This is a genomic window from Synechococcus sp. CCY9201, from assembly GCF_034931105.1.
GTDB lineage: Bacteria > Cyanobacteriota > Cyanobacteriia > PCC-6307 > Cyanobiaceae > CBW1002.
Window position 1 is genome coordinate 1 of sequence record NZ_JAYGIC010000169.1, and the last position, 46,379, is coordinate 46,379.

At 65.8% G+C, this 46,379-nt stretch carries 54 protein-coding genes; 24 read left to right on the top strand and 30 right to left on the bottom strand.

The annotated features are described in order from the left end of the window. Positions 1-502 (top strand): TIGR04282 family arsenosugar biosynthesis glycosyltransferase (locus VB716_RS16200; RefSeq protein ID WP_323271029.1); only part of this gene is annotated, 502 nt, incomplete at its 5' end. A gap of 6 nt (positions 503-508) precedes the next feature. Here the strand turns inward: VB716_RS16200 and arsS are convergent. After that, positions 509-1,477 (bottom strand): arsenosugar biosynthesis radical SAM (seleno)protein ArsS, encoded by a 969-nt coding sequence (gene arsS, locus VB716_RS16205; protein WP_416238132.1) that lies wholly within the window; start codon positions 1,475-1,477, stop codon positions 509-511. A gap of 295 nt (positions 1,478-1,772) precedes the next feature. On the opposite strand from arsS, the gene VB716_RS16210 reads away from it, so the two are divergent. Both VB716_RS16210 and VB716_RS16215 read left to right on the top strand, forming a co-directional pair. Continuing rightward, entirely contained in the window at positions 1,773-2,438 is a 666-nt protein-coding gene (locus VB716_RS16210; protein ID WP_323271030.1) for a DUF305 domain-containing protein, read from the top strand. A gap of 21 nt (positions 2,439-2,459) precedes the next feature. Then, a complete protein-coding gene (locus VB716_RS16215) occupies positions 2,460-3,983 on the top strand; it encodes a multicopper oxidase family protein (protein WP_323271031.1) in 1,524 nt (507 codons plus the stop codon). 33 nt (positions 3,984-4,016) lie between these two features. On the opposite strand, the gene VB716_RS16220 is transcribed toward VB716_RS16215, so the two are convergent. Next, positions 4,017-4,493 (bottom strand): cupredoxin domain-containing protein, encoded by a 477-nt coding sequence (locus VB716_RS16220; protein WP_323271032.1) that lies wholly within the window; start codon positions 4,491-4,493, stop codon positions 4,017-4,019. Then, positions 4,493-6,526, bottom strand: a complete 2,034-nt coding sequence (locus VB716_RS16225; RefSeq protein ID WP_323271049.1) for a copper-translocating P-type ATPase — start codon at positions 6,524-6,526, stop codon at positions 4,493-4,495. Before VB716_RS16225 ends, VB716_RS16220 begins: the two co-directional genes overlap by 1 nt. A 394-nt stretch (positions 6,527-6,920) precedes the next feature. Here VB716_RS16225 and VB716_RS16230 point away from each other — a divergent pair, with 394 nt between their 5' ends. Continuing rightward, positions 6,921-7,340 carry a heavy metal-responsive transcriptional regulator gene (locus tag VB716_RS16230; protein WP_197157930.1) on the top strand — a complete coding sequence of 140 codons (420 nt, stop codon included), beginning with the start codon at positions 6,921-6,923 and terminating at the stop codon, positions 7,338-7,340. A gap of 361 nt (positions 7,341-7,701) precedes the next feature. Further along, entirely contained in the window at positions 7,702-8,244 is a 543-nt protein-coding gene (locus tag VB716_RS16235) for a DUF305 domain-containing protein (protein ID WP_323271034.1), read from the top strand. Positions 8,245-8,325: 81 nt separating this feature from the next. Here the strand turns inward: VB716_RS16235 and VB716_RS16240 are convergent, their stop codons facing one another. The 4 genes from VB716_RS16240 to VB716_RS16255 all read right to left on the bottom strand — a co-directional run bounded on the left by VB716_RS16240 (position 8,326) and on the right by VB716_RS16255 (position 9,782). Continuing rightward, complete coding sequence (locus tag VB716_RS16240; protein ID WP_322757961.1) at positions 8,326-8,844, bottom strand: NAD(P)H-dependent oxidoreductase; 519 nt, start codon at positions 8,842-8,844, stop codon at positions 8,326-8,328. Between the two features lie 58 nt (positions 8,845-8,902). Next, positions 8,903-9,187: a HupE/UreJ family protein gene (locus VB716_RS16245; protein WP_322757960.1), complete on the bottom strand. Its 285-nt coding sequence runs from the start codon at positions 9,185-9,187 to the stop codon at positions 8,903-8,905. A 187-nt stretch (positions 9,188-9,374) separates the two neighbouring features. Beyond that, positions 9,375-9,644, bottom strand: a complete 270-nt coding sequence (locus VB716_RS16250) for a hypothetical protein (RefSeq protein WP_197157923.1) — start codon at positions 9,642-9,644, stop codon at positions 9,375-9,377. A 15-nt stretch (positions 9,645-9,659) separates the two neighbouring features. Beyond that, positions 9,660-9,782, bottom strand: a complete 123-nt coding sequence (locus tag VB716_RS16255) for a hypothetical protein (RefSeq protein ID WP_322757959.1) — start codon at positions 9,780-9,782, stop codon at positions 9,660-9,662. A gap of 341 nt (positions 9,783-10,123) precedes the next feature. Here VB716_RS16255 and VB716_RS16260 point away from each other — a divergent pair, with 341 nt between their 5' ends. The 4 genes from VB716_RS16260 (at position 10,124) to VB716_RS16275 (ending at position 11,625) form a co-directional block, all read left to right on the top strand. Further along, positions 10,124-10,423, top strand: a complete 300-nt coding sequence (locus VB716_RS16260) for a hypothetical protein (RefSeq protein ID WP_231598112.1) — start codon at positions 10,124-10,126, stop codon at positions 10,421-10,423. A gap of 61 nt (positions 10,424-10,484) precedes the next feature. Further along, positions 10,485-10,796 carry a hypothetical protein gene (locus VB716_RS16265; protein ID WP_322757958.1) on the top strand — a complete coding sequence of 104 codons (312 nt, stop codon included), beginning with the start codon at positions 10,485-10,487 and terminating at the stop codon, positions 10,794-10,796. A 23-nt stretch (positions 10,797-10,819) separates the two neighbouring features. Then, positions 10,820-10,957, top strand: coding sequence for a hypothetical protein (locus VB716_RS16270; protein WP_323271036.1), 138 nt, complete (start codon positions 10,820-10,822; stop codon positions 10,955-10,957). Positions 10,958-11,109: 152 nt separating this feature from the next. Next, complete coding sequence (locus VB716_RS16275; protein ID WP_322757956.1) at positions 11,110-11,625, top strand: cupin domain-containing protein; 516 nt, start codon at positions 11,110-11,112, stop codon at positions 11,623-11,625. A 573-nt stretch (positions 11,626-12,198) separates the two neighbouring features. Here the strand turns inward: VB716_RS16275 and VB716_RS16280 are convergent. The 5 genes from VB716_RS16280 to VB716_RS16300 all read right to left on the bottom strand — a co-directional run bounded on the left by VB716_RS16280 (position 12,199) and on the right by VB716_RS16300 (position 14,570). Beyond that, the gene (locus VB716_RS16280; RefSeq protein WP_197157899.1) at positions 12,199-12,372 is read right to left on the bottom strand and encodes a hypothetical protein; all 174 of its coding nucleotides are present in this window, start codon (positions 12,370-12,372) and stop codon (positions 12,199-12,201) included. 211 nt (positions 12,373-12,583) lie between these two features. Continuing rightward, the gene (locus tag VB716_RS16285) at positions 12,584-13,051 is read right to left on the bottom strand and encodes an Hsp20/alpha crystallin family protein (RefSeq protein ID WP_322757955.1); all 468 of its coding nucleotides are present in this window, start codon (positions 13,049-13,051) and stop codon (positions 12,584-12,586) included. Between the two features lie 202 nt (positions 13,052-13,253). After that, positions 13,254-13,511 (bottom strand): hypothetical protein, encoded by a 258-nt coding sequence (locus tag VB716_RS16290; protein ID WP_231605696.1) that lies wholly within the window; start codon positions 13,509-13,511, stop codon positions 13,254-13,256. A 476-nt stretch (positions 13,512-13,987) separates the two neighbouring features. Further along, complete coding sequence (locus tag VB716_RS16295; protein WP_197159382.1) at positions 13,988-14,242, bottom strand: hypothetical protein; 255 nt, start codon at positions 14,240-14,242, stop codon at positions 13,988-13,990. A gap of 67 nt (positions 14,243-14,309) precedes the next feature. Continuing rightward, positions 14,310-14,570, bottom strand: a complete 261-nt coding sequence (locus VB716_RS16300) for a hypothetical protein (protein WP_323271038.1) — start codon at positions 14,568-14,570, stop codon at positions 14,310-14,312. 110 nt (positions 14,571-14,680) lie between these two features. Here VB716_RS16300 and VB716_RS16305 point away from each other — a divergent pair, with 110 nt between their 5' ends. The 3 genes from VB716_RS16305 (at position 14,681) to VB716_RS16315 (ending at position 16,057) form a co-directional block, all read left to right on the top strand. Continuing rightward, positions 14,681-15,196, top strand: coding sequence for an AbrB family transcriptional regulator (locus VB716_RS16305; protein ID WP_323271039.1), 516 nt, complete (start codon positions 14,681-14,683; stop codon positions 15,194-15,196). Positions 15,197-15,267: 71 nt separating this feature from the next. Then, a complete protein-coding gene (locus VB716_RS16310) occupies positions 15,268-15,678 on the top strand; it encodes a DUF6554 family protein (RefSeq protein ID WP_231598113.1) in 411 nt (136 codons plus the stop codon). After that, the gene (locus VB716_RS16315; protein ID WP_197157891.1) at positions 15,656-16,057 is read left to right on the top strand and encodes a hypothetical protein; all 402 of its coding nucleotides are present in this window, start codon (positions 15,656-15,658) and stop codon (positions 16,055-16,057) included. Before VB716_RS16310 ends, VB716_RS16315 begins: the two co-directional genes overlap by 23 nt. Positions 16,058-16,085: 28 nt before the next feature. Here the strand turns inward: VB716_RS16315 and VB716_RS16320 are convergent, their stop codons facing one another. Further along, positions 16,086-17,717, bottom strand: a complete 1,632-nt coding sequence (locus VB716_RS16320) for a DEAD/DEAH box helicase (RefSeq protein ID WP_323271040.1) — start codon at positions 17,715-17,717, stop codon at positions 16,086-16,088. 148 nt (positions 17,718-17,865) lie between these two features. Here VB716_RS16320 and VB716_RS16325 point away from each other — a divergent pair, with 148 nt between their 5' ends. After that, on the top strand, positions 17,866-18,300 hold the full coding sequence (locus tag VB716_RS16325; RefSeq protein WP_197157889.1) for an HNH endonuclease: 435 nt from the start codon (positions 17,866-17,868) through the stop codon (positions 18,298-18,300). Here the strand turns inward: VB716_RS16325 and VB716_RS16330 are convergent. Next, positions 18,246-18,518: a hypothetical protein gene (locus VB716_RS16330; protein ID WP_323271041.1), complete on the bottom strand. Its 273-nt coding sequence runs from the start codon at positions 18,516-18,518 to the stop codon at positions 18,246-18,248. The two genes, VB716_RS16325 and VB716_RS16330, sit on opposite strands and share 55 nt — an antisense overlap. Before the next feature lie 182 nt (positions 18,519-18,700). Between VB716_RS16330 and VB716_RS16335 the strand changes: the two genes are divergently transcribed. After that, the gene (locus VB716_RS16335; protein ID WP_323271042.1) at positions 18,701-19,627 is read left to right on the top strand and encodes an SDR family oxidoreductase; all 927 of its coding nucleotides are present in this window, start codon (positions 18,701-18,703) and stop codon (positions 19,625-19,627) included. A gap of 24 nt (positions 19,628-19,651) precedes the next feature. Here VB716_RS16335 and VB716_RS16340 read toward each other — a convergent pair whose 3' ends face one another. After that, entirely contained in the window at positions 19,652-19,822 is a 171-nt protein-coding gene (locus VB716_RS16340; RefSeq protein WP_197157887.1) for a hypothetical protein, read from the bottom strand. Between VB716_RS16340 and pdxA the strand changes: the two genes are divergently transcribed. Beyond that, positions 19,821-20,849 carry a 4-hydroxythreonine-4-phosphate dehydrogenase PdxA gene (gene pdxA / locus VB716_RS16345; RefSeq protein ID WP_323271043.1) on the top strand — a complete coding sequence of 343 codons (1,029 nt, stop codon included), beginning with the start codon at positions 19,821-19,823 and terminating at the stop codon, positions 20,847-20,849. The genes VB716_RS16340 and pdxA overlap by 2 nt on opposite strands. Before the next feature lie 33 nt (positions 20,850-20,882). Here pdxA and accB read toward each other — a convergent pair whose 3' ends face one another. Continuing rightward, on the bottom strand, positions 20,883-21,371 hold the full coding sequence (gene accB / locus VB716_RS16350; protein WP_197157883.1) for an acetyl-CoA carboxylase biotin carboxyl carrier protein: 489 nt from the start codon (positions 21,369-21,371) through the stop codon (positions 20,883-20,885). Positions 21,372-21,376: 5 nt separating this feature from the next. Next, positions 21,377-21,937: an elongation factor P gene (gene efp / locus VB716_RS16355; RefSeq protein WP_197157881.1), complete on the bottom strand. Its 561-nt coding sequence runs from the start codon at positions 21,935-21,937 to the stop codon at positions 21,377-21,379. Positions 21,938-22,168: 231 nt separating this feature from the next. On the opposite strand from efp, the gene VB716_RS16360 reads away from it, so the two are divergent. Both VB716_RS16360 and thiL read left to right on the top strand, forming a co-directional pair. Further along, positions 22,169-23,212, top strand: a complete 1,044-nt coding sequence (locus VB716_RS16360) for a peptidylprolyl isomerase (RefSeq protein WP_197158989.1) — start codon at positions 22,169-22,171, stop codon at positions 23,210-23,212. Beyond that, a complete protein-coding gene (gene thiL, locus VB716_RS16365) occupies positions 23,205-24,296 on the top strand; it encodes a thiamine-phosphate kinase (protein ID WP_322757949.1) in 1,092 nt (363 codons plus the stop codon). Before VB716_RS16360 ends, thiL begins: the two co-directional genes overlap by 8 nt. Positions 24,297-24,422: 126 nt before the next feature. Here the strand turns inward: thiL and VB716_RS16370 are convergent, their stop codons facing one another. Further along, positions 24,423-25,445, bottom strand: coding sequence for a type I glyceraldehyde-3-phosphate dehydrogenase (locus VB716_RS16370; protein ID WP_197157877.1), 1,023 nt, complete (start codon positions 25,443-25,445; stop codon positions 24,423-24,425). Between the two features lie 165 nt (positions 25,446-25,610). On the opposite strand from VB716_RS16370, the gene murC reads away from it, so the two are divergent. Genes murC through VB716_RS16385 form a run of 3 tightly spaced genes read left to right on the top strand, consistent with a single transcriptional unit; the run spans position 25,611 to position 28,339 of the window. Continuing rightward, complete coding sequence (gene murC / locus VB716_RS16375) at positions 25,611-27,068, top strand: UDP-N-acetylmuramate--L-alanine ligase (protein WP_370594672.1); 1,458 nt, start codon at positions 25,611-25,613, stop codon at positions 27,066-27,068. 5 nt (positions 27,069-27,073) lie between these two features. Then, a complete protein-coding gene (gene murB / locus VB716_RS16380; RefSeq protein WP_197157875.1) occupies positions 27,074-27,973 on the top strand; it encodes a UDP-N-acetylmuramate dehydrogenase in 900 nt (299 codons plus the stop codon). Positions 27,974-27,997: 24 nt separating this feature from the next. Continuing rightward, on the top strand, positions 27,998-28,339 hold the full coding sequence (locus tag VB716_RS16385; protein WP_197157873.1) for a YbaB/EbfC family nucleoid-associated protein: 342 nt from the start codon (positions 27,998-28,000) through the stop codon (positions 28,337-28,339). Between the two features lie 34 nt (positions 28,340-28,373). Here the strand turns inward: VB716_RS16385 and rsgA are convergent, their stop codons facing one another. The 4 genes from rsgA to grpE are packed head-to-tail and all read right to left on the bottom strand — an operon-like array spanning position 28,374 to position 31,516. Beyond that, positions 28,374-29,417: a ribosome small subunit-dependent GTPase A gene (gene rsgA, locus VB716_RS16390; protein WP_323271044.1), complete on the bottom strand. Its 1,044-nt coding sequence runs from the start codon at positions 29,415-29,417 to the stop codon at positions 28,374-28,376. Beyond that, the gene (locus tag VB716_RS16395; protein WP_370594671.1) at positions 29,407-29,694 is read right to left on the bottom strand and encodes a sulfurtransferase TusA family protein; all 288 of its coding nucleotides are present in this window, start codon (positions 29,692-29,694) and stop codon (positions 29,407-29,409) included. Before VB716_RS16395 ends, rsgA begins: the two co-directional genes overlap by 11 nt. An 8-nt stretch (positions 29,695-29,702) precedes the next feature. Then, positions 29,703-30,824 (bottom strand): molecular chaperone DnaJ, encoded by a 1,122-nt coding sequence (gene dnaJ, locus VB716_RS16400; protein WP_197157867.1) that lies wholly within the window; start codon positions 30,822-30,824, stop codon positions 29,703-29,705. Further along, positions 30,824-31,516, bottom strand: a complete 693-nt coding sequence (grpE, locus tag VB716_RS16405) for a nucleotide exchange factor GrpE (protein WP_231598115.1) — start codon at positions 31,514-31,516, stop codon at positions 30,824-30,826. The genes dnaJ and grpE overlap by 1 nt, the downstream gene beginning before the upstream one ends. A gap of 100 nt (positions 31,517-31,616) precedes the next feature. Here grpE and VB716_RS16410 point away from each other — a divergent pair, with 100 nt between their 5' ends. Genes VB716_RS16410 through VB716_RS16420 form a run of 3 tightly spaced genes read left to right on the top strand, consistent with a single transcriptional unit; the run spans position 31,617 to position 35,899 of the window. Beyond that, positions 31,617-33,527: a GspE/PulE family protein gene (locus tag VB716_RS16410; RefSeq protein WP_322757946.1), complete on the top strand. Its 1,911-nt coding sequence runs from the start codon at positions 31,617-31,619 to the stop codon at positions 33,525-33,527. A gap of 9 nt (positions 33,528-33,536) precedes the next feature. Continuing rightward, positions 33,537-34,616, top strand: coding sequence for a type IV pilus twitching motility protein PilT (locus VB716_RS16415; protein WP_197157863.1), 1,080 nt, complete (start codon positions 33,537-33,539; stop codon positions 34,614-34,616). A 20-nt stretch (positions 34,617-34,636) separates the two neighbouring features. Next, on the top strand, positions 34,637-35,899 hold the full coding sequence (locus tag VB716_RS16420) for a type II secretion system F family protein (RefSeq protein ID WP_322757945.1): 1,263 nt from the start codon (positions 34,637-34,639) through the stop codon (positions 35,897-35,899). 287 nt (positions 35,900-36,186) lie between these two features. Here VB716_RS16420 and VB716_RS16425 read toward each other — a convergent pair whose 3' ends face one another. Beyond that, positions 36,187-37,455 carry an NAD(P)/FAD-dependent oxidoreductase gene (locus VB716_RS16425; RefSeq protein ID WP_323248642.1) on the bottom strand — a complete coding sequence of 423 codons (1,269 nt, stop codon included), beginning with the start codon at positions 37,453-37,455 and terminating at the stop codon, positions 36,187-36,189. A gap of 6 nt (positions 37,456-37,461) precedes the next feature. On the opposite strand from VB716_RS16425, the gene dusA reads away from it, so the two are divergent. Continuing rightward, positions 37,462-38,502, top strand: coding sequence for a tRNA dihydrouridine(20/20a) synthase DusA (dusA, locus tag VB716_RS16430; protein ID WP_323271045.1), 1,041 nt, complete (start codon positions 37,462-37,464; stop codon positions 38,500-38,502). A gap of 10 nt (positions 38,503-38,512) precedes the next feature. Here the strand turns inward: dusA and VB716_RS16435 are convergent, their stop codons facing one another. The 7 genes from VB716_RS16435 to VB716_RS16465 all read right to left on the bottom strand — a co-directional run bounded on the left by VB716_RS16435 (position 38,513) and on the right by VB716_RS16465 (position 46,307). After that, positions 38,513-39,043: an RNA-binding protein gene (locus tag VB716_RS16435; protein ID WP_323271046.1), complete on the bottom strand. Its 531-nt coding sequence runs from the start codon at positions 39,041-39,043 to the stop codon at positions 38,513-38,515. An 85-nt stretch (positions 39,044-39,128) separates the two neighbouring features. Further along, positions 39,129-40,604, bottom strand: coding sequence for an argininosuccinate lyase (gene argH / locus VB716_RS16440; RefSeq protein WP_323271047.1), 1,476 nt, complete (start codon positions 40,602-40,604; stop codon positions 39,129-39,131). Positions 40,605-40,709: 105 nt separating this feature from the next. Then, entirely contained in the window at positions 40,710-42,182 is a 1,473-nt protein-coding gene (locus tag VB716_RS16445; protein ID WP_323248650.1) for a PP2C family protein-serine/threonine phosphatase, read from the bottom strand. Between the two features lie 112 nt (positions 42,183-42,294). Then, positions 42,295-43,995 carry a signal recognition particle-docking protein FtsY gene (gene ftsY, locus VB716_RS16450; RefSeq protein WP_416238133.1) on the bottom strand — a complete coding sequence of 567 codons (1,701 nt, stop codon included), beginning with the start codon at positions 43,993-43,995 and terminating at the stop codon, positions 42,295-42,297. 251 nt (positions 43,996-44,246) lie between these two features. Beyond that, positions 44,247-44,870: a transcription antitermination factor NusB gene (nusB, locus tag VB716_RS16455; protein WP_197157854.1), complete on the bottom strand. Its 624-nt coding sequence runs from the start codon at positions 44,868-44,870 to the stop codon at positions 44,247-44,249. Then, on the bottom strand, positions 44,870-45,598 hold the full coding sequence (locus VB716_RS16460; RefSeq protein WP_197171282.1) for a DUF502 domain-containing protein: 729 nt from the start codon (positions 45,596-45,598) through the stop codon (positions 44,870-44,872). Before VB716_RS16460 ends, nusB begins: the two co-directional genes overlap by 1 nt. Positions 45,599-45,656: 58 nt before the next feature. Continuing rightward, complete coding sequence (locus tag VB716_RS16465; protein ID WP_197157850.1) at positions 45,657-46,307, bottom strand: HpsJ family protein; 651 nt, start codon at positions 46,305-46,307, stop codon at positions 45,657-45,659. Between the last annotated feature and the right edge of the window lie 72 nt (positions 46,308-46,379).

Genomic DNA, 46,379 nt, shown 5'->3' on the forward strand with positions numbered 1-46,379 from the left:
GCTCTGCGTGGCGCCCTCGCGGCAGTTGCCCCTCTGGCAGGAACTGAACCTGCCGCCGGATCTGGCCTGGAGTGAGCAGGGGGAGGGGGATCTGGGGGCGCGAATGGCGCGGGCGGCGCGGCGCGCCCTGGCGATGGGTGAACCGGTGCTGCTGATCGGCATGGATTGCCCCGCTCTGGGCACCCGCCAGTTGAGCAGCGCTGCCGCCCAGCTGCGGGATCACGATGCAACGCTGCTACCCAGCCAGGATGGGGGCTACGTGCTGCTGGGCCTGCGGCGGTTTGAGATCAGCCTGTTCGAGGCCATGCCCTGGAGCACCCCAGTGGTGCTGGAGCAGACGCGGCGGCGTCTAACAGCGGCAGGCTGGTCCTGGCAGGAGCAACCGCCACTGGTCGACATCGACACCCCCGCAGACCTGGCCAGCCTGGATCCGCACCTTCTGGAGCTGGCGCGGCGCTGGGCCCCGGACCTCATTGCCTGCCAGACCTCACCGCCGGAATGAGGGGGCTCACTCCAGCGCGCCGCCGCAGCTGGAGCCGCTGCCGGCCGTGCAGCCGAAGCAGTGGTTTGCCACCGCGATCGGCTCAGAGGCTGGATCCCAGTGCAGCAGATCCTGCAGGTGAGCGCGGCGACCCTCGGCCCCCGAGGTGGCACCGAGGGGAAGCCGCAGCTGCTGGTTGAAATCACAGTCGTAGAGGGTTCCCTGCCAATCGACACTGATCAGCGAGCGACACATCACCTGGGCCAGATTCGTCTCACGGTGGCTGCTGCGAAGCCGCTGCTGATAGGCCTCCAGCTCACCACTGGACTGCAGCACGGCCGCATAGCGCTGGATCGGCATGTTGGCCAGGGCAAACAGCTGGTTGAACACGATGCCGAAGTCGGCCGCGAGCACCCGTTTGTAGTCGGCCTCGAGGCTGGCCTGGGGCGGCGGCAGCACTGGGCCCTGGGGGTTGTAAACGAGGTGAAGCTCAAGGCCGGACCCGGGCCGGCCGTAGCCGAGGGCGTTGAGCTGGCGCAGAGCCGCGATGCTGCGCACGAACACACCATCGCCACGCTGCCGGTCGACATTGCTGGCCGAATAGCAGGGCAGCGACGCCACCACGGTGACGCCCTGCTCGGCAAGAAAGACCGCCAGATCCTCCTGGCCCGGTTCACTCAGGATCGTGAGATTGCAGCGGTCGATCACCGTCACCCCCAGCTGCCTGGCGGCCACCACCAGCTCGCGGAAGCGGGGGTGAAGCTCCGGCGCGCCGCCCGTGAGGTCGAGGGTGTGGATCCGGCGGGCCAGCAGCACCTGGGGGATCAACGCCAGGGAGGCGTCGTCCATCATCTCGGTGCGGCTGGGACCGGCATTCACATGGCAGTGGCTGCAGGCCTGATTGCAGCGGTAGCCGAGGTTGACCTGCAGGGTGGTGAGGGCACCGCGGCGGATGGCCGGGAAGGTGATGGTGGGTGTGGGTGCTGCGTCCTCCAGCGGCACGGCTGATCTCTGTTGGCCAGCCGTTCTCTGGTGCACGGCCGTTCTCTGGTGCTCTGACAAGGCCATCTCAGATGCTGGGGAGGATGCGGAGACCCTTGGGTTGTGCGTCTGATCTTGGCCAACCCTGCTGCTCGCTGTGCCAGCAAGGCGAGAGACCACCGACGCCAACCTTGACTCTCCAGTGAAGAGGAGCCCATACGGTGGCCTCATTCGCCTTGTTGTGATGCCAGCAGGCACGCTTCGGATCAGCTTCATGGCCCTGGCTGCAGCTGCGCTGTTGTCGCCCACGATGTCTTCCACGGCCTTCGCCCAGGAGGATCCCCACGAGGGGCATCGCGGCATGGACGGCATGCCAGGCATGACGAGCCCAACCAGAGAGGACCATGCCCATGCCGGTCATGCCCATGACGTGGGCCCGGCAGGCGCCACCTACGACCTGCGCTTCATCGACGGCATGGTGCAGCACCACACCGGTGCCCTGCGCATGAGCGAATTCGTCTTCGACATCGGCCAACCCGGTGTCGGGGCCCTGGGCAAGACGATCTGGCGGGATCAGGCCAATGAGATCCGCGCCATGGGCCTCTGGCGCAAGGCCTGGTACCCGCAGGCGCCCGTCTATCCGGTGGCGCTGGCAGCCGGCGGCGATCCCAACAGCCTGTCTGGTCTGACTCGCATGAGCCAGGCCCAGATCGACGGCATGCGGATGATGGGCGACGGACCCACCAGGGAGAACCGGGTGGTGTGGTTCCTCGAGGGAATGCTCGACCACCACGGCGGCGCGCTGATCATGGCCCACGACGCCCTGGCCAAGAGCACCAACCCCACGATCCGGCGCTTTGCCCGGGCCGTGATCGTGGCCCAGCGGGCCGAGATTCGGGAGCTGCGCAGGATGCTGGCGGTGGAGGGATTGCGCAAGCCCGGTTACCACAAATACGACGCCCTCTTCGCTCTCTGAGCTCCCCTCTGGTCGTGAACCATGGCCCGGCACATTTCCCGTAGATCCTTTCTCGCTCTGGCGGCCGCCGGAGCCGGTGGCCTGGTACTGGGGCGCGGCGCCCTGTGCCGAGCCCAACCATCCGCCGTGATGGCTGGCCCTGCCGTGATCCGCTCCAGCGGGGGCCTGCTGGATCTCGATCTGGTGGCTGGCGCCACGCCGGGCTGGCTGCCGCAAGGCCCGTCATGGATCCTCACCTACAACGGCCGCTCGCCGGGACCCCGTCTGGAGGTGAGGCCTGGGGACGCGGTGCGACTGCGGTTTCGCAACACCCTGGAGCAGCCCAGCAATCTCCACTACCACGGCCTGCACGTCTCCCCCGGCGGATCGGCCGACAACGTGTTCCTCTCGATTCCCGGCGGCGAATCCTTCGCCTATGCGTTCGAGATTCCTGCAGATCACCCAGCCGGGTTGTTCTATTACCACCCCCATCGCCACGGCACCGTCTCCGATCAGGTGTTCGGCGGGCTGGGGGGAATGCTGGTGGTGCGAGGGGAATTGGATGAGCTTCCCGAGGTGCGGGCCGCCCGGGAGGAGTTCCTGTTTCTGAAGGATTTCCCCGCCGCCACGGAGGGCAGTACCCGGGGCTACGGCTTTTCGCCGATGCAGCGGATCTGGGGCCGCCAGGGGGAGCTCCTCACGGTGAATGGACAGATCCAGCCCAATCTGCAGGTGAGCTCCGGAGGTCTGCTGCGGCTGCGGCTGGTGAATGCGTCAAACGCCCGCTTCTACCGGCTGGCCCTCGAGGGTCATCCCTTCCACCTGATCGCCACCGATGGCGGGGCGATCCCTGCGCCGATCGAGCTCCAGGAGCTGCTGCTAGCTCCCGGTGAGCGGGCCGACGTGCTGGTCCAAGCCAACCGCAGCCCGGGGCGCTACCGCCTGCAGGCCCTTCCCTATGACCGGCTCGCCGGTGGCATGGGCATGGGCAGAGGGGGGATGGACATGGGCTGGAGAGGTGGCAGAGGCAGAGGTGGGATGGGTAGGGGAGAAATCGGAATGGGCCGCCCGCGTGGATTCCTCAGCCAGACGGCTTCGGTGACCCTCGCCACCGTCAGCTATGTGGGCGAAGGCCCACCGATGCCGCTGCCGCGGCAACTGATCGCAGTTCCAGCGTTACCTGAGCCCACCCGCACGCGCAGCTTCAGCCTCTCCCACGCCATGGGCCCCGGCATGGGCATGGCGTTTCTGATCAACAACAACGTCTACGAACACGCCCGTATGGACACCACCGTGCGGCTGAATGAAACGGAAGAATGGATTCTCCTGAATTCAGGAATGATGGATCATCCCTTTCATGTGCACGTGAATCCCTTCCAGGTGATCAGCCGTAACGGCCAACCCGAACCCTTTCGCGCCTGGAAAGACACGGTGGTGGTGCGTCCGGGAGAAGAGGTGAGAATCCGCACAGTCTTCCTCAATTTTCCCGGCCGCACGGTGTACCACTGCCACATCCTCGATCATGAGGAGCTCGGAATGATGGGCACCCTCGAGATCAGCGCCTGAACGGACGCGAACAAGCTGGATCGCGCTCGTCCCTCACTCCACTTCCATCACTCCGCGCACCATGTTCATGCCGCAGTGGAAGGGATAGACGCCAGCCTCCGTGGGAGGCAATTCCAGGGTTGTGGTGGCATCAAGGGGCAGATCAAGGGTTTTGTGGAAATCGGGGAAGATCACCTGGGCCACACAGCCGCTCGGATCGATCCTGTGAAAAGCCAGCCGCAGCGGCCGGCCGGCCTTCACTCTGATTCTTGAGGGCGCATAGCCGCCATCCACGGTGATGGTGATCTCCTGCAGGCCGTGCTCCCCTTCGCGGGCCACCACCCCACCGCCATGGCGTCCCAGGAACCACCACAGTTCCCAGGCGATCAGCACCACACCAACGCCGGCGACCAGGGCCTTCAGCACCATGGGCTGATCGATGGTGCGCCAGAGGGGCTCGGCGGTGGAGGCGCTAGTGGCAGCGGTGGCGGCGAGGGCAGGCAGGAGTGACATCAAGGCTGGGAGTGTCATCAGGCAGCCTTCGGCAGGGGTGCCGGCTGGAAGCGGCGCAGCCGCAGGGCGTTGCTCACCACCGACACCGAGCTGAAGGCCATGGCGGCCCCGGCGATCACCGGACTCAGCAGCCAGCCGGTGAAGGGAAACAGCAGGCCGGCGGCGATCGGGATGCCGGCCACGTTGTAAGCGAAGGCGAAGAACAGGTTCTGGCGGATGTTGGCCATGGCGGCGCGGCTGAGCTCGATCGCCGCCGGCACGCCGGCCAGGTTGCCGGAGATCAAGGTGATGTCGCTGGCGGCGATCGCCACATCGGTGCCGGTGCCCATGGCGATACCCACGTCGGCCTGGGCCAGGGCGGGCGCGTCGTTGATGCCGTCGCCCACCATCGCCACGGGGCCCTCCCCCTGCTCCTGCAGCTTGCGAATCACCGAGGACTTGTCGGCGGGGCGCACTTCGGCGATCACCCGCTCGATCCCCACCTGGGCGGCCACCACCTCGGCGGTGCGGCGGGCATCGCCGCTGAGCATCACCACCTGCAGACCCAGGCGCCGCAGGGCGGCCACGGCGGCTTCTGAACTGGATTTGAGGGGATCGGCCACGCCGAAGCAGGCCTCGATCCTCCCGTCCACCATCACGGTCGCCACACTGCAGGCGGCGGCCTCGAGACGGTCCACCAGGGGCTTGAGGGCGGCGGTGTCGATGCCGAGCTCCTCGAACCAGCGGGGAGTGCCGACCCGCACCTGCTGGCCGGCGACCACCCCCTGCACGCCGCGGCCGGCCACGGCCTCGAAGCCCTCCACCGCAGGCATTGAGCCGTCCTTCAATTGGCTGCGGGCATAGGTGACGATCGCTTCAGCCAGGGGATGCTCCGAGCGGGATTCCAGCGCGGCGGTGAGGGCCAGCAGGGCATCGGCCGGCAATGCACCACCATTCAGCCGCTCGAAATCGGTCACTTCCGGCTGGCCGCGGGTGAGGGTGCCGGTCTTGTCGAGCACGATGGTGCGCACAGTGCCGGCGGTTTCCAGGGCCTCGGCGCTGCGGAAGATCAGTCCGTTCTCGGCCCCCTTGCCCGAGGCCACCATGATCGAAGTGGGGGTAGCCAGGCCCAGGGCGCAGGGGCAGGCAATCACCAGCACGCTCACCAGGAACACCATTGCCAGCACCGGGTTGCCGCTCACCAGGAACCAGGCCACAAAAGCCGCGATGGCGATGGCGATCACCACCGGCACGAACCAGCCCACCACCTGATCGGCGAGCCTCTGCACCCTGGTGCGGGAGCTCTGGGCCTGGCGCACCAGCTCGACGATCTGAGCCAACACCGTGTCGCCCCCCACCCGGCTCGCCCGAAACGTGAAACTGCCGCTGCGGTTCATCGAGGCGCCGATCACCTCATCGCCGGGAGCCTTGGCCACGGGGGTGGGTTCACCCGTGAGCATCGATTCCTCCACCCAGGAGCTGCCCTCCTCCACCACCCCATCCACGGGCACCTTCTCGCCGGGCCGCACCTGTACGTGGTCACCCACCACCACCAGCGAAACCGGAATCTCGACGGGCACGCCGTCCCGGATCACCCGGGCGCTGGGGGGCTGGAGCTGCAGGAGGTGCCGGATCGCCTCGGAGGTCTGACCGCGGGCCCGAGCCTCCAGGAGACGGCCCAGCAGGATCAGGCTGAGGATCACCGCCGCAGTTTCGTAATACACATCGGCCGGTAATCCCTGCTTCCTCAGCAGATCGGGGGCAACGGTGGTGAGAATCGAGCTGAGGTAGGCAATGCCGGTACCGGTCGCCACCAGGGTGTTCATGTCAGCGGAGTGCTGCCGGAACGCCGACCAGGCCCCGCTGAAAAATTCCCGGCCACACCAGAACAACACCGGGGTGGTGAGCACCAGCTGGCTCCAGGGGCTGGTGAACCAGGCCGGCAGAAACGGCAAGGAATGCCGGCCCAGCATGTGGGGCAGGCTGGAAAGCATGACCAGGGCCGTGAGCAGCGCCGCCACGCTCAGCTTGCGGCGTAACGCGGTGAGCTCCTGGGCCAGCTCCCGCTCCATGTCCGTGGTCGACGGGGTTTCGGTTGCGCCGTGGCAACAGGCCTGACCCATCGTTGGGGTGGTCATCGGAACGCTCATTCAGTTGGCTGCGTGGTCATGGAGCGACCACCGAGCCGCAGCGCAGCGGCCGGAAGCAGCGCGTGATGGAGGTGTTGATGCAAGTGTCGATGCAGGTGTCGCTGACCCATGGAGTTGGTGTCCTGCGGTGTTGGCGATGTTCTGAGGCGCTCCTGGCAGCTCGAGCCCGTGCCCTTGAGCGTCAGGACGCCGGTCTCGGCAGCCGCCCTGGCAAAGACAGCAAGAGCTGAGACAGGGAACAGCATCAGAGCACCAACAACCGGGAACGCCCCTGTCAGCCTAAAGTCTCCCTAACAGTGGAGAGTCAAGCCGATCCATGGGCGTCACGTCTCCGGTGCAAGGCATCAAGATCGGTGCGTTGGCGGCCCGCAGTGGCCTACCGGTAAAGACGCTGCGCTACTACGAAGGCCTCGGTCTTCTCCCGGCCGTGAACCGAAGCCCGGGGGGATACCGGTTGTTCCATGAGGAGAAGAGCCTGCAACGGCTGGCCTTCATCCGCCGGCTCAAGGCCCTGGGTCTGACCCTCGAAGAGATTCAGGCCTGCCTGGCACCCCACGATGCCGGGCTGCTGCCTTGCCACGACATCCAGCGGCAACTCAACCGCCAGATCGAACGCATTGACGAACGCATCGATGAACTGGGCCTGCTTCGCGAGGAGATTCAGATCCTGCTGGGCAGCTGGCAGACCGCGCCCCGCCAGGATGATGCAGTGATCTGTCCCAATCTGCAGGTCTGAGGGAGAAAACAAGCCACGGTCAGGCCACTGCTGACTGACTGATGCACTCACCCAGTGCCTGGCATGGCTGGCCCACAGGCCCCATAGAACAAACTGCTGTCAATCCAGAGCAGTGGATGAAGCTTCAGCCGGGTGTTGCCCAGATCGGAGCGGCGTGACCATCCTGAAGACAGGTGTTCCAGGCGTGAGGCGGCGACTCGCTGTCAATGAGTTGTTGCCAATTCACGATCCGATGAGAAGGCGCTCAGAGCGAACCAGATCCTGGAACAGGGCTTTGCTGGGTCTTGCCAGTGCGGGGGTCTGCATGGCGTCCCTGTGGGCTGCGTTGCCATCCAGATCCCAGGGCTGGGGAGGCTATGGAATGCCTGACCATGATGAAGACATCGAGAGGGTCGGCCGCCCGGGGATGGGCCTGCCCTCAGACCAGCCGTTCATCGTGATGATGATTCCCCACCACGACGGAGCGATCGCCATGGCCGATCTTGCGCTCAGCCGTGCCCGGCGGCCCGAGATCAAGGCCCTGGCGAAGCGGATCCAGGCCAGTCAGACGAAAGAAAACGCCCAGATGAGGGCCTGGTACCAGCAGTGGTTTGGCCAAAGCGTGCCCACCTGGGGACCAGGGGCGGGCTGGGGCGGGCAGGGCCGGATGGGAGGGATGGGAATGGGAATGGGAATGGGGGGTGGGCCCATGGGGTCGAGCACAAACCTGATCGCCCTGAGCCAGGCTCCCGACTTCGATCGAGCCTTCATCGAACAGATGATTCCCCACCATCAGATGGGCGTGATGATGGCCTCCATGGCCCAGATCAACGCCCAACACCCTGAGCTGCGCAAGCTGGAGCACGCCATGGTGCGGGTACAGAGCGAGGAGATTGAACAGATGGAGCAGTGGTACCGAAAGTGATACGAAGCTCAGGGGGCACAACGCTGAGAGCCTGCGTCCGGATCAATCCATTCGGCTGTTGATCGATCCGTTGTTGATCCATCAGTGATTGATCGCTGCCAGTCTCTGCAGACGTACCACCAGATCATCGATCGAGTCGTCCTTGGCCGGGTTGAAGCGATTGCTCACCAGCTGCCGGCCGACCAGATTGGCACCGAGATGGGCCAACTGCAGCCGAAGCGCGGTGAGCACCGTGTAGCCACCACCGCCAGAGTGGGTGGCAATCGCGATTGGCCGATGGTTGAACAACCTGCGGAAATCATCCCCCTGCACTGAGAGCCAGGCGACGGCACTGGTGAACAGCGGCGGAATCGAGCCGTTGTACTCCGGTGTGCAGATCACCCAGCGGGGAGACGCATCCAGCCGTGCATTGAGCTCGGCAACCCCAGCGGGGATGCCGCTCTCCGCCAGAGTCAGAGGATTGAACAGAGGCAGTGAGAGGCCCGTCAGGCTGAGCACCTCCGCGGACAAATCGTGCCCGCGTGCCGCTGCCGCAAAGCGCTCAGCGAGGCGGAGATTCTCGCCGGCACTGACGGAGATCACGAGGACATCGGCGGCCATGAACAATCAGATGAAGGGCAAGGGGTGGGCGAAAAGCCGGAATCAGAACACCAAGGGATCAGCGCACCAGCAGCCCGATCGGCTCCAGGGCGATCACGCCCCCACAGAGGGCAAGCAGCAGGAAGCCACCGCCATTCACCAGCAGCGAGGCGCCGAAGGCGCCCAGCCACCAGAGCGCGGCGGAGCCGTCCGCCGGAGCCGCGGCCGCCCCCACACCGATCAGCAGCAACAGGTGATCGGCACCGGTGGGCGGATGCAGGAAGCAGGCGGCGATGCTGCCCTGGGCGATGCCGTGGGCCTGGGCCGGTTGATCCAGCAGCAGCATCGCCAGGCAGGCAGGCATCACCGGCGATGGGAGCCAGGGAGCGGAAGGAGGAGGAGGGTGTCATCGAACGAGCCGGCCCGCGCCGGTGATGGTGGGTGAACACGGCGAGCGTTCTGACTGAGAAAGCCGGAGGGCCTCCATCACGGCTGCGAGACAGTGCCGTGATCGGTTCAGGGCGATCCTGCACCCCACCGGACTTTCCTCCTTACCCCCAGGGAGTGACCCGCTGGAACCGTTCGCGCCATTCTGCTGCCAATGCCAGCCGAGCAGCAGCAGGCCGATGGCCAGCCTGGGCCGCCAGCAGCACCAGACCAACGATCAACAGAAGATCGCTGGGTTCCAGCAGGAGCCGGGCGATGCCGTCGCCCCAGGGACCCAGCCCCAGAAGAGTTACCCCACCACCAGTCGTTCGCATGAAGGAGCGCCCCTGGTGGAGGCCCTCCAGTTCTTCAAGCCTCGGGGCGATCTCGGCCATGGTGCCGGCCTCACCTCAGGTGATCGAGACACTGCCGGCATGAAGCACCTTGGAATCCTCCATGGCTGCGAGAATGGGGCGCAGTATCCCCAGGGCAGAGTGCCGAGCAGCGATGTAGCCATCCTCGGCGTTGCGCATGGGTTGGCCAGCCTGCGGCGGTCCTGGCAGTGAAGAGTCGGAGACAGCAGGGAGGTCAGTGTCCAGGGCGGAGCAGATGTCGTCGTCGTTCATCTGACCGGGGGCGCATGCCTGAACCCAGCGTGCAGGCGAGGGCAGGCTGCCAGGCAACTCTTCCTGCGAAAGACAGAGTGGGACTTGGACTGCCGTTGCGCTCACTCCCGTTAGACAGAAACGAATGCCCGGTGCAACCGTCCTGGCCCAGAGGCAGGAAGTACCAGCTCAACAGGATCGTTCCGACAGAAGCAGCCATTCCCATGACGATGCGCCACTAGCCTCCACCCAGGCAGCAGCCAATCGTTTTGAAGGAACTGACCAACCACCAGCTCGACCTTGCACGGATTCCTGATCCCGAGGGAGACCTGCACGGCTGGGAGCACTTCGCCCACACGATCAATGGTTACGAAGCGGCCGGGTCATTCGAGGCCTGCGCCGATCTGGCCAACCACAACTGTGCAACCACGCTCACGGAGCTGCGCTGCGCCCTGTTCTTCGTGGCCAGGAGCGATCGCCACGGTGGGATGTTCGACGACTGCAGCCCCCAGGTACGGGAGCTGCTGAAGAAGATTCGGACGCGGGTGGAAGCCGGAGATCTGAAGTGAGTCTTCAACGACAGCCAGCACACTGACGATCAGAACATGATCGTAGGCTTACGACACCTCGTTGAGAAAGAGTGAGCACAGTCGTTGGATTGAGCTGCTGCTGGCCCTGCCGCTCACCAACCCGGAGATCGTGCTGGCCACAGCGCTGCTGAACCTGTTCGTGGGCATCGATCTACCGCGTGGACCCCTCACCCTGCTGCTGTCCCACAGCCTGTTCTGCCTCAGCTACGCAGCGCTGATCCTCAAGGCCCGGCTGGCAGGATTCGATTCAACCCTGGAACTGGCAGCCCAGGATCTGGGGCACCACCGCTGGAGGCCTTCCGCCGGGTCACCCTGCTCTGCTTCTCCCTGTCATTCGACGACTATGTCGTGAGCAGCTTCACAACCGGTGAAACAATGACCTTGCCGCTCTATCTGGCCGGTGCTTTCCAGCGTCAGATCTCTCCTCAGATCCAGGTCCTGTCCACCTTGGTGCTGCTGGTGAGCGCGGCGCTACTGGTGCTGGCGACGCCATCGCGGCAGGGCCGGTCGTGATGGGGGCGGCGAGACTGCCCAGGTCAGCACCCGGTTGATGACCTGGCCAGAGTCAGGACAACCCAGGCGATCGATACGACACCTCCTCGGGAGTGACGGGCTGGCAATCCTGCGCCGAATCCCCCAGACTTCTGCTTGACCGCAGGCGACTCATGTCCGTCCGTGCAGCAACCAGGCACCAGACGAGGCTCAAGACTCGGCGGTGCTGGCTGGCCCTGCTGCTGATCGGTGGCGGGCTGCTGCTGGCAGGCCCAAGGACACTGGCGGATGGGGAACCCGCCGAGGTCAAGGTCCAGACGCTGGTCCGCTCAGGCCAGGCCTGGAACGGAACACAGCTGCCCGCCTATCCCAGCGGCGAGCCGGAAGTCACCGTGCTGCACATCACGATTCCGCCGGGGGTGAGGCTGCCCATGCACATCCACCCAGTGATCAACGCCGGCATGCTGATTCGCGGCCAGCTACTGGTGATCAGCGAGGCGGGAGCCAAAGTGCAGCTGAAGGCGGGGGACGGGCTGATCGAGATGGTGAATCAACCCCACTACGGCACGAACAACGGCAATGAAGCTGCCGAGATCGTGGTGGTTTACGCGGGGGTGAAGGGAAAGCCGATCACCGTGCTTGAACCCGCTGCCAAAGCAAGTCCAAAGCCGCGTCTGACAGCACCTTGATGCGATGCAGCACGAGGGCACTGCTGAATCCGTTCTAGATGGTGGGATGGACGAATCGCACGAATCAGCCAGATCATCGCAAATAGGAGATAGACCATGAAAAAAGAACAGCTACAGAGGAGATGCTGAGCATGACTGGTGATCCAGTTGAGAGTTTAATGCAGTTGGCCGCTGGCCATTATTTGCCTCGGTGTCTCCATGCCGTCGCCAATCCTGGAGTCGCCGACGCCCTGAACAACTCGCCCCAGCCCGTTGCCGCGCTTGCCGAGGCGACCGACGCAGACCCAGCAGATGGCAGGGCTTAGAGTTGATCCAAGAGCCCTTGTCCTAGAAGGACGATTAATCGAGGCAATCAAGACCACTCGCGAGCAAACAGGAATCAGCCTCAATGAAGCCAAAGACGCCGTTGACGCCTTTCTTGTCAATCCTCAATCAACATCACGGACGAGCAGACCAGTCTCAAGGCATCAATCCGGAGACATTCCCCTTCAAGCAATCCTATTTTGGGAAGAGGGGAGTTTGCTCAACGCGATCAAAACAACCCGAGAAGCATTCCATATTGAACCCAGAAATTCACGGCAGATTCAAATCCGCATCGGCCAGGCTGCGCAAACGCTTGATCACCAAACTGGCGATGAACATGATCATCATGGGCAGCATTCTGCTGATCGTCCTCCACTTGCTCGGAAAGAAGTGACGCCGCGGCTTGACCAGGCAGAGTTGGATGATTGGCAGGAAGAAGTCCACAACGCAGGGATGATGATCCGATCGCTTCCGCCTTCGAAGCTTCTGACATGCCAGCATCCCAAGCTGAACAGGTGGCACTTGTCCGTGTCAGAGCGGCTGGGTTCAGTGAGCTCACCTCGATGGCGCAGGACAGAAAAGGCCCCCGACAGGAAGCCAGGGGCGCATGGTTCATGGGAACGTGTGAGCCACCCCGAGGGGCAGGACTATGGTGTTAGCCAGCCACCTTCACCGTGACGGTGCTGACTTTGTTAGCCTTGGGGGCGGTCACGGTGAGCAGACCATCGTGATAGGTGGCTTCCAGCTGATCGCGCTCAATGGCGACAGGGAAACGGAAGCTACGACTCCAGGTGCCGTAGCGGAATTCGCTCAGAAGTGGGGCAGGGTCAGGCTTGGTTTCGGGCAAAGTTTGACCCTCTGATACGCCTTCAGCGGCCAGAGACTCTCGGCCGGATCGACGCTCGGCACTGATCACCAGGCTTCGATCGGTGGCCTTGACATCAATGGCGGACTTGTCGACCCCTGGCAGTTCGAGCACAACGGTGTAAGCCGTTTCAGTCTGATGAACCTCGGCTGCCGGCACGTGCTCAGTGTTCTGCGGCAGCTGGTTCAGCTGTTGGTTCAGTTGCTGCTCAAGACGATCGATCAGACCGTAGGGAGAGGAGGTGCGCAGGCTCAGCATGATCTGGTGGCGAAGGATGATTGGCGGGGCTTCATCGCCCTCGTGATGCCAATGTCGTCGGAATTGATCGATCCCTCTGTCGTAGAAACCCACCGGATCGATTCGGTCCTCACGACCCCGTTCGGCGAACCGGCTCACATGGTCGCGAAAACCGAAACAGCGGCGGCCTTTGTCACCGCAGGGTGTGCAGCACTCACCAGGCTCAGGAACGCGGCTTGATCAGCTGCAGCACCTGTGGACCGGATTGACCGGCACGACGTTCGCAATCGAGCAGCTCCAGGATGGAGCGGGCGGAGGCCGTCACATCGCCCTGCTCTGCAGCGAGGCGGGCTTCAGAGTCGAGACGGGTGATCCGTTGGTTCAAGGCCAGACGGTCATCCGCAGCGGAAGCAGCCGCCGAGGAGCGCAGCGGATTGAGCACAGCCGTGGGAGTCCGCAACGATTTCACCCTGGCCTGCATGGAAGAAAGCACGTGACGACAAAAACGGAAGAGGGAGCCAGAAGCATGGACAGTCCAGAGTGGCCGCAATCCCGACATCCACTGAAGGCATCAAGGACAACGATTCAGGAGAAGGCCATCGAGATGGAAGCAGCGCTCACGGGGAACATTGCTCGCTCGAAAGCAGTGCTCACGGAAGGGTCGATCGACTCCTGGCACAAAGCGAAGGAGAGGCATTAGAGATCGATGTGACCACAAACTGATCCTTCGTAGGCTGATGATAGCAATCTTGCGGCAAGCTCTGCCAGAAGGTCAGCGTCAGGCAACCGATTGTCATCGCGCGGCACATCCAGCACCGGATGGTTGTGCTGCCGGCCAAACCCTGCGCCCACCCGAGGACTGATGATCCCAGCCAGGACACAGGCATGGAGTCAACCAGCCTTGAAGCCAGCGCCTCCTGGCCAAGCAGGTTGCCAGGAGGACATTGGCGGAAGCGATCAGGTTCCTGGTTCTTCGCTGTTGCCCCCCAACTCGAGGATGCGTTGCCGCAGGACCGCCGCACGCTGCTCGTCTCCCTTGGTGAGAGCAACGGCCAGAGCGAACTCAAGCTTCTCAAGCTGATGATCACCCTCGGAAGGCTGCAAGAGCCGGTGGGGGGGCGCTCCAGAGGGCTGAGAAGCGCTGCCGAAGCTGGTAGCGGAGCGCTGGGTCAACCCCTGAAGGGGGGTACCGGAAAGGGAGGGAAAGGCCATGGCTGGCTTTCTTTCCATTTTGTCACCGGTTTCGGAGTTTCGGGAGCTTGCCGCAAGGTTTGTGTGCTTAGGCAGCCGCATCAGTGGCCATGGCGATCACATCACCCTCGGAGACCTCAAGCAACTGGCGGCAATCCCGCAGCAGCCGCTCAACATTCTCCAGGCTGTCGAGTTCTGCCGGATCGGACTGATCGACGCTGGACAGCTGCCGTTCGACCGCCACCAGCCGCTGCTCCAGCTTCAGCAGCCGCTGCGAGAGGGTGTGAATGGTTTCCGCCAGGGTCTCCGTATGGCGCGTAATGCGAAAGGACACCGATTCGGACGTCATCGAGACAGGGCAGATCGAGGCCGATCACAACACACCCGCCGGCTCCGCTCAAGCCTGGAGACAGCCTCCCACCCGCCAGACTGGCAGGCATTGTTCGATCCCCTCGCCGGATGGCCTCCTTCTGGCCCCTGGTTTTCTATGGGTTGGCAGGTCTGGCGGGTGGCCTGCTCGCCCTGCGTACCGGCATTCCAGCCGCCCCACTGGCCGGCGCGCTGCTCGGGGCCGGCATCCTGAGCATGAGTGGACGGCTGGAACTGGCCCAGTGGCCCAGCGGCAGCCGCACGGTGCTGGAGATCGCCATCGGCACAGTGATCGGCACCGGGCTCACGGCCAACGCCCTGACCGAGCTGCGTCTGCTGTGGAGGCCGGCGGTGCTGATCACCCTCACCCTGGTGCTCACGGGCGTGGTGGTGGGTCTGTGGTGCAGCCGACTGCTGGGCATTGATCCGGTGGTGGCCCTGCTGGGAGCGGCTCCAGGAGGGATCAGCGGCATGAGCCTGGTGGGGGCCGAGTTCGGCGTCGGCGCCGCTGTCGCAGCCCTGCACGCCGTGCGTCTGATCACCGTGCTGCTGGTGCTGCCCCTGGTGGTGAAGCTGGTGCTCCCATTGTCCAGCCCGCCCCCTTGAACAGCCGCCTCGACACCGAAGGCAGGGCCGATACGGTGGCGCCTGATCGCCCGTCCGTCTGACCCGGCACCATGGATCTCCGCCTGCCACGTGTCTTCCTGCACGGCCTCCTGCCCGTCGCCGTGCTGTTCGGCGGCGCGGCAACCCTGCCGTCACGGGCTCAAGGGAGCAGCGATGCCGGCAGCAAAGGGGCGCAGGTGTATTGCTTCATGCGAGGTGCAGGTAACAATCATCAGGTGAGCTGGGATGCGGCCTACGCCTTGATCAAGCGTCAGAGCGCCAGCCTGTTCAAGACCTCACCGGAACACGGCGCCGTCATGATCACCGAGGCAGTGGTTCAGAACCCCGGGACCTATCCCGATTGCGGCCGCTTCCTGGGAGACCTCTACGCCAAGCCCCAGGCTGACGCCGGCTCCGCGACTTCGCCAGACAGCCCCCGACCAAGCAGCGGCATGACCCGTGAACAGCGCTACAGCTACTGACCACGTCCGCAGCCGCAGCCAGGCCCCTGGCCGATCTCTACTGCCCCTGCTTCTGCTTCTGGCCGGACTGGCCGGCTGCAGCGAAGAATCCTTACCGGAGCGAAGCATCCAGCCAGACGACTGCCTGCGCGACGTGCAGATCAAGAAGCTGGGGGAGGCCATCCGTCGCTGCGATGCTGTGGTGGCTGCCTTCCCCAAGGATCCGGTTCCTCTGAACGAACGCTTCCTGCTCCAGAGCCTGCGCGGCAATGGGGCCGCCGCCTGCCAGGACATCACCAAAGCCACGGCCCTGGCCAGCCGAATGGATCCCAAGACCTTGGACCCGCTGCTGCAGGAAGATCTGAAATTGCGCGCCGCCAGCTGCCGCAGCGGGTCCTGATCAGGCAGCGCCGTCAACGGCGGCCGGCTCAGGGCCAACCATCGATCAGCTCCCGCACCATCGCCGGCAGAGCCTGGCGACGCAGCTGACGCTGGCGGTTCTCCAGCAGCAGAGCAATGCGCTCGGCCTTGCTGTCGATCAGGCCATCGACGAGCTGATCGGCCACCCCCAGCTGCAGCCAATGGCAGGTCAGCGGTGCGGTCATGCCGATCCGATGACAGCGGTCTTCCGCCTGCTCGGCATCTCCGGGGGTCCAGGGACGCTCGATCAGCACCACATGGCGCGCCCGATGCAGGGTGAAACCCAGTCCGCCCGTGCCGTAGGTGGCGATCAGCAACGGCGAGCGGCCAGCCTGAAAGGCTTCCACCCGCTCCTGACGCCACCCCACCGGCACGCGCCCGGTGAGCAGTACCGCCCCCGCCGGTTCCCCGGGTGCCCCGTCACCCAGAGCCCCCTCGCCCAGGCCCCCCTGCAGCTGGGCCGCCAGCAGAGTCGCCGTAGCCACAAACCCGGTGAACACCACCACCGGTTCGCCCTCCGCCAGACAGGCGGTGACGAGGCGATGGGCCAGGGACAGCTTGTAGTCCGAACCGATCCGCCGCAGGGCCGTGAGCACAGCCAGGGCCTCAGCGTCGCGGCGGACCCGGCCCTGGGCGGCCCGCCGACGGTAATCGTCGATCACGCCCTGAAGACGATGCCGAAAGCCGCGGGCCTCCGAGGGCGTGAGCTCCGCGGCAACGAGGCGGCGATGCTTGGGCGGGAGATCGAGGCAATCCTGCTTGCGGCGGTGCAACAGCAGGGGGCGGGTCAGCCGCCGGAGTTCCTCCAGCCGGCTCGCCCCCTGGGCCTGCCAGATACGCCGCCCACCCTGCTCACGCCAGTGGCCCTGGCAGAACAACTCCTCATAGCGGCGCTGATCCTCAGCCAGGGGATGGCCGATCGCCGCCAGCAGGGGGAACAGCTGGGCCGGTCGACCGTTCTTCATCGGAGTGCCGGTGAGCAGCCAGATCGCCCTCAGGCGGGGATGACGGGCCAGCCGCAGAAACGCCTGGGTCCGTCTGGCCGCCAGGGACTGGGCATAGTGGGCTTCATCGGCCAGCAACACGGTGCCCGCCGGCGGCAGGGCAGCGGGCAGCCTGGACCAGCTGTGCACCTCCAGATGAAGCTGCAGCGCGGCCGCCTCCCGGCGCCAGTGCGCATGCAGCCCCACCGGCGCCAGCACCACGATGCGGCAATCCGACAGGCGCGCCAGGGTGCGGGCCGCCATCAGGGCCGTCAGGGTCTTGCCGAGGCCCATGGCATCGGCCAGCACGGCGCCGCGGCGGGCCAGGAGCCAGCGCACGGCGGCCCGCTGATGGGCAAACAGGCGGCGCCCATCCGGAAGGGGCTCGGTGGTGGCGGCAGCCTCCACCAGGACCTGATGGGGAGGCAGGGGCGGCAGGGGCTGCTGCAGCCAGGCCAGCCACTGCTCCAGTTCCGGATCCAGAGCAAAGCGGCGCCCCAGGCAAGCCTGCAGCGCACCGGCCGCACGGAGCGGAAACTCCCAGCACCGTTTTCGGCCCAGCCAGCGTCCCGGCGGACGCACCGCCCGGAGCTGGGCCTGGGTCACGGCGTCGTAGGGGCTGACCACCTCAATCAGGCCCGACTCCCCCAGCCGCATCAGACAACGCTGGCGTGGCTCGGACCGCGAGGCCTGTGGCGAGGATGGCTCAGGCAAGCGAAGACGAATCTGTCTCTGGAACTGCCATCCACGACACATTGCCACGCCGGACGATGGGGTCAAACTGCCGCCGAACCGAGGCGCGCACATGCAGGCCAGGGATGCGGTCTTCTTGGAAGATCTCTGCCCAAAGTTGCGTGCCAGACGCTGGCGACGGTCGATCCATCAGGTGACCGACAGCCACTGCCTCTACTGCGGACGACCTTCTGAATCCATTGATCATGTGCTGCCCCGCAGCCGCGGGGGGATGAGCGTCACGGAGAACTGTGTACCGGCCTGCCTGGCCTGTAACGGCGCCAAAGGGGATACCGAGGCCTTCGACTGGTACCGCCGTCAGTCGTTCTACGACCCGCGTCGCGCCATGGCTCTGCGCGCCTGGATGGACGGCGATCTGCGCCTGGCCCTACGGCTGCTGCAGTGGAGTCTTCCGGCCCAGGCCGGGCCAGGCGCTGCGGGCGCTGACCCGGCTCACCAGACGCGGCAGGCGACAACGCCGTTGTATCGCTGGCAGATGGCCTCCTGATCGGCCGGTCGCTCTGGAGCCACCAGAAGCGCCATCACCACCAGCAGCACGGCCAGCAGTGCCGTGATCGCCACGGAGTCGACCGGCTCCGCGGAGCGATCCGGCACGCACGTCAACGGCCGCTGCCTGGATCCCGCAGGGGCGACAACCGTCCGGGCCCGAGCGGTGCCGCGCCGGAAGCGGGGTGGTCGCGGGCGGGCGACGAGAAGCGGCAGCACAGGCAGAGAGGATGGGGAGGAACAGGGCACGGCAACACCTGGAATGATCGGCTAATACATCTGTACTGTTTCTCGATCTGGCTGTCAAGGCCCTCGCCGTACCCCTTCGCCTGCCTTCAGCCGCACTGCAGGCGCCCGCACTACAGGCCCCCGTGCTGCCCTCACCCACGCCGTCCTCGACCGTGCCGCCCTCGTCTGCTCCGCTCCCGCTCCTCCTGCCTGCAGCACTGCGCCCCCGGCGGGTATTGGTGGTGGGCGGCGGCTACAGCGGCAACCGCTTCGCGGCGGCGCTGAGCGCCCAGGCGGTGCCGGTGATCACAACCCACCGCCGGCCGGCCGATGCCAACGCACCACTGACCTGGCTGCCGTTCGACAGCGAAGCCGGCATAGTGCCCGGCCGCACCGATCTGGAGGGCTTCAGCCATGTGCTCACCACCGTGCCGCCGGGCCGCGATGGCCGCGATCCGGTGCTCGATCTGCTCGGACCGTTGCTGCGCAGCCTGCCCCTGCAATGGCTGGGCGTTCTCTCCACCACCGGCGTCTATGGCGACACGGCCGGTGCCTGGGTTGACGAGACAGCCCCGCTGCAACCCTCGCTGGAGCGCAGCCGCGCCCGGGTCGCCAGCGAAGCCGGTTGGCGAGCTCTGGGACTGCCCCTGCAGATCTTTCGTCTACCGGCGATCTATGGCCCCGGCCGCAGCCCCTTCGCCAGCCTGCGCAGCGGCCGCAGCCGGCTGATCCACAAGCCTGGCCAGGTGTTCAGCCGCATCCACGTCGACGACATCGTCGGGGCGCTGTTGCATAACCTCGCCCTGCCGGCGGAACAACGGTCACCCGTGCTCAACGTCTCGGATAACAGACCCTGCCCCTCGAGCGAAACCCTGGGCTACGCCGCCCACCTGATCGGCCATCCCCTGCCGCCGGTGGAGTCGTACGACGCCATCGCCGACACGATGAGCCCGATGGCCCGCAGCTTCTGGAGCGAGAACCGGCGCGTCGGCAACCTGCTTCTCTGCCAGAAGCTGGGGTATCGCCTGCGGTACCCCAGCTACCGCGAGGGCTACCGCGCCTGCCTGCAGGAAGAAAACGGGACACCTGAACCCGACTGAACAGCACGGGCGAGGACGCGCCCCTCAGGGGGAGCTGTCCGAGGCACAGACCGGTGTGGCCTTCTCCTGCAGATCCTGCATGGTGGGAATGTTCAGGTCCCTCAGCATCCGGCAGGAATCCAGCACGATCCAGCCACGGCTCAGTCCCGTGGCCACCCCCAGCAGCAACAGACCACCCAGCAACCAGCGAATCATGGTGTCAGCAGGTCCAGGTACTCCCTACCTTGACGCTAGGAGAGCCCGGCGGCTGGCCATCGCCCTCGGCGACCCCGCCGGCATCGGTATCGAAGTGACCCTCAAGGCGCTGGCCAGGCCGCTCCCCGGCGACCTGGTCCCAGTGCTGGTGGGGTGTCGGCGTTGGCTGGAACGCAGCTACGAAGCCCTGCGCGTCCACAGTCGTGAGGCCCTGGCCGATCCGGCAGATTTCGAGGTGGTCGACCTGCCGCTGCTGGAACCAGCCGCATGGGGGCAAAGCACACCCGCCTGCGGCGACGCCTGCTTCCACTGGCTCACGGCGGCCACCGAACAGGTGCTGCAGGGCGATTGCGACGCCCTTGTGACAGCCCCGATCGCCAAGGCAAGCTGGGCGGCCGCCGGGCATCCGTACCCGGGCCAGACGGAACGGCTGTCCGAACTGGCCGGAGGGGCACCGACCTCGATGCTGTTCACGGCCCGCTCACCGCGAGGAAACTGGCGACTCAACACCCTGCTGGCCACCACCCACATCCCCCTCGCAGCAGTGCCGGCAGCCCTGGGACCGGAGCTGGTGCAGACCAAGCTGGACGTGCTGCTGAGCTTCTGCCAACGCTTCAGCCCACGGCCGCGGCTTGTGGTGGCCGGACTCAATCCCCACGCCGGCGAAGCGGGCCAGCTCGGCCGCGAGGAGCTCGAGTGGCTGAACGCCTGTCTGGAGGACTGGCGCAAATGCCATCCCAACGTGACCCTGCAGGGCCCACTGCCACCGGATACCTGCTGGCTGGACGCCGGCAGCGCCTGGCACGGCCATGGCCCAGGTGCCGATGGCTATCTGGCCCTGTACCACGATCAGGGCTTGATCCCCGTGAAGCTGCTGGCCTTTGATGCCGCCGTGAACACCAGTCTGGGGCTGCCCTTTCTGCGCACCTCTCCCGACCATGGCACCGGCTTTGACATCGCCGGCCTGGGAGTGGCACGACCCGACAGCATGGCAGCGGCAATCACGACGGCCTGGGAATTCGGCTGACACTGCCCATCGAGCCGGCGGCTCCAGGGCCGTTCAGACCGATTTGACGCGCATCAACACCTGGCCGAACTCAACCGGCGTGCCGTTCTCCACAAGGATCTCGACGAGCTCCCCACTCACTTCTGCCTCGAGCTCATTCATCAGCTTCATGGCCTCAAGAATGCAGATCGGCTGACCGGCACTGATCCGATCACCCAGCTCCACAAAGGAAGGCTCCCCAGGGGCGGGAGACCGATAGAACGTGCCCACCATCGGTGCCGTGATATCGATCAGATCACTACGCGCAGCGGCGGCGGCAGGTGGCGGCGCCGAAGGAGCGGATGGTGCGGCCGGGGTCGTGGGCATCGGTGTCTCAAGGCCAGGGCTGGCCACCGGCGCCTGGACCAGGGTGACCGGGGCCGTGCTGGGGAGGTTGCGACGCACCTCCAGGCGGAAGTCATCACCCTCGAGCCTGAGCTCCTGGATGTCGCTCTCACCAAGCAGGGCCAGGAGTCGGTGAAGTTGGTCGTGATCGAGCTGCATGGTGATCAGGTCTCCCGGCCGAGGTAGCTGTCGGTGCGGGTATCGATCTTGATCTTCTCGCCGATCGACAGGAACAGGGGGACCATCACCTGGGCGCCGGTCTCGACGATGGCGGGCTTCGTTCCACCGGTGGCCGTGTCACCCTTCACGCCGGGATCGGTCTGGGTGATCTCCAGCACCACCGAATTGGGCAACTCCACCTCGAGGGGCTTGCCGTTCCAGGACACCACGTTCACCTCCATCCCCTCCTTGAGGTACTTACGGCTGTCGCCGATCTGCTTGGCCGTGAGGCGGGTCTCCTCATAGGAGCTCATGTCCATGAACACATAGTCCTCGCCCTCCATGTAGGTGTGCTGGAGGGTGCTCTTCTCGAGGATGGCCTGGGGGAGCATTTCCCCGGCACGGAAGGTCTTTTCGACCACGTTGCCGCTCTGGACGGCCTTCAGCTTCGTACGCACGAAGGCCGAGCCCTTGCCGGGTTTCACATGGAGGAATTCAACGACCCGCCAGACCTGCCCATCCAGCTCAATCGAGGTCCCGGTACGAAAGTCGTTGCTGGAGATCATTCCGGCGGTTCGGATGGGGCGGATTGTACGGCTGGCTACCGGAGCGTCCTTGCGAAGGCTTGCGCAGCAGGCGCGGTCGGCTCCGTAACCCTGTGCCAGATTCCTGATAAAGGCAGCAGGAGCGGGGCCATGGTGGTGGGTCTGGGGCAAGTCGTTCCGGCAGAGGAGAGACAACGGTTCGGGCGCACGGACCGGGCGGGTGGCTCCCTGTGGCGGCAGGCCCTTGGCCTGATGCTGCTGGCCCTGCTGCTGCTGGCTCCGGCCTCCGGGCCGGCCCTGGCAGCCCTGCCCCCCGGCAACGCCATCAGCGATCCCACGGCCCTGCTGCGCAATGCCCTGCCGATCCAGGCCTCCGATCTGCAGGATCTGCAGCATCGCCTCGAGGCCACCAGCGACGACCTGCGGGCCAAGCGCTGGAACGCCCTGCTCGGGGCCGTGCGCCGCAGCCAGTCGCTGCTCGCCTCCCGCCAGGAGGCGATGGTGAACAACTTCCCGGACACCGATCGCGACGCCGCAGGCACCCTCCTGAGCAAGCTGGGCGACCAGTTGGAGACGCTGGCCGGCACCGCCGAACAACAGAACCGCGATGCCTTCCTGGCGGCACGCCGGCAGGCCCTGGCCACGATCGGCGCGGCCGAGGCGATGCTGGTCGGGCCCTTCCCCTATGCCATCCCCGAGAGCTTCGCCGACCTGCCACGGCTGCTGGGGCGCGCCACGGTGCAGCTGACCACCACCAAGGGTGATCTCACTGCGGTGGTGGATGGCTACAACGCGCCGCTCACCGCCGGAGCCTTCGTGGACCTGGCCCAGCGCGGCTTCTACGACGGCCTGCCCTTCATCCGCGCCGAAGACTTCTACGTGCTCCAGACCGGCGATCCCAGTGGTCCGGCCGATGGCTTCATCGATCCCACCACGAAGCTGGAGCGGCATGTGCCCCTGGAAATCCGCGTTCCCGGCGAGAAGGCCCCCTTCTACAACCAGACCTTTGAAGATCTGGGGATGTTCAAGGCGGAGCCGGTGCTGCCCTTCTCCAGCAAAGGCACCCTGGGATGGGCCCACTCCGATGAGGCCCTCGACGACGGCTCCTCCCAGTTCTTCCTGTTCCTGTTCGAGCCCGAACTGACGCCCGCGGGCCTCAACCTGATCGACGGCCGTTATGCCGCCTTCGGTTATGTGGTCGACGGCTTCGACGTTCTCGAGGAACTCACCGCCGATGACGGCATCGTCAGGATCCGGGTGCTGGAAGGCGCAGAGAATCTTCAGGCCCATGGCTGAACCGGCCCCTCCGGCTTCGGCCGGAGACCGTGGATCACTGGCCTCCCCAACCACCCTGTCCGATCTGGGTGAATGGGAGCTGATCCGGCGCCTGGGGGCCTTCGCCCCCACTGACCAGTTCAGCGACGATGCCGCCCTCGTGCCCGGAGGCAGCGGCAGCATCGTGATCAACACCGATGTACTGGTGGAGGGCCTTCACTTCAGTGAGGCCACCACCGGAGCCGCCGATGTGGGCTGGCGCGCCGCCGTGGCGAATCTCTCGGACCTGGCGGCCATGGGCTGCCAGGAAGTAGTGGGGCTGACGGTGGGGCTGGTGGCTCCACCCACCACGGCCTGGGCCTGGGTGGAGGAGGTCTATCAGGGCCTGTCTGCGGCCCTGCGTCGCTATGGAGGCACCCTGCTGGGGGGGGACTGCAGCGCTGGCAACCAGCGCCTGCTGGCGATCACGGCCCTGGGCCGGCTGGCGGCGGCTTCCCAGCAGACCGCCGCTGCACAGGGAAGGACCCATGGCATGATCCGCCGCGGCGGCGGACGGGCCGGCGATCTGCTGGTGAGCACGGGCCACCATGGCCTCAGCCGCCTGGGGCTGGCGTTGCTGCAGGGGGATTCAGGCCTCGACGTCGCGGCGATCGATCCCTCGCTGCGGCAGCGGGCCATCGAGGCCCACCGACGGCCGCGGCCCCGTTTCGATGCGGTGGAAGCTCTGCACCGCAGCCAGCCGGCTGGGGAGCCCTGGCGGGTTGGGGGCACCGACAGCAGTGATGGCCTGGTGGCCGCAGCCCAGGCGATCGGCGCCGCCAGTGGTTGCGATGTACTGCTGCAGAGCACCACCTTGCCGATGGATCCGGCCATGGGCCTCCTGCCGCAGGGGCGGCGCTGGTGCCTGGGGGGCGGAGAGGATTTCGAACTGGTGCTGGCCCTGCCGCGGGCCTGGGCGCAGGCCCTGGCCGAGGAGCTGGAGGAGGGTCAGCTGATCGGCGCCCTGGTGGCTGGGAGCGGCGTGGTGCGCTGGGCGGAGAACCGCGAGCCCCTGGCAGCAGACAATGCCGGCTTCAGCCACTTCCGCGCAGCTTCGACTGATTGAGACCCTGCACCTGCACAGGCCTGAAACCAAAAAACCGCCCCCAGGAGGAGGCGGCTCGACTCTCGGCAGAACCAGGCTGTGATCACAGGCTGGGTGATCACAGACCGGGTGTTCACACAACAGTGATCACTTCCAGTTGCTGGCCACCACTTCAGCAAGATCGACGACGCGCTGGCTGTAGCCCCACTCGTTGTCGTACCAGGAGATCACTTTCACCATATTGCCGTCCATCACCATGGTGAGGTCGGAATCCACGATGGTGGACTCATTGGTACCGGCATGGTCGGTGGAGACCAGGGGCAGATCCGAGTACTTGATGATGCCCTTCATCTCGTTCTGCGAGGCGGCCTTGAAAATGGCATTCACTTCCTCCTTGGTGGTGGAGCGGCTCACCTCCAACACCATGTCAACCACCGAAACATTGGGGGTGGGCACCCGCATGGCAATGCCGTTGAGCTTCCCCTTCATCGGCGGATACACCAGGGCCACAGCCGTGGCAGCACCGGTGGAGGTGGGCACGATGTTCACGGCGGCGGCACGGGCTCGGCGCAGATCTCGGTGGCTGGCATCGAGAATGCGCTGGTCACCGGTGTAGCTGTGCGTGGTGGTCATCATGCCCTTGATGATCCCCAGGGACTGATCAAGTACCTTCACCAGCGGCGCCATGCAATTGGTGGTGCAGCTGGCGTTGCTGATGATGTTCCAATCATCGTGGCGGTACTCGTGAGCATTCACGCCCACCACAAAAGTACCGACGCCTTCCCCTTTACCTGGTGCCGTGATCAGAACTTTGCTGGCACCAGCCTCAATGTGCTTGCCCGCACCCTTCTGGTCGATGAAGACGCCGGTGGCCTCAATCACCAGATCAACGCCCCACTCCTTCCAGGGAAGGTTGAGTGGATTTCGATCCGAGAAACACTTGATCGACTTGCCATTCACGATGATGGAGTCATCGGTGTAGCTCACCTCCGCATCACGGATGTGGCCCAGCATCGTGTCGTACTCCAGCAAGTGTGCGTTGGTACGCGGATCCGAGGTGTCATTCAGGCCCACCACCTCGATACCGGTGTTGGCACCCCGGCTCAGCCAGCAGCGCATGAAGTTGCGACCGATCCGGCCAAATCCATTGATCGCAACACGCAGGGTCATGGCAGAAAACGGCGAAAACCGCTAGCAAAGGTGATTTTGGCTATGAATCATACAGAAATCATTGGCGCACCTCCTTTGCTGTGAGCTGGCCGCTTGACTGCCACACCGAGAAGCGACGCATCTCGTAAAGGTTCAGGGCCCTTTCACGGCTTAACTTCTACGAGCATGGAGACCCCTTTGGCCCTGTCGCTCAACCGCCAGCAACCGATTCACTTCATCGGTGTCGGCGGCATCGGCATGTCGGCCCTCGCTGGGATTCTGGCGGAGCGGGGCTTCAGCGTCAGCGGCTCCGACCCCCGCGACAGCGCCGTGCTGCAGGCACTGAGGCATCGCGGTGTCCGGGTGTTCCGCGAGCAGAGCGCCAGCACGATCTCCGCCATCCGCAGCGGCACCTCCCATCAACCCCTTGTGGTGATCAGCACCGCCGTGCCAGCCAGCAATGCCGAGCTGAAGGAGGCTGAGCGGGCCGGTCTGCACATCTGCCACCGCTCCGACGTACTGGCGGCTCTGATCAACGGCCAGCCCTCGATCGCCGTGGCCGGCAGTCACGGCAAGACCACCACCAGCACGCTGATCGCCACCCTGCTGGAGGCCACCCACCACGACCCCACCGCGGTGATCGGCGGCATCGTGCCCGCCTTCGGCAGCAATGGCCGCAACGGAGCGGGCAAACTGCTTGTGGCAGAAGCGGACGAGTCGGACGGATCCCTGGTGAAGTTTCGCGCCCAACTGGGGGTGCTCACCAACCTGGAACTGGACCACACCGACCACTACGCCGACCTCGAAGCCCTGATCGGTACCGTTCGCCGCTTCGCCGCCAGTTCCAGTGAGGTTCTGGCCAATCGCGACTGTCCGATCCTGCGGGCGCACTTCAACGCCGACCACTGGTGGTCGATCGAGACGGCCGAGGGGGTGGCCTTCGCGGCTCTGCCGCTGGAGGAACGCGGCGACGGCACCACGGTGCGCTTCTTCGAAGGGGGGAGCCCCAGCGGCGAATTCCATCTGCCCCTGCCAGGCCGCCACAACCTCAGCAACGCCGCCGCCGCGATCGCCGCCTGCAGGCTGCAGGGGGTGTCCTTCGCCGAGCTACGCCAGGCCGTGGAACGGTTGCAGACCCCTGGACGGCGGTTTGACTATCGCGGCAGCTGGAACGGTCGCCTGATCGTGGATGACTATGCCCACCATCCCAGCGAGGTGAGTGCCACCCTCACCATGGCGCAGCTGATGGTGAGCAGTGGTCGCAGCCCCCTGCCTGCAGACCCCCGGCGGGTGGTGGCCGTGTTTCAGCCCCACCGCTTCAGCCGAACGGCCCAGTTCCTTGAGGGCTTCGCCGAGGCCCTCAGCTGTGCGGATGCGGTGCTGCTGGCTCCGCTGTACGCCGCCGGCGAGGCGCCGCTGCCCGGGATTGACAGCACCGCGATCGCCGTTCTGCTGCAGCGGATTGCCCCTGCGTTGCCGGTCCAGGTGGCTGCCTCGCTCGACCAGCTGGCCGAGCTGGTGACGACATCCACCGAACGTGGCGATCTGGTGCTGGCCATGGGCGCCGGGGATGTGAACGGTCTGTGGGACCGCCTGCAGAACCTGGGCGAGACTGACCTCCCCGTCACCGCGGTGGCGGCCTGAACGTGATGCAGACCACTGTGGGGCCACCCGCTGGGCTCCGCCAGGACGTTCGGCTCGGTGATTACACCACCTGGAAGGTGGGCGGTCCGGCGTCCTGGTTTGCCGAGCCTGCCAGTCAGCTGGAACTGCTGGCCCTGGTGAGCTGGGCGATCAGCGAGGGCCTGCCGCTGCAGTGCATCGGGGCCGGCTCCAACCTGCTGATCTCGGATGCCGGGCTCGACGGCCTGACCCTCTGCCATCGGCGCCTGCAGGGCAGCCGTCTCGACCCCCACGAGGGCCTGGTGGTGGCCGAAGCGGGAGAGCCGATCCCCACCCTGGCGCGGCGGGCCGCCCGGGCCGGACTGAGCGGTCTGGAATGGGCGGTGGGCATCCCCGGCACAGTCGGAGGTGCCGCCGTGATGAACGCCGGCGCCCAGGGGGGCTGTACGGCGGAGTGGCTGGAGTCGGTGCGGGTGGTGGATCCGCAACGGCCGCAACACCCTTTCGACCTGCGCGCCAGCGAGCTCGACTTCGCCTACCGCCACAGCCGGCTCCAGCAGGAGCGACTGATCGTGCTCTCCGCCCGCTTCCGACTGAGCCCCGGCCACGACCCCGCGGCAGTGACCGCCCGCACCAGCAGCAATCTGCACAGCCGCACCAGCACCCAGCCCTATCAGCAACCAAGCTGCGGCAGCGTCTTCCGCAACCCCGAACCCCAGAAGGCCGGGCGGTTGATCGAAGACCTGGGTCTCAAGGGTCTCAGCATCGGCGGCGCCCAGGTGTCACCCCTGCACGCCAATTTCATCGTCAACACCGGTGCGGCCCGCGCCGCCGACATCGATGCCCTGATCCAGGCAGTTCAGGCGCGGGTACGGCAACACCATGGCATTGAGCTCCATCCAGAGGTGAAACGACTCGGGCCCTAACCTGAGCGGAGTTTCCCAACCGTGATGGCTGGCTTCGGTCTTCCCAATTTCGGTCAACTCACCGAAGCCTTTCGCAAAGCTCAGCAGATCCAGCAGGACGCCCAGAAACTGCAGGACGAGCTTGATGCCATGGAGATCGAGGGCAGCAGTGCCGATGGACGAGCCAGCGTCTGGCTCACCGGCAACCAGCAGCCCCTGAAGGTACGCCTCAGTGCCGAACTGGTGGCAGACGGCGCTGAGGCCACCGAAACGGCCACCCTGGAGGCGCTCAAGGCCGCCTACGACCTCTCCACCAGCACCATGAAGGAGCGGATGGAAGAACTGACCGGCGGCCTCAATCTCAACCTGCCCGGCATGGGGGGCTGAGCTGGAAGGGCCCGGAGGCTGAGGCCAACCGGGATCAGTCCTGTTCCAGATCCTGGCTGGCCTGCTGCCGTTGTCGCCGCCGCGACAGCTGGCGCAGGGGAGCGGCCAGACGCAACGCCTCGCCATCGCCGCGCTGGCGATCACTGACCTTGATCGGGACCGCCGCCGCCGTGGCCTCCACCTCGGCCAGGCACTGGCCATACAGGGTGTAGCGATCCCAGTCAGAACCAAGGCTGCATCCCGGATCCTGCTGATGGCGGCAGTTGCGGAAGCGGCAGGGCTGCTCGGCCAGACGCCGCCGTATCTCGGGGAACAGCTGCGCCAGTGCCTCCGGCTGGGCTGGCAACACGGGGCGGTTGAATCCCGGCGTATCGGCCAGCAGCACCCCCTCCGTCAACGGAAACAGCTCCACGTGGCGGGTGGTGTGGCGGCCCCGCTGCAATCGCCCCGACACCGCCGCCACCCGCAGGTCCAGATCGGGCCGCAGGGCGTTGAGCAGGCTGCTCTTGCCCACTCCGGAGGGTCCACAGAAGACGGTGATGCCAGGAGTGCGAAGGCGGGCACGCAGGGCCTCCAGGCCGGCGCCCGTGGCAGACGAGACCGGCAGGGGGTCGTAGCCCCACTGGCGCAGCCGGTCGCACCAGTGGTGCTGCAGGGCGGCCTCGGTGAGATCGGCCTTGGCCACCACCAGCTCGACCCGGCAGCCAGTGGCTTCGGCGGTGAGCAGGAAACGGGTCAGCTGCAGGGGGTCGACGGCCGGTTGCTGCAGGGCCACCACCACCACAATCCGCTCCACGTTCGCCACCGCCGGCCGTTCCAGCAGATTGCGGCGCGGCCGCACCCGCTCGATCGCCGCCCGGCCACTGGTCCAGTCGACCCCGCCCAGTTCGACATGATCCCCCACAGCGACCTGCTGGCCGCTCTTGTCGAGCCGGGTGCGGCGGGTGCAGAGCAGGCGCTCACAGCCATCGGGACCGGGCCGATCGAGCCGCACCCAGCAGAAGTTGGCGAGCAGGGCGACCACCTGGCCGGCACAGATCCTCTCGCTGTTGATCTGATCAGGGCGCTCAGGCGCCATGGCGACGAATCCAGAGGCGCACGCTGCCGTCGTTCCGTGCCGCTTGGCGCAGGCCATGGCCGTCGGCCGCGATGCCCTGGCTCACCATCGTCAGCGGCTCGCCGGGATCCAGGTCGACCTGCAGCCAGGCCCCGTCAGGGATCCTCTCGAGGGCCAGGCGGGTGCGGATGAAGTTGAGCGGACAGGGGGTGCCGACCAGATCGAGACAAGCGGCGATCGCGATCTGTTCAGGAGCCTCTTCAGGGGTCTGGTCTCCCCCGCCGGACGCTGCAGGCACGGCGGCATTCATCCGCCGAAGAGCCCTCCGAACAGGCCGCTCTTGTGATGGTGCCGATGGCCCTTGCTGGTGTGGTGGCCAGCCAGTTCCTCCAGCAGCTCCCGCTCCTCACCGGAGAGCTTGGTGGGCAACTGCACCTTGACGGTGAACAGGTGGTTGCCACGGGCGACGGGATTGCCGAGCTTCGGCACCCCCTTGCCCTGGAGGGTGAGCACGGCGCCGGGCTGGGTGCCCGCCGGGATCTCCAGCTCGGTGGTGCCGTCCACGGTCTCCACCTCGATGGTGTCGCCGAGGATCGCCTGCAGATAACTGAGCGTCACCTGGGACTGGATGTTGAGCCCTTCGCGGCGCAGCTGGGGATGGGGCTGAACCGTGAGGAACACGTAGAGATCCCCGGCCGGACCGCCGCGCTGGCCGGCATTGCCTTCGCCCGCCACCCGCAGCCGGGTGCCCGAATCGACCCCGGCGGGAATGTTGATCCGCAACTTCTTGCGCACCTGCTGCAGCCCCTGACCGCCACAGGCGTTGCACGGATCAGCGATCACCTGGCCACTGCCTTCGCAGTTGGGGCAGGGGGCCACCTGGGTGAAGCTGCCGAAAGGCGTGCGGGTGGCGCGGCGGACCTGACCGGCACCTCCGCAGGTGCCGCAGGTGGTGGGGCCGCTGCCGGCCTTGGCGCCTGAGCCACTGCAGGTGCTGCAGGTTTCGAGATGGCGGATCTGCACATCCTTCTCCAGGCCAGCGATGGCCTCGGCAAAGCTGATCGTCAGATCCAGGCGAAGATCATCGCCTTGGCGGGGCCCACGGCGCCGGGCCCCACCAGAGGCGGCCGCGCCGCCGAAACCGCTGAAGAAAGTTTCAAAAAGATCGGCGAAACCGCCCATGTCGCCCACGTCGGGCATGCCGGACGATCCCCCCAGACCGGCTTCACCGAACTGGTCGTAGCGGGCGCGGGTCTGGGGATCGCTCAGCACCTCATAGGCACGGCCGATCTCCTTGAATTTGTCCTCAGCACCGGGATCCTTGTTGATGTCCGGGTGGTACTGACGCGCCAGCCGGCGGTAGGCCCGCTTCAGAGTCTCTGCATCGGAGTCGCGACCGACGCCCAGCAGCTCGTAGTAATCGGCCATCAGCCGCCCTGCTCCTCACGCGGTTCAGAATCACTGCTCGGGCCAGGTCCCATCGACACCTTGACCAGGGCGTGACGCAGCACACGACCATTGAGGTGGTAGCCCCGCTGAAGCTCCGCGACCACCACATCCTCGGGGTGCTCATCGCTGGGTTCCCGCATCACCGCTTCATGGAGGCTGGGATCAAACGGCTCACCTTCGACCCGCATCGGCGAGACACCCAGCTGTTTGAACACATCCACGAGCTGCTTGTAGAGACCCTGGTAGCTGCGGTGCAGGGTCTGGGCCTCCTCGCTCTGGGGGTTGAGCTGCTGGCGGGCGCGATCGAAGTTGTCCACCACCGGCAGGATTTCACTGAGGGTGGAGCAGGTGATCTGCAGGCGCAGATCCTCCTGATCACGACTCTGGCGTTTGCGGAAGTTATCGAAGTCAGCGGCGATGCGCATGTACTGGCTGCGCAGGGTGTCGTTTTCGGCTTGCAGTGTTGCCAGACGCTGCTCCAGAGCTGGTGTGGACTCGTCAGCCTCGGCGTCAGCCCGGGCATCACCAGCTGCGTCCTCGCCCATGGAGGGGAGAGTCTCCCCCACGGAGGGGGAGCCGGTGTCCTCGACGGCAGACCCCTCGGCGGAGACGCCCTCACCATTGGCAGGCACGGAACTGGCCTCGGTCATCGGATGGGTGTCACCACTCATGCTGACTGGAGCGCAAATCGGATCTAGACATGTTGGAACTCAGGGCCCTCCTCCCACAAGCGGCGGAAGCCCGCACCTTTGAGCCCAGCGGTTCCGGCCCATGACTCTGACCCCCATCCGCCCGGTTGCCGACGCCCTGTTCCCCGAACAGCAACGGCTGGAAGTGGAGCTGCTGCTCGGCGAGCCGGTGCTGCGGCCCCAGGATCTGGAACGGGCCGATCACCGCCTGATGGCCGACGACCAACCGATTCGCGTCGAACGCTGGAGAGAACTGGGCTGTCTGCCCCTGCAGCAAAACGGCCAGGCCCTGCAGGTGGCCATTCCCACGCACTGGGGCCCGGCAAGCCAGCAGAGCCTGGCGGAGGAACTGACAGACGCGGGCCTGACCGCCTCCTTCAACCTCGCCCTGGCCAGTGACCTGAGCGAGCGACTGGAGAACCTCGAAACCACTCCGGTCCCTGGGGACGCCCCATCGGCCACCGCTGTCTCCAGCGTCCGTGGGATCGACGACAGTGACACCGACGACTTCCATCTCGACGACGACCACGAGGAAGACAACGAGGGCAACGGTCATGAAGACCACGTCGCTTACACGATCCAGCCACGATCCCTGATCGAGGATCTGGCGATCTCAACAGGTGGAAGCGAACTGAGAGAGGTCACCGACGACCTCCAGGAGCTGGAGATCAGCAGCGAGAGCGCCAACGCCTCACCAATCGTGAGCCTGGTGGATCGGATCCTGATTGAGGCGTTGAGTGCCGGAGCCAGCGACATTCACATCGAACCCCAGGAACATGCCCTTGAAGTTCGCTTCCGTCAGGACGGTGTTCTGCAGAAACACTTCGAGGATCTGCCCAAGAGCCTGATCCCCGCGGTCACCTCCCGCTTCAAGATCATGGCGGATCTGGATATCGCCGAGCGGCGAATGCCTCAGGACGGCCGTATCCGCCGCACCTTCCGTGGCCGGAAGATGGATTTCCGTGTCAGCACCCTGCCGACCCGGCTGGGCGAGAAAGTGGTGCTCCGTCTGCTCGACAGCGGCGCCACCCAACTGGGTCTCGATACCTTGATCACGGATCCACAGGCGCGCGAGGTCGTACGCAACCTCGGCTCCAAGCCATTCGGCATGATCCTGGTCACCGGACCCACCGGATCCGGTAAGTCAACGACCCTTTACTCGTTGCTGGCGGAACGGAACAACCCCACAATCAATATCTCCACGGTCGAGGATCCGATTGAATACACCCTCAAGGGGATCACCCAGACCCAGGTCAACCGCGACAAGGGGCTTGATTTCAGCGTGGCCCTCAGGGCCTTCATGCGGCAGGACCCCGACGTGCTCCTGGTGGGGGAAACACGTGACCTGGAGACGGCCAAGACCGCGATCGAAGCAGCACTCACCGGCCACCTGGTCCTCACCACCCTCCACTGCAACGACGCCCCCAGCGCCATTGCCCGACTTGACGAGATGGGAGTCGAACCCTTCCTGGTGAGCGCCTCGCTTCTGGGCATCGTGTCCCAGCGGCTGCTACGCCGTGTCTGCGTGCACTGCCGACAGAGCTACCGGCCCACCCCCGAGGAGCTGGGCCGGTTCGGACTACTGGCAGGACGGGAAACCAACGTGACCTTCTTCCGGGCCAACAAGCAGCCCCCCGGAGGCCCCCACGCCTGCCCGATCTGCCAGGGCAGTGGTTACAAGGGCAGGGTGGGGGTTTACGAAGTGCTGCGAATCAACGAAGAGATCGCCGCTGCCATCGCCAAGCGAGCCACCACAGACGTCCTGAGGCGCCTGGCTCTCGAAAGTGGCATGAAGACCTTGCTCGGCTATGGCCTCGATCTGGTTCGCAACGGCGACACCACCCTCGAGGAGGTGGAACGGATGCTGCTCACAGACACGGGTCTGGAATCAGAGCGGCGGGCGCGGATGCTCTCCACGCTCACCTGTGCAGGCTGTGGTGCTGGGCTGCGGGAAGAGTGGCTGGAATGCCCCTACTGTCTGCAAAGCCGCTAAAGACGTGCCATGGACCTGATGATCGAGGATCTGATGGGCAAACTGGTTGAAGATGGCGGTAGTGATCTTCACCTCAGTGCCGGGATGCCTCCTTACGGACGCTTCAATGGCCAGCTTCGTCCGATGACGGAGACAGCGTTGAAGGAGGAAGACTGCAACAGACTGATCTTCATGTTGCTGAACAACGCCCAGCGCAAGCAACTGGAGCAAACCTGGGAACTGGACTGCTCCTATGGCCTCAAAGGCGTCTCCCGATTCCGGGTGAACGTCTATCGCCAACGCGGCACCTACGCCGCTTGCCTGAGAGCTCTTGGCAACAAGATTCCCACTCTGGACATGCTTGGACTTCCACCGATTGTGGAAGAGATGAGTCGTATCCCCAAAGGGCTGGTACTGGTAACCGGTCCGACAGGCTCCGGAAAAACCACCACTCTGGCGGCAATTCTGGATCACATCAACCACACCCGAGCTGAGCATATCCTCACGATCGAGGATCCGATCGAGTTCACCTACCGTTCCGATCAAAGCATCATCCACCAACGTGAGCTCAGTCAAGACACCCGCAGTTTCGCCAATGCCCTGCGGGCAGCTCTTCGCGAAGATCCGGACGTGATCCTGGTTGGTGAGATGCGGGACCTGGAGACGATCCAACTGGCAGTGACCGCAGCCGAAACTGGGCACCTGGTGTTCGGCACCCTGCACACCAGTTCCGCCTCCCAGACGGTGGATCGGATGGTGGACGTTTTCCCGGCGGGCCAGCAGGATCAGATCAGGGTGCAACTCAGCAGCAGCCTGATGGCTGTGTTTTCCCAGACTCTCTGCAGGCGCTGGAATCCGAAACCCGGCCAATTCGGCCGGGTGATGGCTCAGGAGATCATGATCAACACTCCTGCCATCTCCAATCTGGTGCGCGAAGGAAAAACTGCCCAGCTTTATTCCCAGATGCAGACCGGGGCCAGCCTCGGCATGCAGACCCTGGAGAAGGCCCTGGCCAATCTGGTGCTTTCCGAGGAGGTGAAACTGGAGGAGGCTCTCAGCAAGACTGCCAAACCGGAGGAACTACGCCGCCTGGTGGATCAGCTTTCCTGAACACTTACACCTGAACGGCCGTGCCCACTTTCATTGCCACCTACAAGACAAACCGCGGCAAGCAGGTCAGCCTCAATGTGGATGCGGCTGACGTGATCACGGCCAAGCGCAACCTGCGGCGGCGCGGGATTCAAGCCACATCAATCAAACAACAGGTCGACGCCAGATCATCTGCTCTCACCCGGTCAGCCAAGGGAAGCAGCGGCAGCAACCTGATGGACCAGATCAACGGGTTGCTTGAGGGAAAACCGGGCATCAAGGAGAAAGCCTTGTTCGCCAGCAAGATGGCGGCCCTGGTGGATGCGGGGGTTCCGATCGTGCGGGGCCTCAACCTGATGGCCGCCCAACAGAAGCATCCCCTGTTCAAGCGGGCCCTTACCGCCGTCAGCCTGGAAGTGAGCCAGGGAGACAGCCTTGGTGCCGCCATTCGCCGCTGGCCGAAGGTATTCGACAAGCTCACGATCGCCATGATCGAAGCCGGGGAGTTGGGCGGCGTCCTGGATGACACCCTGAAACGTCTTGCCAAACTACTGGAAGATAACGCCAAACTCCAGAATCAGATCAAGGGAGCCATGGGCTATCCCATCGCTGTGCTGGTGATCGCCATCCTCGTCTTTCTGGGCATGACGATCTTTCTGATTCCCACTTTCGCCGAAATTTTCGACAGCCTGGGTGCTGAGCTGCCGGCCTTCACCCAGATGATGGTGAATCTGAGCGCTACGCTGAGATCCAGCTTCTCACTTTTCCTGGTTGGAGGTTTGATTGTAAGCGCCTGGCTTTTCGGACGGGTTTACGCCACGCCGAAGGGTCGAAGAAATATCGATGCAAGCATTCTGAGAATCCCCCTCTTTGGCGAGCTGATCCGCACATCGGCTACGGCTCAATTCTGCCGCACCTTCAGCTCCTTAGCCAAGGCAGGCGTCCCAATTCTATTGGCGCTTGATATCGTCAGAGAAACAACAAGTAACACCATCATTTCGGACGCGATCGATGCAAGCCGAAGAGACATCCTCGAGGGCATTCCTCTCAGCGTCGCCATTGCCCGGAAAAATGTGTTTCCAGAGATGGCCGTTGGCATGATGGCCATCGGCGAAGAAACTGGTGAACTGGATACAATGCTCAACAAAGTTGCAGATTTTTACGAAGACGAAGTTTCGGCTACTGTCAAAGCACTCACCTCCATGCTGGAGCCCGCAATGATCGTTTTCGTGGGAGGCATTGTTGCTTCAATTCTCCTGGCAATGTATCTTCCAATGTTCTCCGTATTTGACAAAATTCGATGAAAGATTAATTTGTTTAGAGAATAAATTATGACCAATATTCGATACTGCTACTTCATGAATTAATTGGTATGAATTGTCCCAAAAGAATGATTGTTCTCCCAGGGGTGTCTTGAGTCCTTGTCATTCAGACTTGTCCGACCATGCCTGGGTTGATCATCAACCCGTCTGATTGACACGGAACACTGGCGGATGCACTGGTCATCTCCGCCCTTCCACGAGTCTCAGGACCCAACTGCCCAACTGCCTGGTTTGCACAGGATCGCTGACTGCTTTGAATCGGATCATGATCAGCGGTTCTCAGCTCCAAGCCCCTGACCGGCCAGCCAGCCCGAACTCCAGCAGTGCTGGAAGTTGAATCCTCCGGTCACCCCATCCACATCGAGAAGTTCGCCCACCAGATACAGGCCTTTCTGTTGCCGACTCTCCATCGTGGCCAGGTTCACCTCGCCGAGGCAGACGCCACCGGCAGTGACGAATTCCTCCCCGAATGGCCCGCGGCCCCGCACCGTGTAGCGACTGGCGCGCAGGGCCGTGATCAAACCCTGTTGACCGCGAGCGGGCAGATCAGCCCAGCGCAGCTGCCGATCCAGGCCCTGCTCCTCCAACAGATGCCACCAGAGGCGCCGGCTCAGCTCCGGCCAGGGCCGGGCCGTGGCCAGCTGGCGCCTGGCCTGCTCACGGCGCAACCTGCCGAAGAGCAGCTCCAGATCGACCAGACTCCGGCCACCGCTCCAGTCCACCTGCAGGAGACCGCGATAACCCTGCTCCTTCAGGGCTCGGGCGGCAAAAGCCGTGAGCCGCAGACAGGCCGGACCACTCAGGCCCCAGTGGGTGATCAGCACGGTGCCACGCTGGCGGAAACGCTCACCAGCAGCACGCTCAAGACCTGGCAGCAGCTCCAGACCCACAGGGTCCATCACCACCCCGGCCAGCTTCGTGAGAGCCGGTGCCTCCAGGGCCAGGGTGAACAACGAGGGCACCGGCGGCACCAGGGTGTGGCCCAGGGAGGCGGCCAGCTGGCGCCCGCTCGGATGGCTGCCGGTGGCCAGCACCAGCTGGGCACAGTCGAGCCGGACGCGAACACCGGCACCGGTCCGCACCTCCAGGCTGAAGCCACCACCGCTGCGGACCTCCGCCCGTTGCAGCGCCGCTCCAGTGCAGAGGCGCACTCCCGCTGCAGTCGCCGCGCGCCGCAGGGTCTCGATCACCGACTGGGAACGGTTGGAACGGGGAAACAGGCGACCGTCGGCCTCCTCCACCAGCTCCAGGCCATGGGCATCGAACCATGCCACCGCATCGCCGCAGGCAAACCGGGAGAAGGGGCCCCGCAGCGCCCGGGCACCCCGCGGATAGTGGCCGACCAACTCGGCCGGATCCCAGCAGGCATGGGTGACATTGCAACGGCCACCGCCGCTGATCCGCACCTTGTGGAGCGGCTCCGGCGTGGCTTCCAGCAGCAGCACATCGCCGCGGCCCGCCTCGGCTGCAGCCACGGCCGCCATGAAGCCGGCCGGACCGCCGCCCGCCACCACCACGGCAGCGCGACTGGGCAGCATGGGGTCATGGCACACACCGTCGACAGCTGTCACCCGATCACCAGTCATCGCTTCAGTGTGGCGCCGATGCTGGACTACACCGATCGGCACTTCCGGGTGCTGATGCGCCAGGTGAGCCGCCGTAGCCTGTTGTACACGGAAATGGTGGTGGCGCAGGCGCTCCACCATGCCAGCCGCCATCGCGATCCGCAGGAGCGGCAGCGGCGTCTGGAGCGGCTGATCGGTTTCGATCCGATCGAACATCCCCTGGCACTGCAGCTGGGCGGTGATGATCCGGTGCTTCTGGCGGAGGCCGCCTCACTCGCTGCCGCCTGGGGCTACGACGAGATCAACCTCAACGTGGGCTGCCCCAGCCAGAAGGTGCAGCAGGGGCGCTTCGGCGCCTGTCTGATGGCTGATCCTCAGCGGGTGGCCCGCTGCGTGGCGGCCATGGCCGAGGCCAGCGGCCTGGCGGTCACGGTGAAACACCGGATCGGCATCGATGACCATGACTCCTACGAGGCGCTGCTGGACTTCGTCGACACGGTGGCGTCGGCCGGCTGCCAACGCTTTGCCGTGCATGCACGGAAAGCCTGGCTGGAAGGGCTCGATCCCAAGCAGAACCGCACCATCCCCCCCCTGCGCCATGCGCTGGTCCATCGGCTCAAGGCCGATCGTCCCGCCCTCACGATCGAACTGAACGGTGGTCTGCAGACGCCGGCGGCCTGCCTGGAGCACCTCGATCACGTGGACGGGGTGATGGTGGGCCGGGCGGCCTATGACCATCCCCTGCGCTGGGCACGTGTGGACGCCGATCTGTTCAACGACACCGCACGACCGATGGCCCGGGCCTCCACCGTGGTGCGGGGCGTGATGCCCCACGCCGAACGCTGGTGCTCCAGCGGCGGGCGCCTCTGGCCGATCGCTCGTCACCTGGTGCAGGTGGTGGAAGGCGTGAGTGGGGCACGCCACTGGCGGCGGGACCTCACCAGGGCAGCCGGGTCACGCCAGGCCGGCGTGGAGGTCCTGGAGCAGGCCGCGCTCCAGCTGGAGGAGCGCGGCTACTGAAGCAGCCGGTTCAGCCTTCGGCTCCGCTGTAGTGGCCACCATCGGCAGCACCGGTCTCAGCCGATCCGCCGCCGCTGCGGCGACGGCGGGTGCGGCCAGCTTCAAAGCCATCCGAGGCGCCGCCATAACCACCGGAAGGAGCGCCGCCGCCACCTCCGTAGCTGCGGTCTTCCCAGCCACGGGCTCCGGATCCCCGATCGGCGGCATAGCCGCCACCACCGCCTGAGTCGCCCCGGCCATAGCCGCCGCCATAACCACCACCGCCGCCGTACCCACCACCACCCCGACGCGGGGCGCTGCCACGGGGTTCGGCCTTGTTGATCCGCAGGGGGCGACCCATCAGCTCGGCACCCTGAAGGCCCTCGATGGCACGGGCTTCGGTCTCCTCATCCGCCATCTCGACAAAGGCGAAGCCACGCTTGCGCCCCGAATCCCGCTCCAGCGGCAGCGCACAGCTGCTCACCTCGCCGAAGGGGGCAAACAACTCCGCCACATCTTCCTGCTCCGCGCGGAAGGGGAGGTTGCCAACGAAAATACTCACGGACCTGGGGGGCGCCACGCGGCGCCGACGACCACAGAAGCCTAGGAGCGAAGTGGCCAATCGCCGGGATTCCGGCGGGCAGAGGTCACGGCGTGCAACGGTCCTGGGGCAACAGCCGCTGCCGCATCACCTGCAGCCGCGCCTGCACCTGCTCGAAGCCCGTGCCACCCTCGCTGCGGCGGGCGGCCACCACCTGCCGCGGTGCGATGGCGGCGTAGATGTCGTCGGCGAAAGCCGGATGCAACGTCTGCCAGCGCGGCAGGGGCAGATCCCGCAGCAGCACTCCCTCCTGCAGGCAGGTCTTCACCAGACCACCGACAAGCTGGTAGGCCTCGCGAAAAGGCACCCCCCGGGCCACCAGGTAATCGGCCACATCGGTGGCATTGGAAAAATCAGCGGCTACAGCCGCCTCGAGGCGTTGCGGACGGAAGGCCAGCCCCTCCTCGAACAGGATCGCCATCGCCTCAAGGCAATCCAGGCAGGTACGCACCCCGTCGAACAGGGCTTCCTTGTCTTCCTGGAAATCTTTGTTGTACGCGAGCGGCAGCCCCTTGATCATCGTGAGCAGGCCCATCAGATGGCCGAACACCCGGCCGCTCTTGCCCCGCACCAGTTCCGGTACATCGGGGTTCTTCTTCTGGGGCATCAGGCTGCTGCCCGTGGCACAGCGGTCGGTGAGGGCCACAAAGCCGAACTCTTCGCTGGCCCAGAGGATCACTTCCTCGCTGAGGCGGCTGAGATGCACCAGCACCAGGCTGGCGGCGGCCATGAATTCCACGGCGAAATCGCGGTCGCTGACCGCATCGAGGCTGTTGGCGTAGATGGTGTCGAAACCCAGCTCGGCGGCCGTCTGACGGCGATCGATCGGCACCGGCGTCCCCGCCAGGGCCGCCGCCCCGAGGGGGCAGATGTTGACCCGCCGCCGCACATCCGCGAGGCGGGAGCGATCGCGCTCGGCCATCTCGATGTAGGCCAGCAGATGGTGGGCCAGGCAGACCGGCTGGGCCCGCTGCAGGTGGGTGTAACCGGGGATGAGCACCTCGGAATGGCGTTCGGCCTGGGCCAGCAGGGCGCGCTCAAAACGCGCCAGGGCCGCATCGATGGCATCGATCTGCTGCCGCAGCCAGAGGCGCAGATCGGTGCCGACCTGATCGTTGCGGCTGCGGCCGGTGTGGAGCTTCTTGCCGAGGGGGCCGAGCCGTTCGATCAGGCGCCGTTCCACGGAGAAGTGCACGTCTTCGGCCTCCAGGCCCGGCTGGAACAGGCCGGCGGCCGCCTCGGCCCGCACGGCTTCCAGACCCTCGATCAGCTGATCGGCTTCCTCCGCGCTGATCACGCCGCAGCGGCCCAGCATGCGGGCATGGGCCACGGAGCCATCGAGATCCTGCTGCAGCAGAGCGATGTCGAACCCGATCGAGGCATTGAAACGCTCGATCGCCGGATGCAGCCCCTGCTCGAAACGATCGCTCCAGCTGCCGGCCGTTCCGCCGGTCACACCCCGATCCGCAGGCTCGCCGGTGGCCGCACCGCTGGTGGAGGGGGAGGGGGAATCGGCTGCCATCGGGCCAGGCACTGGGGCGATCCGTCAGCTTGCCACCCAGGGCCGATGGGATTCAGCCAGAGCCGCTGGCCTCAGCGGCGGTCGGGCCTTGCTGCGGCCAGCATTTCACCGCAGACCGGCTGCGGCGGGCAGGGACGGCAGCATCACCTCCTCGCGCACCTTCAGCACCACCAGGGAGGCATCGTCGTCGGGCTGGCGATCGTCGCCGACGAAGCGATCGAGGCGGGCGAACAGGTGATCGAGGATCCCCTGGGCACCCACCCCAGACCGACAGGCGGCATGCAGTGCCCGCACGAGACGCTCCTCCTCGAAGCGCTCTCCGGTGAGACCGGGGGCTTCGGTGACACCATCGGTGTAATAGAGCAGCACGTCTCCGGGTTCCAGCACCAGCTGGCCGCAGCCGTACTCGGCCTCGCTCTGCAGACCGATCAGCAGACCCGGGGCATCGAGCCGCTCCACCCTGCCGCTCTGGCGCCGCCAGATCAGTGGTGGATTGTGGGCGGCATTGGCGTAACGCAGCAGGCGGGTGCGGGGGTCGAAATCGGAATAGAAGAGCGTCACGAAGCGGTGCGAGTGGGCCAGGTCTTCCTGGGCCAGCTGGTTGAGGTCGTGCAGGATCCGATCCGGCGCGTGGCCGCTCAGCACCTCCGCCCGCAGCATGCCCCGCAGCAGGGTCATGAGCAGACCCGCCGGCACCCCCTTGCCCATCACATCGCCCATCACCAGCGCCCAACGCCCCTGCTCGCGGCGGCGGCCCATCAGTTGCGGCCGGGTGGGGATGAAGTCGTAGTAATCGCCGCCCACCTGGAAGGCCGGCCGGCAACGGGCCGCCAGTTCCACCCCTTCGATCACCGGGCAGTGGTCGGGCAGCAGCTGGGCCTGGATCTCGGCGCCGCTGCTGAGCTGGCGATCGAGCCGCTCGTGGCGCCGCATATCCGCCAGCAGCAGCTCGTTCTCCAGGGCTACACCGGTGAGATCGGCCACCAGCTGGATGTGGCGTTGGTTCACCTCGCTCCAGCACAACCCATCCGGGCCGCTGAACACATAGAGCCGCCCCCGCTGGTTGCTGCGGGCCACCACCGACGTACCGAACACCTGAACCTCACCGAGCAGGCGGGCGACCAACTGATCCAGCAGCTGCACCACCGCTTCCTCACTGGCCTGGGCCTGGAGGTCGCTGTCGGGCAGGGCGGCGATCTGGCGCAGCAGCTTGGCGCAGCGATCCGGCGGCGAGGCCTGCAGCTGCTCGCGCCAGAGGCGACCATCGGGGTGAAAGACCACCAGCAGGGCCCCCTCGGCCTCCACCAGCCGCGCCGCCACCAGGGCCACCAGCTCGAGAAAACGGCTGAGGTTGGTGAAGCTGCGCAGGGCGAAACCCAGCGACGCCAGCAGTTCGCCGTTGCGGCGTTGCTCGCGACTGAGGCTGTCGAGCAGCTGCCGCAGCGAAGCTGTGGCCGTGAGTGGTGCAGAGGCGGGGGGCGCGATCGCCTCGGGGTCCGGTTGCACGGCGGCAGGATCGGCGCTGGCGGGTAGCGGCGACGGGGCCATGGCGGCCCTGGGCGGCGGCTTGGTGCTCAAGGAGCGGCCGCGGGGAGCTCGCAAGGTAGCAGTGGTTTCCGATCGCCATGGACGCCATCGCAACCGGGGCACCACGGCGGCCCGGCTGCGGCACAAGCCTGGGTCGAACGGCTCAGACCGCCAGCAGGGCCTCGACGAACTCGAAGCTGTTGAAGGGCCGCAGATCGCGGATTCCCTCGCCGGCGCCGATGAAGCGAATCGGCAGACCGGCCTCGTGGGCCACGGCGATGGCCACACCGCCCCGGGCACTGCCATCAAGCTTGGTGAGCACCACGCCCGTGAGTCCGGCGGCCTTGGCAAAGGCCATCGCCTGGCGCAGGCCGTTCTGACCCTGGCTGGCATCCAGCACCAGCAGCGATTCCACGGCGGCATCGGGGGCCAGCTTGTCGATGATGCGCCGCACCTTGGCCAGCTCCTCCATCAGGTTGTGCTTGGTCTGGAGGCGGCCGGCGGTGTCCACCAGCACGAGCTCGGTGCCCTTGGACTGGGCCGCGCCGATGGCGTCGTAAACCACGGCAGCGGGATCGGCATTGGCGCTCGGGTTGGCGATCACCGCCACGCCGCTGCGCTCACCCCAGATCTGCACCTGCTGCACGGCGGCGGCCCGGAAGGTGTCGGCCGCGGCGATCAGGCAGCTGTAGCCACTGCGCACCGCCAGGTTGGCCAGCTTGCCGAGGGTGGTGGTCTTGCCGACGCCGTTGACCCCCACCATCAGCCAGACGTTGAGCCGTTCCCGTTCGGGGGCGAGCAGGGGAACGCCACTGGCGGTGATCGGTTCGTCCAGGAGGCCACGCAGCTGTTCCTTGAGGAACCGGATGCCTTCAGCCGGGTCCACCACCTCCTCGTTGAGGCGCTGCCTCAGGGCCTCGAGCACCTGATCGGTGGCCTGCACGCCCACATCGGCGCGCAGCAGGGTGGTTTCGAAGTCGTCGAGCACCTCGGGGGTGAGCGGATCGTCGCCGAGGCGATCGAGCAGCTGGGTGACGAAACCGCGCCGGGTCTTCTCAAGGCCGCGGCGCAGACGACCCAGCCAGTCGATCTCCTCCAGGGAGATGTCGTCGAGCTGGCGGCCCTGGGCGGCCAGCACCTCGGCCGACCAGGTGAAGGTGTCGTCGAAGGCGCCGAGGCTGGGTTCGGCGGCATCCGCCTGCGGCGAGGGCTGAGCAGGGGCGGCTGTAGGGGTGCCGGTGTCGGTCAGCTCGGTGGAGGCGATCAGCTCCTGCTGACGCTGGCGCCGCTGGGCCGCGGCTTGCTCAAGCAGGGACAGACCGGCCGCGGGTGCAGGGGAAGCTTGCGGCGCTGGGGCGCTGGGGGAGCTGTCTGGTGACGACGCTGCAACGTCTGACTCCTCAAAGGAAGCTGAGGCAGAGGGTGCAGAAGCAGAAGAGGCGGTGGCAGAACCACCGGCATCAATCGGCGTGGTGGCACTAGCTCTGGCGCTGGACTCCTGAGGCGGCAGTTCCTGGGCCACATCAACGGACGCAGCACTGGGCCCGGGGGGCTCAGTCGGAACCTGCTCAGGCAGGGGCTGCGGTGGGGGGGCCTGGTCGGGGGTGGGTGTCGCTGCGGACGCTGGCACGACCTCCGGCTCGGGAGCCGGGGGGGCTGGAACGGCGGCAGGCTGGGCTGGGGCAGGCTCCGCGGCGGCGGCGGCAGCCTGCTGCTGGGCCTTGAGCCGGGCATAGGCCTGACGGGCCCACTCCAGAGCGTCCTGATCGACGGAGGGGCCGCTCGCCGGGGAAACGGAGGGGCTGGTTGCTGGGGCAGCCGTTGCCGGCTCGATCGGGGCTGACGCCGGCTGGGAAGGCGCCAAGGTTGCGGGTTCGGAGGGCCCCTGAAGCTCGAGCGACGCGACGGACCCTTCTGCAGCCCGTCCGTCCGATGCCGCGGTCAACTCAGCGGCCTGATCCAGGTCGGGTTCCGGTGACCCGGGCTCCGCAACCTCAGGAGCGATCGCCTCCGAATCCTGGCCGGGGACAGGCGGCACCGAAGCCGGTTCGGGCTCCTGCTGCGGCTGGCTGCGAGGGACCAGGTTGCGCTTGAACCAGTCGAACACCATGGCGATCAGCTCGCGGAGACGGACCGGGTGAAGCGACGCAGCACGCCGTTGATCATGCGGCGGCCCTGCTCATCGCTGTAGCGGTTGGCCAGTTCCACCGCCTCGTTGCACGCCACCGCCGGCGGCGTCTGGAAGTGCTCCAGGTCGACCACCGCGAGGCGCAGGATGTCGCGGTCGATGCGGGGCAGGCGGCCGAGACGCCAGCCCTCCATCACGCCATCGAGACGGGCATCCACAGCCTCGCGCTGCCGCAGCACCTCCCGGGCCCGCTCCAGGGCACCACGACGCACGTCGTCCTGGTCGGAGAGCAGCAGCAGGCGCGGCAGCTCCAGGCTGGCCGACAGCCGATTCAGGGCCTGCTCCGCCTGGGCGATGCCCTCCTGCAGATGCTGGCGCACCTTCGGCAAGCTGGCCTCGCCGCTGTCCTGCAGCTCGCTGTCGAGCAGCTGCTGCTGGGCACCCTGCAGATCCTCTGCGGAGCGATCGAGCGATTCACGCACGTGCTGGCTGAGGCTGGCCATGGCCTGCTGCAGCAGGGTCTCGAGCGAGAGATCGGCCGCTGGAACGCGGTCGTTGGTCTGGCCGAGCATCAGCAGGGCCAGTTCGCGGGCAAGGGTGCGGCTCTGCATCAGGAGAGTTGGGGGGCGCGCAGCTGGGCCAGCAGGCTGGAGAAGCTGCGATTGGACGTGGGCTCGCGTTCGTCGGGGCTGACGATGCCGGCCGAGATGATCGTGCGGAAGGCATCCTCCACCGAGATGTCGATGTCTCTGACGGAGCTCTCGGGCACCACTGCATACCAGCCGGTGGTGGGGTTGGGAGCGGTGGGGATGAACACGCTCAGCATCGGCTCGCTGAAACTGGCCTGGAGACTGGTGGCCAGGGTGGCGGTGACGAAGCCGAGCGCATAGAGACCCTCGCGTGGATATTCGACCAGCACCACCCGGCGGAAGCGGCCGGAATTGCCCTGCAGGAAGGTTTCCAGCAGCTGCTTGAGGGTTTTGTAGACCGAGCCGGCCAGGGGGATGCGCAGCAGGGTTCCCTCGCCGAACTCCAGCAGCCAGCGGCCCACGATGTTGCGGGCCATCAGGCCGATCAGCAGGATGCCCAGCAGCGGCACCAGCAGACCGACGCCGAGGTTGATCAGCTCCTGCAACACCGGGTTGAGGGTGTTGAAGGGATTGAACTGCTTCGGGATCGAGGTGAGGAACGCCAGCACGAAGCGGCTCACCGTGGTGGCCAGCCAGATGGTGGTGGCCAGCGGGATCACCACCAGCAGACCGGCGATCAGATCGTTCTTGAGATCCTGCTGGAGGCGATCGCCCAGCGGCTGATCAGGCCTGGGACTGGATGGAACCAAACGACAACCCGGAGCTCCGGCCTATAGCAACCTGCTGGCAACTTAGCCAGGCACCGCTTCAGAGCAGAGCGACGAGGGCAACGAGTACGAAGGAGACCGCCAGAACAACGGCTGTGCCGGTACCGCCGATGCGGCGTTGATTCACGGCTAGATCGCGGGCCCGTTCCTGCTGCCGAAGCTGCTGCTCGGCCTGGTCAAGCTGGCGCCCCATCAGCTCCTTGACCATCTGACGCTTCTGCTCATCGGTGCCCTGGGCTGGCAGCTGGCCGGCCTGCTCGGCCTGCTGGACGAACTGCTGAATCGCCTCGGGGTTCTCCATCTGGGCCCGGGCCATCTCCAGCTGGCCCTTCTTGGCCGCCAGGCCCTGATCGGTCTGATCGGCCATGGCCCGATCGCCGCTGATCGACATCGGCACCGCCACCAGCAGAGCGATGGCCAGCACGGCGCTCAGGACCGCCACCACCCAGCGCAGGGGGGTGCGGCCTGCAGTGGGCTCGTCGAGGCGGCCACCGAACAGCATCAGCAGCACACCCACCAGGGCCATCGGCGACTGGGTGACGAGCCGATCGACGACGAGCTGGCGGTAGCCCTCCTCGCCCCAGTTCCAGAGGGGCAACAGCACCGCCAGCTGCAGCAGCAACAGCACCACCAGCGTGATTCCCAGCCAACGGAGCAGAAAGCCGAGGCGACCGAAGGTGGCGGAACTCACAGGCAGGATGACGGGATGGAGCAACTGTACGGGCCGTGAGCCGGGCCGCCCTGGCGGTCGCCATCAAGCAGC

What these genes read in the sequence shown, in the direction of transcription:
- VB716_RS16325 (WP_197157889.1), top strand. Translation starts at nt 17,866, where the DNA reads ATGCAGGCCAGGGATGCGGTCTTCTTGGAAGATCTCTGCCCAAAGTTG.
- VB716_RS16250 (WP_197157923.1), bottom strand. Translation starts at nt 9,644, where the DNA reads ATGGCCGAGATCGCCCCGAGGCTTGAAGAACTGGAGGGCCTCCACCAG.
- grpE (WP_231598115.1), bottom strand. Translation starts at nt 31,516, where the DNA reads ATGAGTGGTGACACCCATCCGATGACCGAGGCCAGTTCCGTGCCTGCC.
- VB716_RS16410 (WP_322757946.1), top strand. Translation starts at nt 31,617, where the DNA reads ATGACTCTGACCCCCATCCGCCCGGTTGCCGACGCCCTGTTCCCCGAA.
- VB716_RS16370 (WP_197157877.1), bottom strand. Translation starts at nt 25,445, where the DNA reads ATGACCCTGCGTGTTGCGATCAATGGATTTGGCCGGATCGGTCGCAAC.
- VB716_RS16415 (WP_197157863.1), top strand. Translation starts at nt 33,537, where the DNA reads ATGGACCTGATGATCGAGGATCTGATGGGCAAACTGGTTGAAGATGGC.
- VB716_RS16240 (WP_322757961.1), bottom strand. Translation starts at nt 8,844, where the DNA reads ATGGCCGCCGATGTCCTCGTGATCTCCGTCAGTGCCGGCGAGAATCTC.
- VB716_RS16235 (WP_323271034.1), top strand. Translation starts at nt 7,702, where the DNA reads ATGCCTGACCATGATGAAGACATCGAGAGGGTCGGCCGCCCGGGGATG.
- accB (WP_197157883.1), bottom strand. Translation starts at nt 21,371, where the DNA reads ATGCAGCTCGATCACGACCAACTTCACCGACTCCTGGCCCTGCTTGGT.
- murB (WP_197157875.1), top strand. Translation starts at nt 27,074, where the DNA reads ATGCAGACCACTGTGGGGCCACCCGCTGGGCTCCGCCAGGACGTTCGG.
- thiL (WP_322757949.1), top strand. Translation starts at nt 23,205, where the DNA reads ATGGCTGAACCGGCCCCTCCGGCTTCGGCCGGAGACCGTGGATCACTG.
- VB716_RS16255 (WP_322757959.1), bottom strand. Translation starts at nt 9,782, where the DNA reads ATGCGCAACGCCGAGGATGGCTACATCGCTGCTCGGCACTCTGCCCTG.
- VB716_RS16310 (WP_231598113.1), top strand. Translation starts at nt 15,268, where the DNA reads ATGGATCTCCGCCTGCCACGTGTCTTCCTGCACGGCCTCCTGCCCGTC.
- VB716_RS16340 (WP_197157887.1), bottom strand. Translation starts at nt 19,822, where the DNA reads ATGATTCGCTGGTTGCTGGGTGGTCTGTTGCTGCTGGGGGTGGCCACG.
- VB716_RS16305 (WP_323271039.1), top strand. Translation starts at nt 14,681, where the DNA reads ATGGCCTCCTTCTGGCCCCTGGTTTTCTATGGGTTGGCAGGTCTGGCG.
- VB716_RS16245 (WP_322757960.1), bottom strand. Translation starts at nt 9,187, where the DNA reads ATGCCTGCCTGCCTGGCGATGCTGCTGCTGGATCAACCGGCCCAGGCC.
- VB716_RS16230 (WP_197157930.1), top strand. Translation starts at nt 6,921, where the DNA reads ATGGGCGTCACGTCTCCGGTGCAAGGCATCAAGATCGGTGCGTTGGCG.
- efp (WP_197157881.1), bottom strand. Translation starts at nt 21,937, where the DNA reads ATGATCTCCAGCAACGACTTTCGTACCGGGACCTCGATTGAGCTGGAT.
- murC (WP_370594672.1), top strand. Translation starts at nt 25,611, where the DNA reads ATGGAGACCCCTTTGGCCCTGTCGCTCAACCGCCAGCAACCGATTCAC.
- VB716_RS16270 (WP_323271036.1), top strand. Translation starts at nt 10,820, where the DNA reads ATGACCTTGCCGCTCTATCTGGCCGGTGCTTTCCAGCGTCAGATCTCT.
- VB716_RS16385 (WP_197157873.1), top strand. Translation starts at nt 27,998, where the DNA reads ATGGCTGGCTTCGGTCTTCCCAATTTCGGTCAACTCACCGAAGCCTTT.
- dnaJ (WP_197157867.1), bottom strand. Translation starts at nt 30,824, where the DNA reads ATGGCCGATTACTACGAGCTGCTGGGCGTCGGTCGCGACTCCGATGCA.
- nusB (WP_197157854.1), bottom strand. Translation starts at nt 44,870, where the DNA reads ATGCAGAGCCGCACCCTTGCCCGCGAACTGGCCCTGCTGATGCTCGGC.
- VB716_RS16320 (WP_323271040.1), bottom strand. Translation starts at nt 17,717, where the DNA reads ATGCGGCTGGGGGAGTCGGGCCTGATTGAGGTGGTCAGCCCCTACGAC.
- VB716_RS16215 (WP_323271031.1), top strand. Translation starts at nt 2,460, where the DNA reads ATGGCCCGGCACATTTCCCGTAGATCCTTTCTCGCTCTGGCGGCCGCC.
- VB716_RS16220 (WP_323271032.1), bottom strand. Translation starts at nt 4,493, where the DNA reads ATGACACTCCCAGCCTTGATGTCACTCCTGCCTGCCCTCGCCGCCACC.
- dusA (WP_323271045.1), top strand. Translation starts at nt 37,462, where the DNA reads ATGGCACACACCGTCGACAGCTGTCACCCGATCACCAGTCATCGCTTC.
- VB716_RS16210 (WP_323271030.1), top strand. Translation starts at nt 1,773, where the DNA reads ATGTCTTCCACGGCCTTCGCCCAGGAGGATCCCCACGAGGGGCATCGC.
- VB716_RS16290 (WP_231605696.1), bottom strand. Translation starts at nt 13,511, where the DNA reads ATGCAGGCCAGGGTGAAATCGTTGCGGACTCCCACGGCTGTGCTCAAT.
- VB716_RS16275 (WP_322757956.1), top strand. Translation starts at nt 11,110, where the DNA reads ATGTCCGTCCGTGCAGCAACCAGGCACCAGACGAGGCTCAAGACTCGG.
- VB716_RS16300 (WP_323271038.1), bottom strand. Translation starts at nt 14,570, where the DNA reads ATGACGTCCGAATCGGTGTCCTTTCGCATTACGCGCCATACGGAGACC.
- rsgA (WP_323271044.1), bottom strand. Translation starts at nt 29,417, where the DNA reads ATGGCGCCTGAGCGCCCTGATCAGATCAACAGCGAGAGGATCTGTGCC.
- pdxA (WP_323271043.1), top strand. Translation starts at nt 19,821, where the DNA reads ATGGTGTCAGCAGGTCCAGGTACTCCCTACCTTGACGCTAGGAGAGCC.
- VB716_RS16285 (WP_322757955.1), bottom strand. Translation starts at nt 13,051, where the DNA reads ATGCTGAGCCTGCGCACCTCCTCTCCCTACGGTCTGATCGATCGTCTT.
- VB716_RS16295 (WP_197159382.1), bottom strand. Translation starts at nt 14,242, where the DNA reads ATGGCCTTTCCCTCCCTTTCCGGTACCCCCCTTCAGGGGTTGACCCAG.
- VB716_RS16425 (WP_323248642.1), bottom strand. Translation starts at nt 37,455, where the DNA reads ATGCTGCCCAGTCGCGCTGCCGTGGTGGTGGCGGGCGGCGGTCCGGCC.
- VB716_RS16360 (WP_197158989.1), top strand. Translation starts at nt 22,169, where the DNA reads ATGCTGCTGGCCCTGCTGCTGCTGGCTCCGGCCTCCGGGCCGGCCCTG.
- argH (WP_323271047.1), bottom strand. Translation starts at nt 40,604, where the DNA reads ATGGCAGCCGATTCCCCCTCCCCCTCCACCAGCGGTGCGGCCACCGGC.
- VB716_RS16225 (WP_323271049.1), bottom strand. Translation starts at nt 6,526, where the DNA reads ATGGAGCGGGAGCTGGCCCAGGAGCTCACCGCGTTACGCCGCAAGCTG.